Genomic DNA, 54898 nt, shown 5'->3' with positions numbered 1-54898 from the left:
GGCGTCGGTTGCGGCATCGCCTCCCTGCGCGTTGACGGCAACGACTTCTACGCGGTCTACGCCGCCTCCGCCTGGGCTGCCGAACGCGCCCGCCGCGGCCTCGGTCCGACCATGATCGAATGGGTCACCTACCGCGCCGGCCCACACTCGACCTCCGACGATCCGTCCAAATACCGTCCTGCCGATGACTGGAGCCACTTCCCGCTGGGCGACCCGATCGCCCGCTTGAAACAGCACCTGATCAAGGTCGGCCACTGGTCGGAAGAAGAGCACGCCGCCGTCAGCGCCGAGCTCGAAGCCGAAGTGATCGCCGCGCAGAAGCAGGCCGAACAGTACGGCACCCTTGCCGGCGGCCAGATTCCAAGCGCCGCGACCATGTTCGAAGACGTCTACAAAGAGATGCCGGAGCACTTGAAGCGCCAGCGTCAGCAGTTGGGGATCTGACATGAACGACCACAACAACAATATTCAGTTGGAAGCCGCCATGACCACGACCACCATGACCATGATCCAGGCCCTGCGCTCGGCCATGGATGTGATGCTTGAGCGTGACGACAATGTGGTGGTGTTCGGCCAGGACGTCGGCTATTTCGGCGGCGTGTTCCGTTGCACCGAAGGCCTGCAGGCCAAGTACGGCACCTCGCGGGTGTTCGACGCACCGATCTCCGAGAGCGGCATCGTCGGGACCGCCGTGGGCATGGGCGCCTACGGTCTGCGCCCGGTGGTGGAAATCCAGTTTGCCGACTACGTGTATCCGGCCTACGACCAGATCATTTCCGAAGCCGCCCGTCTGCGTTATCGCTCGGCCGGCGAGTTCACCGCCCCAATGACCCTGCGCATGCCTTGCGGTGGCGGCATCTACGGTGGCCAGACCCACAGCCAGAGTATCGAAGCCCTGTTCACCCAGGTCTGCGGCCTGCGCACCGTCATGCCGTCCAACCCTTATGACGCCAAGGGCCTGCTGATCGCCTCCATCGAAAACGATGACCCGGTGATCTTCCTGGAGCCGAAACGCCTGTACAACGGCCCGTTCGACGGCCACCACGAACGCCCGGTAACCCCGTGGTCGAAACACCCGGCTGCGCAAGTCCCGGACGGCTACTACACCGTGCCGCTGGACGTCGCCGCCATCGCCCGCCCGGGCAAGGACGTCACCGTGCTGACCTACGGCACCACCGTGTACGTGTCGCAAGTCGCCGCCGAAGAAAGCGGTGTGGACGCTGAAGTCATCGACCTGCGCAGCCTGTGGCCGCTGGACCTGGAAACCATCGTCAAATCCGTGAAGAAAACCGGCCGTTGCGTCGTGGTTCACGAAGCCACCCGCACCTGCGGTTTCGGCGCCGAACTGGTGTCGCTGGTGCAAGAGCATTGCTTCCACCACCTGGAAGCGCCGATCGAACGCGTCACCGGTTGGGACACCCCCTACCCGCACGCGCAGGAGTGGGCGTATTTCCCTGGGCCGTCCCGAGTGGGCGCGGCGCTGAAACGGGTCATGGAGGTCTGAATGGGCACGCACGTTATCAAGATGCCGGACATCGGCGAAGGCATCGCAGAAGTAGAACTGTCGCAGTGGCACGTCAAGGTCGGCGATCTGGTCGTTGAAGACCAGGTGCTGGCGGATGTGATGACCGACAAGGCGATGGTGGATATTCCGTCGCCGGTACACGGCAAGGTGATTGCGCTCGGCGGTCAGCCGGGCGAAGTGATGGCGGTCGGCAGTGTGCTGATCAGCATCGAGGTCGAAGGTGCGGGAAATCTGAAAGAGTCCGACAAACCGGCGCCTGTTGCAGCGAAGGAAGCACCTGTCGCACCCAAAGTTGAAGCGGTCGTTGAAAGCAAACCCGCCGCGCCACGTACGGCTCCGGTTTGCCAGGGCCCGATGGTTGCCCGTGAAGCCGATGAGCGTCCGCTGGCCTCGCCGGCCGTGCGCAAACATGCGCTGGACCTGGGCATTCAGTTGCGTCTGGTGCGCGGTTCCGGCCCGGCCGGTCGCGTATTGCACGAAGACCTCGAGGCCTACCTGGCGCAAGGTCAGTCGAACGCTTCGGCGCCAGTCGCCGCCGCGTACGCCCAGCGTAACGATGAAGAACAAATTCAGGTTATCGGCATGCGCCGCAAGATTGCCCAGCGCATGCAGGACGCCACTCAGCGTGCCGCGCACTTCAGTTATGTCGAGGAAATCGACGTCACCGCGATTGAAGAACTGCGCGCCCACCTGAACGAAAAACACGGCGCCAGCCGTGGCAAGCTGACCCTGTTGCCGTTCCTCGTGCGTGCACTGGTCGTCGCCCTGCGCGACTTCCCGCAGATGAACGCCCGTTACGACGACGAAGCCCAGGTCATCACCCGCCTCGGCGCGGTGCATGTCGGCGTCGCCACCCAAAGCGACGTCGGCCTGATGGTACCGGTGGTGCGTCACGCCGAAGCGCGCAGCCTGTGGGACAGCGCGGCGGAAATCTCCCGCCTGGCCACTGCCGCCCGCAATGGCAAGGCCAGCCGCGAAGAGCTGTCCGGTTCGACCATCACCCTGACCAGCCTTGGCGCCCTGGGCGGCATCGTCAGTACCCCGGTGCTGAACCTGCCGGAAGTGGCCATCGTCGGCGTGAACAAAATCGTCGAACGCCCGATGGTCGTCAAAGGCCAGGTGGTGATCCGCAAGATGATGAACCTCTCCAGTTCCTTCGATCACCGCGTGGTCGACGGCATGGACGCGGCGCTCTTCATCCAGGCCATTCGTGGTCTGCTCGAACAACCCGCGACCCTGTTTGTGGAGTGATGGCATGCAATCTCTGAACACCACGCTGCTGATCATCGGCGGCGGCCCCGGCGGTTATGTAACGGCCATTCGCGCCGGGCAACTGGGCATTTCGACCATTCTGGTCGAGGGCGAATCGCTGGGCGGCACCTGCCTGAACATCGGCTGCATTCCGTCGAAAGCGCTGATCCATGTGGCCGAGCAGTTTCACCAGACTCAACATCACAACCAGCATTCGGCCCTGGGCATCAGCGTTTCGGCGCCCACCCTCGACATCAGCAAAAGCGTCGAGTGGAAGGACGGCATCGTCGATCGCCTGACCACCGGCGTCGCCGCGCTGCTGAAGAAAAACAAGGTTCAGGTCATCAACGGCTGGGCCAAGGTCATCGACGGCAAGACCGTTGAAGTCGGCGACACCCGTATCCAGTGCGAACATCTGGTACTGGCCACCGGTTCGAAAAGCGTCAACCTGCCGATCCTGCCGATTGGCGGGCCGATCATCTCGTCCACCGAGGCGCTGGCGCCGAAATCCGTGCCGAAACGCCTGATCGTGGTCGGCGGTGGTTATATCGGTCTGGAGCTGGGCATTGCCTATCGCAAGCTCGGCGCCGAGGTCAGTGTGGTCGAGGCGCAGGATCGCATCCTGCCGGCCTACGACGCCGAACTGACCCAACCGGTGCACGAAGCGCTGAAGCAACTGGGCGTGAAACTGTACCTGAAGCACAGCGTGCTGGGTTTCGACGGCACGTTGCAGGTGCGTGATCCGAACGGCGACACCCTGAACCTGGAAACCGATCAGGTGCTGGTGGCCGTCGGTCGCAAGCCCAACACCCAGGGCTGGAACCTTGAAGCGCTGAACCTGGACATGAACGGCTCGGCGATCAAGATCGACAGCCGCTGCCAGACCAGCATGCGCAACGTCTACGCCATTGGCGACCTGAGCGGCGAGCCGATGCTGGCCCACCGCGCCATGGCCCAGGGCGAGATGGTCGCCGAGCTGATCAGCGGCAAGACCCGCGAATTCAACCCGACCGCCATCGCCGCCGTATGCTTCACCGAACCGGAACTGGTGGTTGTCGGCAAGACGCCGGACGAAGCCAAAGCGGCGGGACTGGACTGCATCGTGTCGAACTTCCCATTCGCGGCCAATGGCCGGGCGATGACCCTGGAATCGAAAACCGGCTTCGTGCGGGTGGTCGCCCGTCGGGACAATCATGTGATTGTCGGCTGGCAGGCGGTGGGTGTCGGGGTCTCGGAGCTGTCGACCGCGTTCGCGCAAAGCCTGGAAATGGGAGCACGTCTGGAGGACATCGGCGGCACCATCCATGCGCACCCGACCCTGGGTGAAGCGGTGCAGGAAGCGGCGTTGCGTGCCCTCGGGCATGCGTTGCACCTGTAAAAACCCGACGCGGGGGAGTTTTTTCATAAGCAGGCTAATAAATCTGCTGCTCCCCCCATCGCCCGGGCTGCGAAACCGCTCAAGAATGAAGTATTGTTGTGCCCATCCAAAAAAACGTCAGAAGCCTTGAACCGTTTCGACGGTTGTTAAGTGATAGAGGGTGTCATGGGTAACGAAAGCATCAATTGGGACAAGCTGGGTTTTGACTACATCAAGACCGATAAACGCTATCTGTCGTACTTTCGCAACGGCGAGTGGGACAAAGGCACCCTGACCGAAGACAACGTGCTGCACATCAGCGAAGGCTCCACTGCCCTTCACTATGGCCAGCAATGCTTCGAAGGCCTGAAGGCCTATCGTTGCAAGGACGGCTCGATCAACCTGTTCCGTCCGGACCAGAACGCCGCACGCATGCAGCGCAGCTGCGCCCGCCTGCTGATGCCGCATGTGTCCACCGAGCAATTCATCGAAGCGTGCAAGGAAGTGGTTCGCGCCAACGAGCGCTTCATCCCGCCTTACGGCACCGGCGGCGCGCTGTACCTGCGTCCGTTCGTGATCGGCGTGGGTGACAACATCGGCGTGCGTACCGCCCCTGAGTTCATCTTCTCGGTGTTCGCGATCCCGGTAGGCGCCTACTTCAAGGGCGGCCTGACCCCGCACAACTTCCAGATTTCCAGCTTCGACCGCGCCGCGCCACAAGGTACTGGTGCCGCCAAGGTCGGTGGCAACTACGCCGCCAGCCTGATGCCGGGCTCCCAGGCCAAGAAAGCGCACTTCGCTGACGCCATCTACCTGGATCCGCTGACCCACAAGAAGATCGAGGAAGTCGGTTCGGCCAACTTCTTCGGGATCACCCACGACAACAAGTTCGTGACCCCGAACTCGCCGTCGGTACTGCCGGGCATCACCCGTCTTTCGCTGATCGAACTGGCCAAGTCCCGTCTGGGCCTGGAAGTGGTCGAAGGCGACGTGTTCATCGACAAACTGTCGGACTTCAAGGAAGCCGGCGCCTGCGGTACCGCTGCGGTAATCACCCCGATCGGCGGCATCAGCTACAACGACCACCTGCACGTGTTCCACAGCGAAACAGAAGTCGGCCCTGTGACCCAGAAGCTCTACAAAGAGCTGACCGGCGTACAGACCGGCGACGTCGAAGCGCCAGCAGGCTGGATCGTCAAGGTTTGATCTGACGACCAGATGCACAAAAGCCCCCATCGAGTGATCGATGGGGGCTTTTTCATGGAGTCTGCTTTTGCAGCCACGCCAGAAACACTTGGGCCACTGGGGAGGCCTGCGGTGCAACGCCGTAATAATAACGGGGTAGCGGCATCCGTAAATCGGGCAACGGGCAGACCAGCCGACCGCTCGACAGGTGCGTGCCCAGCAACGTGGTCGGGCACAACGCAACGCCCTCGCCCGCCACGGCGGCCTCCATGACTCGATGCATGTAATCGAACTGACGAATCTCCTGGGTCGCACTCTGACTCTGACCAAAACGCAGCGCCCAGTGGTGCCAGTCTTCGCGTCGGGCTCTGACCGTCAATAAGGTGTGCCGGCGCAGATCCACAAGGTCCGCCAAGGGGATTCGCTCGATCAGCTCGGGCGCTGCCACCATCAACAACTCATCCTCGAACAGCGGGTGCGATTCGATGGTCGGCGCCCAGTCGTCGCGGCCACGGCGGATGACGATGTCGAAGCTGTCTCGCGCCGGATCCGGAGAGCGGGTCTGGGTGATCACCTGCAGTTCGATCTCCGGATGTTCTGCCGTGAAGTCATCCAGCCGGGGCATCAGCCACAACTGGGCAAAGGACGGTCGGGTGTTGATGGTCACTGTCGGCCGTGCGGCCTGCTGCCGCAACTCGGCAGCCGCATCGGCGATCTGCGCCAGACCGGCGCTGACCTGCTGATAAAAACGCTGGCCTGCAGGCGTCAGCAGCGATTGGCGGATACGCCGCTCGAACAGCAACACACCCAGGTGTTCTTCCAGCAATTTGATGTGCCGACTGACGGCACTGTGGCTCACGTGCAGCTCTTCGGCCGCCAACGTGAAACTCTGGTGACGGGCAGCTACTGCAAAAGCACGAACCGCATTAAGCGGCGGGAGTGATTTATTCATGGGTCTAATTTAGTCACGTATGCGATGCATTTAAAGCGTTTGTCACACGTTCGTCGCCACGCCAATCTGCCCGCATGCCCAACCCCGTGCCCCGATGGAGCCAGAAATGCACAGCTACGGACTCTTTGTACTCTTCGCCACCCTGACCATTTTGAGCCCCGGCCCGGGTGTGGTGTTGACCCTGTCCAACGCCGTGCGCCTGGGCTGGACCGGCGCGATGCCGGGGATTCTGGGGATTGCCTCGGGAGCTTTCGTGGTTGCCGCCGTCAGTGCAACCAGTGTCGGCCTGATCCTCAGCGCCTCGGCGACGGCCTTTACCGTGCTGAAATACGCCGGCGCCGCTTACCTGTTGTACCTGGGTTTCAAGAGCTGGCGTTCGGATCGTTTCCGTACGCTGCAAGACGTCCGACCTTCCCGCCCGAGTTACCGCTTTCTGGAGGCCGCGTCCCTGCAATTTCTCAACCCAAAAGCCATCTTCTTCTTTCTGGCGGTGTTCCCGCAGTTCATCGACACCACACAGGCTTTCCTTCCGCAGTTCTTCAAACTGGTGGCCTCTTATGCCGTACTGGTGATTCTGGTGCACGGCAGCTATGCGCTGCTCGCCAATGCCGCCAAAGGCTGGCTGTCGAGCCCGAAAGGTTCCTGGCTGACGGCGAAAGTCTCGGGGGTGACCTTTGCCGGGTTTGGTTTGTTAATGGCTTCGGCGACGCGTTGAACGGACGATTCACGCTCCACCTGTTTCAAGGCAATGCGCTTTCCGCCACGCCCGGCGATGCCGCCGGCCTGCCCGTTCTGCTGCTTGCCCGTTCGCGCCTGGGTAATCAACCCAGGGATCAATTCGCCCTCCGGCAGATTCTTCCAGAAACGCATGGGCAAATGCCCCTGCATGACCTTCTCGTTCAACCGCGCCGGGTTGAAGATATGGCTGTAGTACGCCAGCCATAGGTCACCGTGGGGATCGTCGACGTTCTGCGCCAGTTGCTGCCATTCCACCGGGCACACGCGTTGATGGATCAACTGCTCGCCATCGTAATAAACCCCGTCGCGGGGTGTGGCGATCAACCAGCGATGACGGCCCATGCGCCCGATGAAGTGTTCACTGGCGCTGTGCAGGATGTCGTGGGCCGGTTCGTGCCACGCGACGTATTGCGGGCCCGGCAGCTCTGGCGGACGCTCGATGAAGCGCACGAACGCATGCAGATGATGGGCTTCGCGCTGAACCTGTTTGATCCGCCGCTGCAATTCGCTGCCCAGTTTATCGCCGGCCATCATTGCCGTGCGGTCGCCGTGGCTGACTCGCCACAACACTTCATACAGCAGACTCCAGCGCTGATCGCCCCGGTAGCGCGATGCTTGTTCCAGGGTGTCGAGCAACGCACGCGGAATCCGCGCCTGAAACGGCCCCTGTCCTTCCGGCACCGACACGTCACTGGCAAACAGTTCACTCACGCCTTCCGACGCCCAGCTCACCAGACTCGGATCGATTTCATGACTGAGCAGCCAGCGCGCCTGTTGGCGCCAGGTGTCGAACAGATCGTCGCAATCGAGATTGATCATCCCCACAACCCCATCTGCTGCGGCATCGGCCGGTCGCGCAACTGCTGATAGAGCATCTGGCTGGTGACTTCCGCCTGCTGCGGGTGGTAGTCGCTGGTGATGATGAATGGTTTGGCTTTGGCCAGTACGCAGCGCATGCGGGCCACATCTTCGTAGCGGATGCGCCGCTGCCGACGCAGCTCCACCAGACGCTCGGTTGTGCGAAGGCCAATGCCGGGGATGCGAGAGATCAACGCTGGCTCGGCGCGGTTGAGGTCCAGCGGAAACACCTCGCGATTCTGCAGCGCCCAGGCCAGTTTCGGGTCGATGTCCAACGCCAGATTGCCCGGCCCCTTGAGCAATTCACCAGCGGTATAGCCATAGCCGCGCAAAAGGAAATCAGCCTGATACAAGCGGTGCTCACGCATCAGCGGCGGTGCGGCCAGCGGCACGCTTTTCGGGCTGTCGGGAATCGGGCTGAATGCCGAGTAATAGACCCGGCGCAAGCGAAAATTGCCGTACAAAGCCTGGGCGCTGTGGAAGATGGTGCTGTCGTCGGTGTCATCGGCACCGACGATCATCTGCGTGCTCTGCCCGGCCGGGGCGAACTTCGGGGCGCGGGGTTCGTTGAGCACGGTCTGCACGCCGCTGTAGATGGTGTTCATCGCCTGCTTGATCGAGCCGATCTGCTTCTCCGGCGCCAGCGTCTGCAGACTGGCGTCGGTGGGCAATTCGATGTTGACGCTCAAGCGGTCGGCATAACGCCCCGCTTCTTCGATCAACGCAGGATCCGCTTCGGGAATAGTCTTGAGATGGATGTAGCCACGGAACTCATGCTCCTCACGCAACAGCTTCGCAACTCGCACCAGTTGCTCCATGGTGTAGTCCGCCGAACGAATGATCCCGGAGCTGAGGAACAACCCGCTGACGCAATTGCGCCGGTAGAAATCCAGGGTCAGCGTCACCACCTCCTCGGGCGTGAATCGCGCACGCGGCACGTCGCTGGAGCGGCGGTTGACGCAGTACTGGCAGTCATAGAGGCAGAAATTGGTCAGCAGCACCTTGAGCAGCGACACACAACGCCCGTCCGGCGTGTAGCTGTGGCAGATGCCCATGCCATCGGTGGAACCCAACCCGCTCTTGCCCTCGGAGCTGCGCTTGGGCGCGCCACTGCTGGCGCAGGAGGCGTCGTACTTGGCGGCGTCGGCGAGGATGCTGAGCTTGTCGATGAGTTGCATGGCACGGACCCTATACTGTTCGCATATACAGTATAGGGTCCATCCACGGGCGACAAGCCGTATAACGACCCTTCGTCAGTCGGACTTATTACAGTCGGCTGTCAGCTGCGATGGTCGAGGATTTACGCACCGGGGCAGGCTGCATCGCATCGGGCCATTTCACCCCGAACCGCGCCGTCATCTCCTTGCGCCCCGCCGCCGTCAAAGTCAGCGCCCGGCTGTCCAGATCCTGCGTCACCCACTTGCGCTTCAACGCGGTCTGCAACAGCGCCGCTCCAAGCGATCCACCCAGATGCGGCCGGCGCATGCTCCAGTCCAGGCATGGGCAGGCAAAACGTCGGCGCAAGGTCGAAAGATCCCTGACCTCGACTCCCAACCCTTCGAACAGCGCCTCTCCGCTCTCGCTCAAGCGGTACGCCTGCTCATCGGTTTCCACCAGCCAGCCGCCTTCCAACAACCGGTCATGCAGCAGCACCGCCAGCGTGCCGGCCATGTGGTCGTAGCAGGTGCGGGCGAATTGCAGGCGATCGGGCGTGTGCGGTTTGAAGGTCGGCGCGGGGTTCTGGCCGATCACCATCAGCGCTTCCAGTGCCTGGGCCACGCGCTTGTCGGCGAGGCTGTAATAACGGTGGCGGCCCTGCACGTGCAGGCGCACCAGCGCCAGGTCCTTGAGTTTGGCCAGGTGTGCGCTGGCGGTGGAGGCGCTGACGTCGGCGAGGGTCGCCAGCTCTGTGGCGGTGCGGGCGTGGCCGTCCATCAGCGAGCACAGCATTTTGGTTCGCGCCGGTTCCGCGATGGCGGCGGCCACTTGCGAGACGCCGATGTCTTGATGTTCTGCGTGCATATTTCGCTCCCGGACGAATCATCGCACTCAAGGACTGGAGATAGTAGCAACACTTTCCCCACCGACAAGGTTGCGATCCATGGACCCGATCATCGCTGCGACTCACGCCGATCCCTACCCTTACTACGCCGAACTGCGCGCGGCGGGCGGGCTGACCTTTCATCACGGACTGAAACTGTGGGTGGCCAGCAGTGCCCGGGCGGTTTGCGCAGTGTTGGCGCATGCGGATTGCCGGGTGCGTCCGGTGCAGGAGCCGGTGCCTAAAGCGATCGCTGATGGAATGGCAGGAAAAGTCTTTGGCCAGTTGATGCGCATGAATGATGGCGAAGCTCAGCGCTGCCCGCGTTCCGCCATTGAGCCGCCGCTGGGGCTGATCAATGACGACGATGTCCGGGCGCTGGTTGCCGCTCGGCTGGTGACTAACGATGCCGACGGCTTATTTAAGGCAATGTTTCGCGGCCCGGTGTGCGTAGTTGCGGCGTTGCTCGGATTCTCCCCGGCGCAAGCGCGGACGATCAGTGAGCTGACCGCCGATTTTGCAGCGTGCCTGTCGCCACTGAGCAATGACCTGCAACTGGCGGCAGCCCATCGAGCGGCGGAGCAATTGCACGGTTACTTCATTGAATTACTGGCAGATCCGAACCCGTTTCTCGCCGACATTCAGCAGCGCTTTTCAGGCGAAGAGGACGTGCTGATCGCCAACCTGATGGGCCTCTGTTCGCAGACGTTCGAGGCTACCGCCGGCCTGATCGGCAATACGCTGGTGGCGCTGCAGCGTCACCCCGAATTACGCGACACCGCAGTCGATTCGCTGCTCGCCGAAGTGCAGCGGTTCGATCCTTCGGTGCAGAACACCCGACGTTTTGTCGCGAACATCTGCGAAATCGACGGCGTCCGACTTGAAGCAGGTGACGTGATTCTGATGTTGCTCGCCTCGGCCAACCGCGACCCGGCACTGAATGAAAACCCGGATCAGTTTCTGCCGGATCGCCCCAACCGCCGCAGCTTCACGTTCGGCAGCGGCCGGCATCAATGCCCGGGGCAAAGGTTGGCGATGACCATTGCCAGCGCCACCGTCGGTGAAATCCTCGCTCGTGACATCGACGTGAGCCGGTTCATCTGGCATTACCGCCCTTCCCTCAATGGGCGGATTCCATTGTTCTGCGAGGCAACGACTTAAGCGCTGCGCAATTCGATGGTCAGGTGCGACAACTCATGCACCGGCGCCAGTCGCTCGCGAATCGCCTCGGCAGTCACGCCCGCAGTCGCGACTACGCTGACAATCGCCGCCCGCGCCTGCGGGCCGACCTGCCAGACGTGCAAATCGCTGATGCGCACATCGTCGGAGGTTTCCAGCAGCTCGCGGATCTCCTCGGCCACCGGTTCATCGGTGGTGTCGAGCAGCACGGCGGCGCTGTCGCGCATCAGGTTCCAGGCCCATTTGGCGATGACGATGGAACCGACGATGCCCATCACCGGGTCCATCCACACCCAGCCCAGATAACGACCGGCCAGCAGCGCGGCAATCGCCAGCACCGACGTCAATGCATCGGCGAGTACGTGCACGTAGGCTGAGCGCAGGTTGTTGTCGTGATGGTGGTGATGACCGTGATCGTGGCTATGGCCGTGGTCATGATGACTGTGATGACCAGCCAGCAAAAAAGCGCTGAGCAAGTTGACGCCCAGGCCGACCACGGCAATCAAGGTTGCTTCGCCGAACGCCACACTGGTGGGCTCGAACAGACGGAAAACCGATTCCCCGGCAATGCCCAGCGATACCAGCCCCAGCACCATGGCCGAGGCAAAACCCGCCAGATCGCCGACCTTGCCGGTGCCGAAACTGTAACGGCGATTGTTGGCGTTGCGCCGGGCAAAACCATAGGCCGCCGCCGCGATGCCGAGGGCGCCGGCGTGGGTCGCCATGTGGAAACCGTCGGCCAGCAGCGCCATGGAACCCGTGAGGTAACCGGCGGCAATCTCGCCGATCATCATCACGAACGTCAGCGCCACCACCCACAAGGTACGACGGGCGTTGTCGTCATGGGATGCACCGAGGAACTGGTGGTCGTGGGAAAAGTCGTCAGAGCGCGTCGTCAGATTCATGGTGTCGGTGCTCACTTGGAATAACGGCGAATGGCTTGCAGCAACTCTTCCACGCCCTGGGCACGGGCTTCGTCGCTGAGGTCGGGATGGGCGACATGCTCGCGGGCGTGGGCCTCGATGAACTGCTCCATCAAACCGTTGACCGCGCCGCGAATCGCCGCCATCAGGTGCAACGTCTTGGCACAATCGGCCTCGGACTCCAGCGCCCGTTCAACCGCCTGAACCTGCCCGGCAATGCGCCGGACCCGATTGAGCAACTCGCCTTTGTGTTCGTGCGTGTGCGACATACCTATACCCCCTACCCCTATATGGCGAGCATGGTCGCTGTTCCGATCGGAAGGGGCAAGGCCTGCTTGCGACCGTCCGTCGCGGCTTGAAATTTTGATGTGGAAGAATGAGGCGGCGCGTCAGACGGCGCCGCCTCTGGAAGGCATTTCAGAGGCAGGATCGTTGGGAATCCTCGCCTGTCAGGCCCATTGCAGTGGCGGGGACGACGAGAAGCAGAGGTCTACGTCCAGTTGCGCGGCGGCCGACAGGTTGACCAGTGCATCCAGAGAGAACTTGTCGATTTTGCCGTTGAGTACGTCGTTGAGGCGTGGCTGGGTGATGCCGAGACGCTTGGCCGCCTCCTTCTGCGGAAGCTCCCAGGCACGAATCGTGTCGCAAAGCGTGCGCATCAGCTTGGCCCGCAGGCGCATGTTGGCCGCTTCCTGCGGCGTGTCTTCCAGTGCATCCCAGACGCTTGCGAAGCGCTGGGGTGGGTTTTGATGATCCTTCATGGTTTAGCCTGATTCCTTGTGCTGGATGTGCCATGCAGGCTATATCGAAACCGATATAAATCAAGCTGGAAGTGGCTTATTAAATATTCGGTATCACAAAGCAGAAATGCGCGAGTCGGCACACTTGATAAGCCCACACAGAACCCCTGTGGGAGCGAGCTTGCTCGCGATGGCGGACTGAAAAATGACGCATCATTTTGCCCCCATCCGGGAGGCTACATTGCCTTGCGCCTTTGCCTACAACTACGCCAGAATCCGCCGGCTTGTGCGGCTTGGGGCCTGCCAGTAACTTGATTCGCATCACTGAATGGTCAGTGAACGGGTTTAGTCGCTCGGCGTTTTATCCAAGCTCGCAAGCTGTTTTTCAGTCAGGCATTCCCACGCCTGTACTCAATGGCGGCTGTGCGTAGGGCGCTCTAGGGCGCGCCAGTAGTGCTTGGATACTGGTCGACTAACCTGCGTACAGCTGCCACCTATTGTTTAGTCGCAAGAACGTGTCAGCCTCTATTGGAGGTTTCCAAGCAAATGATCAAGCCAACGCCTAATCCTCCGGAAACAGACGTATCGTCCGAATCCGACCCAACCTCTCCCTACTCCACAACCGACTCAAAAAAACTCCACGAAGCCGCCGAGCGCGCCCTCGACCATTACCTGAAACCCACCGCCCAGAAACAGCACTGCCCCGGCCGCATGTTCCTCATCGCCCCCCACATCGATCAACATGCCTTGCTGGCCCACGCCTGCGAATCGATGGCCTCGGCCAGCGTGATGCTCAGCGACTTCGCCGCGCTGCTGGACCCGCCCTACCGCAGCACCGTCCTGGGCATCGCCCAAGTGGTGATGTGTGGCGAACTCGCCGTGAACCGGGCGCTGGACACCCTCGATGCCACGACCTGAGGAACACCCCATGGAAAGCAAATCCGATGCACACGTCGTCGCCGCCCTGATCTCCATCGGCCTCAACGAGAAAGACAGCCAATGGGCCGAAAAGGCCTGTCTGCTCCTGCTCGAAAGCGAAAGAAAATCCATCGTCACCGCCGCCCTCGAGGCCCTCGTCCAGCTCGCCCGCGATCACGGCAAACTGGACCGGGAACGCGTAATGCCGGCACTTAACAGCGTCAAACGCAGATTTCCGAGCCTGACCAGCACGGTTGCCGCAACGCTGGATGAAATGGCAATGGCTGCGTAACGTTTCAGGTAAAAGGGCAAGAAAAAACCCGCTGCTCCGTGATCGGAGGCAGCGGGTTTTATGGTGTCAGCTGTAACGCGGGAGCAATCAATCCTCCCGCGTCAAAACCTCCAGCAACTCAATCTCGAACACCAGATTCGAATTCGGCGGAATTTTGCCCATCGTCCGTTCGCCATACCCCAGATGCGCCGGCACCAGCAGTTTGCGTTTGCCGCCGACCTGCATGCCCATGATCCCTTGATCCCAACCCTTGATCACCCGGCCCGTGCCAATCACGCACTGGAACGGTTTGCCCCGGCTCCAGGAGGAATCGAACTCGGTGCCGTCTTCCAGCCAACCGGTGTATTGGGTGGTGATCAATGCGCCTTTGACGGCGGCTTTTCCGTCGCCGGGCTGAAGATCGATTATCTGCAGTTCATCATTCATAACATTCACTCTATTGTTCCGCTGGCCGCCGTTTTCCCAGAAATGCCGGACATTGGCAACCGTTTGACCCAGCGTTGGCCGTGATGAATGATAGCCACCCGCCACCAACCCCGAATCGATACGCCATGTCAGCGATGCTTGAATGACTCAACTCTGGATCGGCTTTGCCCTTGTCGTTGTGCTGATGGTCGTGATCGCCGTGTTGATTCGTCGCGAGCGTGCCCTGCATCGGCAACTCGCCGAATACCGTGAACTGCTCACTCGCGCCGCCGAAGGCCAGAACATCCACCAGGATGGCGATGCCGAGCGCTTCAAGCGCAGCCAGTATTTTGCGCGGATCGGCACCTGGGATTGGGAAGTCGACACGGATCGACTGTATTGGTCCGACGCGATTTTCGGCATGTTCGGGTTCAAGATCGGCGAAGTGACGCCCTCCTACGCCTTGTTCTGCTCCTGCGTCCACCCGGACGACCGCGCCAAGGTGCGCGCCGGGGAATTGCGTTGCCTGGAAACCGGTGAAAACCACGACGAGGAATACCGCGTGGTCTGGCCCGACGGTACGATTCGCTGGCTGCGGGAAACCGGCAACGTGGTAAAGAACGATCATGACGCGATGATCAAGATGATGGGCGTGGTGCGCGATATCACCGAAGAGAAGGCCTCGGCCAGCTACCTTCAGCACCTGGCCCACTTCGATCCGCTGACCGGTTTGCCCAATCGACTGGTGCTGGAAGAACGCCTGTCAGAAGCACTGGAACATGCCCGCGCTACCGAGACCCGGGTGGCGCTGGTGTTCATCGATCTCAACGGTTTCAAAAGCATCAACGACCGCTACGGCCACGCCGCCGGCGACCGCGTCCTGATCACCACCGCCACACGGCTGAAACGCATCCTGCGAGTCAGCGACACCGTCGCCCGCATTGGTGGTGACGAATTCGTGGTCATCCTGCAAGGCCTCGCCCCCGGTCTGAACCTTCAGGACGAAGCGCGGAGCATCTGCCAGAAAATCTTCATCGAACTGTCCCCGCCCATCACCATCGGCAACGAACAACGCCACATCGGCACCAGCCTCGGCGTCGCCGTATTCCCCGACCATGCACCGACCATGGACCGCCTGCTGCATATTGCGGATCTGGCGATGTATGAGGCCAAGCGCAGCGGGAATAATCAGTATCGACTGGGTGGCGGACAGGCGTTGAGCCATAGTCGGGCTGACTGAATCTCAGCGCCCGGCAGTACCAAATACAACGCCATTGAAGGTATGAGTGCAGCACTGGCAGTTGGGCGTCATATCCTCTGCCTTGAGGTTGGGATTGACGATTTGCAGGCGCTTCTGTTCATCGACATACAGACCATTGAAGAAACTCGACTCACCGAGTCGCACTATTTCTTCCCGGTCACTTTCAAGCACAGCGACCATCCAGAACACCGGTTCCTGCCGATCCAGCCGCGACACCGCCTCACTGAAAATCTCGTCCCAATCACCGCCGACACGCGACAGCAAAAAGCGAAACAACGGCGTGTAATCGTAGCCATGGTGCTTGATGCCATGCATCGAGCCGCGCGTGGCCTCGCTGTGAATTTCAGCCTTGGTGTTTCGCTGATGCCGATAATGCCCGCCCGGGTTGTTGCGCCAGACGTTATGGGCCGTGGTGTTTACTTTGCGGTAGAGGGGTTTCTTGTCCAACGAACTGCTCCTGACATCCAGTCACTCGAAACGCCCCTCGCGTTTTACCCGAACGGCGCTCGAATGCAATCAACCGTCCATGGCCAATTGTTGCTGGCGGCCTAACGCTCCACCGGCTTGATATCCACAATCGTCCCGTTGGTAATCATCACCATCACGTACTTGTCATTCATCTGAACCCACTGCGCCTGCGGATCAGGTTGCTTGAGGCCTTTCTGTTTCCAGTTCTTGATGGCTTTTTCGCTGCGCTGATAGACGTCCGGGGCGCGGTCGTTGACCTTCAGTTCGCGGCCATCGGTGGGCGAGCGTTCGACGGTGTCGGTCGAGGGTTGCGCCGCTTGAACGAGTGGGGTGAACCCGGCGATGCCGGCAACGAGGGCCAGGCTGGCGATCAGGGTCTTGTTGTTCATCGGTGAACCTCCTTCAGATGTGTGATACCTGAACTCCGACTGCGGGGTTCGGGAATCATTCCTTGTTTTTTGATGATGCGGGACTTGAGATTGTAGTCGCGCCCCGGAGCACCATCCGGGGTTCCCCCGCTGCATGGCAATTACAGCCAATGGCCACCATTTACGATAAGATCCCGCGCGCCCCCGCCGAGTGAACAAGGACATCACCGTGAAAATCTACCTCATCGTCAATCTGGTGCTGCTTGCGGTTCTGGGCCTCTACGCTGTCAGTCTTTTCAACAGGCTTGTGGCACGGCGCAACGAGATCAAGAACGCGTTTGCCCAGGTCGAAGTGCAACTCAAGCGCCGCTATGACCTGATCCCCAATCTGGTCAGCATCGCCAAGGGTTATCTGGCCCATGAGCGCGAAACCCTGGAAGCGGTGATCGCTGCGCGCAATGAAGCCGTGGCGGGACTTGAAGCTGCACAGGCCAAACCGGGCAATGCCCAGCACATCGCGCAACTGGGGCTGGCGGACAGCGCACTCAGCAGCGCCGTGGGTCGATTGAACCTGACCCTGGAAGCCTACCCGGAACTCAGGGCCTCGCAGAACATGCAACAACTGAGCGAAGAGCTGAGCAGCACCGAAAACAAGGTGAGTTTCGCGCGCCAGGCGTTCAACGACGCGGTCATGAGCTACAACAACCTCAAACAGAGTTTTCCCGCGGTGCTGCTGGCAGCCAGTTTTGGCCATCGCGACGACGCCGTACCGTTGAAGTTTGCGGATACGCTGGCGATCAAGACCGCGCCCAAGGTTACTTTCTGATTTCTGCTTTCCATGGATGGCCCGATGAATTTCTTTGAACGACAAACCCAGGCTCGCAACCAGACCCGACGGCTGGTTTACTTGATGACTCTGTCGATTGTCTCGCTGGTTATCCTGACCGCCCTGCCTTTCGTTTTCAGCGGTTTCGAAGATTATTTGAGCGGCACTGGCACGCTGGCAGATGCCTTTCTGGCAATGGCCGTCATCGCGTCGTTCATCAGCAGCATCGTGGTGATTGGCGGCCTGCTGAAATACCGGCAACTGCGGGCGGGCGGCAAAGTCGTTGCGGAGAAACTGGGTGGCCGCCTGCTCAACGGCAATGCGCGCACGCTGGACGAGCAGCGCTTGATGAATGTGGTCGAAGAAATGGCGATTGCCTCCGGCACCCGCGTGCCGGCGGTGTACCTGTTGCCGGACGAGAGCATCAACGCCTTCGCGGCCGGACTTACACCGGAGGATGCAGCAATCGGTGTGACCCGTGGCGCGGTGAAGCTGCTGACCCGGGAAGAACTGCAAGGGGTGATTGCCCACGAATTCAGCCACATCTTAAACGGTGACATGCGCCTCAATACGCAACTGGTGGCGGTGGTGCACGGCCTGTTGGTGCTGGGGCTGGCGGGCACTTACATAATGGTCAGTCTGCTCAAGCGCGACAAACGAGACGTGCGGCTGATGTTGGTGGTTTTTGCGCTCGGTTTCGCACTGTGTGTAGCCGGATTTCTCGGGAATCTCTATGGCAATTTGATCAAGGCGGCTGTCAGTCGCCAGCGTGAGTTCCTCGCCGATGCAAGCGCGGTGCAATACACGCGCAATCCGCAAAGCATTGTCGGCGCCCTTAAAAAAATCGGCGCCCATAAACAAGGTTCCGTCATCAACTCCCCCCGTGCCGCCGAGTTCAGTCATTTGTTTTTCAGCACGGGAGGATCAGGCTTGCTGAGTCGGATGTTTGCGTCACACCCTGATCTGAGCGTGCGCATTCGTCGGATCGATCCGCAGTGGGATGGCAGTTTTACAACCGCCACTGCACCGGGTGTGCCAGCGAAGAAACAGGAAACGGCTACATCGCTTCAATAAGGAGGCTGCCGTTCGGTCTGGATTGATCCGCCCCACGCATCAATCCATGCCAACTATGCAATTAACAGATCGATCCCCCTGCGCCACTATCCGCCCCAATAAAAACCGTGCGCCGCCTCCCCGTCGCGCACGTCATAAAAGCGGTGGAGTATTTTTCGATGACAGCCTCAATCCCACACGGCGGCTCGCGGGCCGGTGCCATTTTCCGGGTGACCTCGGGTAACTTCCTCGAACAGTTCGACTTCTTTCTGTTCGGCTTCTACGCCACGCAGATCGCGGCGGTGTTCTTTCCGGCGAGCAGTGAGTTCGCTTCCCTGATGATGACGTTCGCGGTGTTCGGCGCAGGCTTTTTGATGCGTCCGCTGGGGGCCATTGTGCTCGGCGCTTACATCGATGACGTCGGTCGTCGCAAGGGCCTGATCGTCACCCTGTCGATCATGGCCAGCGGCACGATATTGATTGTGCTAGTGCCCGGATACGAAACCATTGGCCTGTTCGCACCGGCGCTGGTGCTGGTCGGGCGCTTGCTGCAGGGCTTCTCGGCCGGCGCGGAACTGGGTGGTGTGTCGGTGTATCTGTCGGAGATCGCCACACCGGGTCGCAAGGGTTTCTTCACGGCCTGGCAGTCGGCCAGCCAACAGGTTGCGATCATCGTTGCCGCGGCGTTGGGCTTTGCGCTGAACCAGTGGATGGCGCCGGACGTGATTGCCGATTGGGGCTGGCGCATTCCGTTTTTCGTTGGCTGCATGATCGTGCCATTCATCTTCCTGCTGCGTCGCAACCTGGCGGAAACCGAAGAGTTCGCCACCCGCAAACATCGCCCGAGCATGAAAGAAGTGTTCCGCACCCTTGGCCAGAACTGGGTCGTGGTCATCGGCGGGATGCTGATGGTTGCCCTGACCACTACCGCGTTCTACCTGATCACCGTGTACGCGCCGACCTTCGGCAAAACCGTGCTGCACCTGAGCACCTCGGATGCGTTGCTGGTGACTCTGCTGGTGGGCGTTTCGAACTTCTTCTGGCTGCCGATCGGCGGTGCGTTGTCGGACCGTTTCGGCCGTCGCCCGCTGTTGATCACCATGTCGTTGCTGGCCCTGGCGACCACCTATCCGGCGCTGTCGTATCTGGTGCAGGCGCCGAGTTTCAGCCATATGTTGCTGTCGCTGCTGTGGCTGTCGTTCATCTACGGCATGTACAACGGCGCGATGATTCCGGCGCTGACCGAGATCATGCCGGTTGAGGTTCGTGTGGCCGGTTTCTCGCTGGCCTACAGCCTTGCTACCGCGATCTTCGGCGGGTTCACGCCGGCGATGTCGACTTTCCTGATCCAGTACACCGGTGACAAGGCCGCACCAGGTTACTGGATGAGTGTCGGCGCGCTGTGTGCGTTGTGCGCGACGCTGTATCTGTATCGCCGTGCGGGCGGTCGTCTGCACCCTGCGGTCGCTTGAGGAGCCAGCCAAAATGAAAAAGCTCTTTAATCTGACCGCCCTCGCCCTCCTAGCCTTCAGCGCATTCGCTCAGGCCGAGGAACTGCGCGTAATGACCTCCGGCGGCTTCACCGCCGCCTACAAAGTCCTCGGCCCGAAGTTCGCCGCGAACACCGGCAACACCCTCGACACCATCCTCGGCCCGTCGATGGGCAAAGCCCCGGAGGCGATCCCCAATCGCCTGGCCCGGGGTGAACAGGCCGACGTGGTGATCATGGTCGGCTACGCCCTCGACGACTTGATCAAGCAAGGCAAGGTCGACCCGGCTTCACGGGTGGAGCTGGCGGATTCGCGGATAGGCCTGGTGGTGCGCGAAGGCGCGCCGAAACCGGACATCAGCAACGTCGATGCCCTGAAGAAAACCCTGCTCGATGCGCAATCGGTGGCCTACTCGGACAGCGCCAGCGGCGTGTACATCGAGCAGCAGTTGTTCAAGAAACTCGGCGTCGAAGATCAGCTGAAACCAAAGGCGAAGATGATCCCGAAAATCCCGGTGGGTTCGGTGGTTGCTACCGGCGACTATCAACTGGGTTTCCAGCAGGTCAGCGAATTGCTGCCGGTGCCGGGTGTGACGTATGTCGGGAAAATCCCGGAGTCGGTGCAATCGGTAACGCGCTTCGCCGCGGGGATTCCGGTGGGTGCGCAGCATCCGCAGGAAGCCAAGGCGTTGCTCGCCTATCTGGCCGCGCCAGCCGCTCAGGGCGACGTGCAGGCCACCGGGCTGGATTCAGTCAAGCACTGACCTTCGGCGGCTGGACTTTCATTTCCACCACCAGCCGCTCCAGTTCCAGTGCCGCCGGGGTCAGGGTACGACCCCGGCGCTTGATGATGCCCACGCTGCGCATCACTTGCGGATCGGTCAGCGGCACCCGCGTCAGGATCGGATGATCCGCCGCCGGCATCGCCATCAACGGCACCGCCGCCACACCCAGTCCCGCTTCCACCAGACCAATCATCGTCGTCACGTGCAGGGTTTCGCAGATGCTCGGCCGCTGCGGCACCACTTTCGCCAGTGCCTGATCGAGCAAAAAGCGATTGCCCGAAGTCTTGTCCAGCGAGATGTAATCCTGCCGGTAAAACTCGTCCCAACTGACGCTGCTGCGCCCGGCCAAGGGGTGATCGCGACGGCAGGCCACCACGTAGCTCTCCTGCACCAGCGGCTCGAAATCCACGCCTGCCTCCTGGGTGCCCATGAAGCTCAAGCCGAAATCCGCCTCGCCATTGACCACCGCCGTGAGCACGTCGTGGGCGCTGGAATCGAGGACTTTAACTTTGATGCGCGGGAACTGCTGGTGATAGCGGGCGACCACCCGTGGCATGAAGTAATACGCCGCCGACGGCACGCAGGCGACGGTGACATGGCCCTGGCGGTTCGACGCCACTTCGCTGATGCCGAGCAACGCCACGTCCAGGTCATCCAGCAAACGCTCGACACTCGGCATGAAGCCGCGCCCGGCCTGAGTCAGGCTGACCTTGCGCGTGGTGCGCTCGAACAGCTTCACGCCGAGGGCGTCTTCAAGCTTTTCGATGCGTCGGCTCAGGGCCGGTTGCGAAATGCGCACGGTGTCCGCGGCCTTGCGGAAACTGCCCTGCTCGACCACCGCGCGAAAAGCTTGCAGGTCGTTGAGGTCGAAGTTGATGGCCATGGGAGACTCGGGAGGAATTGATTCGCAGAGGCTATAAATGTAACCAATTGATGCAAATTATTACAGAACCTCGACTCTCTCCTTAGGGTGGCCCTCCCCGGCCTATGGGATGGGTGCCGGAAATTGCCGCTGGATCGATGCCAGGGTTCGACGCCGGATCCAGCCGCTGGCCAGGCGGATCGCCAGCCAATACGGTGTGAACAACCATCGGGTTCGAGTGTTGGGGCAAAACACGAACGTTTCGGTGCGTAACGCAAGTACGCCTTCTGCCTGCTCGACGACTTGAAAACGCAACACCAGCCTGGCGATACGGGGATCGTCCAGCGCCATGAACGCCGCAGCATCGGCCACAAGGCAAGCATCCAGATCCGGGCGCCAGAAACGCCCCGCCAGCCCCAGGGACACTTCGTGGTCAGTGCGCCGCAGCAAGGTGAAGGTGTCAAAACCGAACGGCGCGGGTGCGGGTTGCGGTCGGTTGCCGATGATTCTGATCAGCTTTGCCGGCAGCTCGCGCAGGGTCAGCAAGGCATCGGCCACCCGGTCCGCGCGCATGTCCAGGGCACACACGGCGGCGATGATGGCGGCGGGCTGAGCATCAATCGCGCCCGATTGGTGGACTTCGTAAAAGTTGAATCGCGGAAGAAACGGCGAAGGTGAAATCCCGTGGGCATCGGTTCCGTCGCCAAAGATCCCTAGCGCTCTCCAGAATGTTCCGAACATGCAGTGGCTTCCCTTTTCATTCGGTGGAGAGTTCCGGAGTCCTTTCGGGAATGCCCGCAGACATCCCCGAAAGCTCCGATAGCATTGGCCCGTCAGGCTTCCAGACGTTCGCCGGGGGCGGCGGCCTGCGTGGCTTTTTCAGGCACGTAGCACGGCGGCACGGCGAGCGTGCGCCGAAGGTCGAGTTTCAATGCGCCCCAGGACAGACCGGCACCGAATCCGCACAACACGACGTTCTGCGCCTGCGCTGTGCCAACCGCACCGTGGCGAGACAGGACAATCGGAATCGATGTGGAGCTGGTGTTGCCGATATCGTCGATGTCGATCGGCATTTTCTCCGGCGCGACGCCGATCATCCGCCGCAGGTAGTTGAGCATGAACCCGTTTGCCTGGTGCAGCACCAGCAAGTCGAGCGACGCCGGCGTCAACCCCGTCGCTTCAAGCAGCGACTTGACGGTCTGCGGTACCCGGTTCAGTGCAAAGTTCATCACCGCCGTACCGTCCATCTGCAGACGCTGGATCGAGGCGCGAGTCTGGCTGTCACCCTCAGGCGTGTAGGCGATGTCGGACTCCAGAGCCTCACGACCACTGCCATCGGCTCCGCACAGGAACTCGAACGTCCCCTCGCCCGCCTCCAGCAGAGTGGCTGACGCCGCATCGCCGAACAGCATCTTCACATGCCGGTCGCGACCGTCCAGCAGCTTGGTGGTCACATCCCCGGTGCACAGCAATACTTTTTTGCAGGCACCGGCGGCGATCAGCGCGCCGGCCTGAACCAGCGCAGTGATGTACCCAGAACAACCGGCGGACACGTTCAGCACCAGACAGTGCTGAGGCAGTCCGAGCGCCTGCTGAACCAGGAAACCGACGCCCGGCACCCACGAGTCCGGGGTCTGGGTCACGACGATCAGTCCGTCGATCTCCTGCGCTGCGCACACCCCCTGATCCAGCAGGTGACGGCACGCGGCGATCACCAGGTCGGACGTGTCCAGCGATCCGGCTTCCCTGATCGATTCGATGCCGGTGCTTTTGGCGATGCGGGCCACTTCCTTGGCGCCGAACAGTTCGGCGAAGTCGTCCAGCCCCACACGCCGCTCGGGCAACGCGGACGTGACCGCACGCACGGTCACTCCGCAAAGGGTGCGCAGGGTCATGCGGTTTCCTTCATTTTCAGGGTTACCAGATCGAAGATGTCCTGCACCGTCACGATACGGTCCATCTCTTCGCCAGACACCGTCACGCCGGTCGATTCGAACACCAGGGCGACAATGCCGATCCTGGCCATCGAGTCCCAGTTGTCGCTGTTCTCCAAACGGACATCGCCCTTCAGTTCATCCAGCGGCAGGGTCAGGATTTCCGCGATGCTTGCGCGCATTGCTTCGAGTACGGCCATGTTGTCATTTCCTTATAACGTGGTAATCAGGTCTTACGACCCGCTGAGGACGCCAGGGTGGCGCATTTTCTTGAAGCGGCTGGTAAACAGTGGCGTGTCGCTGACGGAGATCAGCCGGGGCAACTGCTCCGGTGCCAGCACGTCGCGGATCGCTGCATACAGCCGGGGCTTGAACGCTTCCAGCGTTTCCGGTTCCAGCAAGGTGAACCGCGCGGCCACGATCTGACCGAGCAACGGGTTGGGCTGACCGTAGACCACGACGTCAGAAACGTTGTCGATGCCCATCAAAACGCTCTCCACGTGAGACGGGAACACCTTCTTGCCGCCGACGTTGATCACATCGACGGCCCGCCCGCTGACCCTGAAGTAGCCGTCGCGCTCTTCCGCCAGGTCCTGGGTAATCAGGTAACCATCATCGGACAGCTCACCCGGGCCGCTCAGGTAACCGAGCATATTGGTCGCTCCGCGCACCTGCAGAATGCCGTCGACCACCCGCAGGCTGTAGGCCGGATCCTCGACGGTCATCCAGGCGCTGTCGCCGTCCAGACCCCGACAGGGCAACACACCGATTTCCGACATGCCGTACAACTGGTTCAGCCGCACCTGCGGCAATGTGCGGGCGATGCGTTGAATGGCTTCGGGCGAACTCGGCTCGGAACCGAAATAGATACGTTGCAGGCTGCCGGTGTCCCAGGTCTGGAACACGCCGGTGATCGTCGCCAGATTCAAAAGCGTCGGCGACACATGCAGCGTTTGCACCTTGAACGTTTCGATACAGCGGCCGACTTCCTGAGGCGAACGTTCGTTGGGCAGGACCAGCGTCCCGTGGGTGGCCAGCGCCTGCAGGACGGTGACCAGCCCGCCGATGTGGTCGAACAGCAGGAACGCCAGAATCGCGCCACACTGCTCGGCCTTCAGATAACACTCGAAGAACGGTGCGACGTCGTGCACGACGCCCTTGGCCGGCCCGGTCGAGCCGGACGAGAACACAATGAAACCGGCCTGCCGGCGCGACACGAGGCCGTCGACAGTCGACGGCACCGCAGCGCCATCATTTGCCAGCACCGAGTAACCCTGCGGCCCGTTCCCCGTCACGGTAAACCGTGCGCCGGCAGCGTGCGCCAGATTCACCAGCTGCTCGTCGTTTTTGGGCACCGACAATGCCACGACATTGTTGCGCCGCCACAGAGCGAACAACAGGCAGACGCTGTTGAAGCTGTAGTTGTCGACCAGCAGCACACAGCAATCGCTGACCGATTGCGCCGCCAGCGACTCGGCATAGGCGTCGATCTGTCGGCACAGTTCGGCGTAAGTGAAGCGACCTTCGTCGCTGATGATCGCCGGCCTGTCCGCGCCGGCCTTCAGATGTTCCAGAAACGTTTCGACTTGCATGTCCACCTCTCGATAAAGGCGCCGCCCTGCGACGGCGACCGTTGAGTCAATTGGCCAGAGCCTCTGCACCGGTCGCCGTCAGGGCTGACTCCAACCGGTTCATCACGTACGCGCACAGCGTGCCGAGTGTCGCGAACGGTGTGGCGGTCGGAGGCAGGTGGGAGGTATCGGCCAGGTGCACTTCGGCACCGAATCGGTGGCGGATCTTTTCCTCGGTGTCGACGATGATCGAGACCAGGGTCATGGAGTCGATGGTGCCTTCGACGCCGTACAAGGGGCTGTCTTCACCACGGGACAGGTCGATGGGTTCGCTCAGTAACAGATCCTGTTGCCGCACAGCGGTTTCGACCAGGGTTTTCACTTCGTTCAGCATTCCAACATTCCTTTATTGGGGGTGCGTCCACGGGTTCGCTAGGTTAGGGGTAGCGGCTCGCTCGCCTTCGGTTGACGGGTCAGCACGGTCCTCATGTCGACGAACACGCCGCTTTTCAAGCCATAGTCGGCGGGTGCGCCGATCACCTCGCGGATGTCCTCGGCACGCTGGGCGGCGGAAATCATGTAACCGGGAGCAAGTGCCCGCTGTTGCAGGGAACGCAAATCAGGGAAATCGGCGGTCCTCTGGCTGAAGCTCACTTGTCGCGACAGCCCGGTGTCGACGTTGCACAGGCCCAGCACGGCAAAGAAGATGTCCGGGTTTTCTTCGGCGTAGACACCGCCCAGTGCCGCCAGCGCCGCTTTCGACAGGCTGTAGGTCAGCGTGCCCGCGCGAAAGCGCACACCGGCCATCGAAGCCGACAGCACGCAGGTGGCCGGGTGATAAGCCGAGGCCAGGATCAGATCCAGAATGGCTTTGTTCGCCAGCACATTGACGTTGAGCACATGCTGTACCTCCGCCACCGAAAACTCCTCGCCCCGGGCCGGTACGTTGCCGCTGATGCCTGCGTTGAGAAAGAGCACATCGACACCCCGGCTCAGGATCTCGGCGAACGACCCTTTGAACAACTCACTCATGTCGCCGGTTTTCGAAAGATCGAATGACCGGAACCGGAAGTTCGGGTGCGACATGAAGCGGTAGGGTTCGCGCCTGGAAGTGCCGAACACGGTATAGCCGTGTTTCAGATGCAACTCGGTCAGCGCCTCGCCGATGCCGCTGCTCACACCGGTGATGAACACCCGTTTGCCAGTGGGATGTGACAGGTCGCGCTCTGTGGTGCCCATCAGAATTTACCGGCCGAAAAGCCGCCGTCCACTGGCATCACGGTGCCGGTGACGAACGACGACGCGTCGCTGAGCAGCCACAGGATCGCCGCAGAGATTTCACTCGGATCGGCGAAACGTTTCATTACCGTGACCTGAAGTTTGTGTTTCGTGGACTCCGGGTTGGCCTTCAAGCGTTCTTCCGAGTTCATGCCGCCCATCGTCGGGCCGGGGCACACCGCGTTGACGCGAACCGGATGGCGCTCCGGCAATGCCGCTTCCGCAGACTCGATGGCGCAGACCTGGGTGAGCATGTTCAGGGCGGCCTTGCTGGTGGAATAGGCACTCTGTCTGGCGACGCCCAGCAGGCCGGCACAGGACGACACGTTGACGATCGAGCCGCCCGGATGCTTCGAGATCAGGTTCGTCTGGTGCTTGAGCAGCAACAGCGGGCCCAGCAGGTTGATCTCCAGCACGCGTTTCCAGTCGGCGAAATCCATGTCACGGATCGGTGCGTGTTTCGAGGTGACGCCGGCGTTGTTCACCGCCAGGTCGAGTCGCCCGTGGCGGTCGTTGATGATCCTGAACAGCTCGGCCACCGACGCTTCGTCCGTGACATCGCTCTTGATGAACGTGCAGCGTTCACCGAGCCGGCTTTGCGCGGTCAGGCCGTCATCCTCGTTGCGACCGGTGATGTAGCAGATGCAACCGGCTTCGACGAGCTTCTGGCTGACGTTGAAACCGATGCCACGCGTACCCCCGACAACCAGGGCGATTTTTCCGGTGAAATTCATTTCAGACTTTCCTCATAGTGCAATTGCAGTTTTTCCGGCCGGCGGTAGTCAGGATTGACGCAGCAGTAAACCCGCTCGGCCATGGGATCCTTCTTGTCACGGAAACAGAACGCATCGCCCCGGCAACGGTTGACCCGTGCGGCCTGACCGGTGAGTTCCTTGGCGATGAAATGGTTGTCGGCCAGCATGGCGCGGCCGAATCCGACGAAATCGGCATCGCCGCTCTCGATGATTTCGTTGGCTTGAGACACATCGCTGACCGAACCGGTGAAACCCACCGGAATCCGCACGAAACCTTTGAGGTAGCGGCAGCCCGCACGCGACAGGGCCAGCGCCTGCGCCTTGTTCCTGAAAAAGAACGGAAAGGTTTCGCTGACCCCTGTGGAACAGGTGATGGCCGCCACACCGGCGGCCTCGAGCGCGACCATCACATCGCCCAGCAGACTCGCGCGCTGGCCTTCCTCACCCAGCCCGTCGTCGATGCCCAGACGCACGGTGACCGGCACCTGATCGCCGGTGGCCGCACGGATACCTTCGACGATGGCCAGCAGCAACCGGGCCCGTTTGAGCGGGCTGCCACCCCATTCATCCTCGCGATGGTTGGTTCGTGGCGACAGGAAACTGCTGACCAGATAGCCGTTCGATGCCTGGACCTGGATCAGGGCGGCACCGGCCGCTTGTGCAAGCCGGGCGGCAGCCGAGAATTGATCGACGCAGCGCAGAATCTGTGTGTGCGACATCGCCACGGCCCGCGCCTGGGGATAGGCCTTGAGGATCGCAGCGGATGCGATACCGCTCGGGCTGAGGATGATGCCCTGCTCCGACGGCATCGATTGCGGGCCGTAGTGCTGCAGCTGCACGCCCAGCGGAAAGTTTCTCTCTCGAGCAGCCTCGAACAACGGGCGCAAGGCGTCGGCGTGCGCCGGCGACGTCAGCTTCAGGCCACGACTGTTGTAGCGTGCGTCGGCGTCCACGCTGGCGTTGCCGAGAAAGCCGAAACCGGCCCCGCCCTCCATCAGCGATCGGTAGACCGCAAAGAACGCCGGCCGGGGAAAACCGTGTTCGTCACACAGATCCATGCCCAGGGACGAAAAGTACATCCGGTTTTTCGCGACAACTCCCGCGCCCAGATGCAGCGCGCCGGTGGCCTGCATCGGCTCGTCGAGGTCATTGCTCATGCGCGCAACGCCCCGAGGGCCGCCTCGTCCAGATGAACGAAGCCACGCTTGATCATGTCGCTCAGGGTCTGCAGGTCGTCGAACCCCAGTGCCGGGAATTCCCACGACGCGTGCCGGCCGTGCCCGACACTGAGGATGGCGGAGGAAAATTCCAGCTTGCCTTCATAACGGATGTGCAGCCTGGCCGAGTCGATGAAGTCGATCTCCGGCATCGTCGTCACGCAGCCGCTCTTGCCCAGACCCAGCAACTCCACATCGGCCTCGCGGCCCTGGCCATCGCTGACGCTGCACACCAGTTTCGCGGGGTCGATGGGCGCGAACCAGTCGCTGGACTGAATGAAGATGTTCCGCGTTTTCTCGAACAGGCGGATGTCGATCACCGTCGCCTTGGTGTCGATGGTGGCGAACAGGGTCTGCCGCTGATAGAACGCCACCCGGAAGAAGATTTTCTTCGGCAATGAGCTGTCGGTCGGGGTCATGTTGTCGACCACCAGTTCGATGGGGTACATCAACTCCGCATAGGCGAAGAAGCTCGCGTTCAGTTCATTGACGCTGACGGTCACGTCGCCCCGCGCATAACCGGTGTGGTGATACAGATGGTGATACACCGCCTGGCGCGCCGCTTCGATGAACATGGTGCCGGGCACATGCTCGTGGGATTTTCTGTAGAAAAAGTAGTTGTCGGCGTTGTTGATGAAGCGGAACGAACTGGCACGGCGGATGGCCGGAACCGACTCGCACAGAAGCGCCACCGCCTGCTCCGGGCTGACGTTGGCAGCCGTGTTCTCCAGCAGTGCCGGAGTGACGATCTGGTACGGCAGCGCCCTCACCCGGCCCCATTCGTCGTCCGCCTCCGTGCCGCCCACGCGGCTCCTTTTCTGTACATCGGGTGTCAGCTCAAAGGTTCGCTGCGAGCCGCTGCCGGCCGAAAACCGGCGCGCCAGCAGGTCATTGTCGCCAACCTGCAGCAGCGCTTCGTCGATGTGTAGCGGCAGCGCGACTCTCGGGGCGCAGATCAGTACGTCATCGGCCGAGCCTTTGTGCAAAAGCTCAGGTGAAATGCATTCGTTGTTCATGTCGGGTCCACTCATTCTGGTCGTTGTTGTCTTGAAGGCAGGTGAAACCCCGCCGGCTACGAGGCCTGCTTGACGTCCCGCGCTTCGCCTTTGCGGGCCTGCGGGGCGAGGGTCGATTGCGGCAGCCAGGTCTCGACGACCGGGGCCGCCGACAGGCTGTGGGTGCCCGCGACGATTTGCACGATCAGCTCTTTTTCCCGTTGCCGTGCGGCAGCAATCGACCGCTCCTTGACGTGGCCATAGCCACGAATCGAGTCCGGAAGATTCGCCCACTCCACAAACAACGGCAGGTTCTCCGCGCTCAGGTTTGGCAGCAGGCGTTGCAGTGTCTGCTCGTAGTCGAGCAACAGGCGCCGCTCCTCGCGGCGCTCGGCGGACCATCCCAGCGGATCGAAGCGGGTGTGACGCAACACGCGGCCCTTGGCCAACACTTTCAGCAGCGGCAACACCCAACCGGAGACGGCGATCTTCTTCGGCTCGCCGTTGCCGTCCTTGCGGTTGCGCATCAGGGGCAATGCAAAGTGGAACTTGAGCCTGGCACCACTCTCGAAGCGGGTTTTGAGTGGTGCGATGAAGCGACTGTCGGTGAGCAGCCGTGCGACTTCGTACTCGTCCTTGTAGGCCATCAACTTGAACAGGTTGCGTGCCACGGCCTCGGTGAGCGGACTGTCGTCGCCGATCGCAGGCATCGACCGAAGCCGGTCGATCACCTGAAGGTAGCGTGCTGCATAGGCCGCGTCCTGATAGTGGGTCAGGAACACACTGCGGGTCTCGACCAGTCGTTCGATGCCTTCGCGCCGAGCTGCGAGGTCGATGATCGACACCGGCGACACGTCGTTACTGGCCGGGTCGAGATATGGCATGACGAACGCCGGCTCCTGAGCCCACAGCCGTCCCCAGGCAAACGCCAGGTGGTTGGCGGCGGCGCTGCCGGCCTGATCGATGGCGTCCTTAAGCGCTAGCAGCGACACCGGCACCGTCCCCCGCTGCCAGGCATAACCCAGCAACAGCATGTTGGCCTGCATCGGATCAACGAGACTGTTGGCCAGCTGTGCCGCATCCAGCGCGTGGTAGTGCTCGGCACCCACCCGTTGCTTGAGGAAGGCTTGAATCGCGGCGGTTTCGATGCGCAATTCGGTATTGCGCAGCATCGCTCCCGTCTGGGTCTGGGCGGTGTTGGCGATGACCACCGTTTTACCTGCCCGCAGTGTCGTCAATGCATCGTCTTCGCTGGCGACCACCAGATCGGCCGCAAGCAACAGGTCGGCTCCCCCCAGGTCGATGCGGTGCTGGTGCAGCACCTCGGCCGCGTTGGCCAGTCGCACATGGCTGAGCACCGACCCGCCCTTCTGGGCGAACCCGGTGAAATCGAGCACGCTGACCGCCCGGCCGTCCAGATGGGCAGCCAGGGCAACCGTGCGTGCCACCGTCACGATTCCGGTGCCGCCGATGCCTGCCAGCAGCATTTCGTACGGGGTTTCGAGTGAGCACGAAGACGGCAGCGCCAGTGCCTCGGCGCGGGCCAGAACCTGGCGGCTGTCGGCTTGCCGACGGTATTGCGCGCGTGGTTTGCCGGTCACCGTGACGAAGCTCGGGCAGAAGCCCTTGATGCAGGTCAGATCGGTGTTGCATCCGTGGGGATCAATCCGGCGCTTGGTGCCGAACGGGGTCGCGACCGGTGTCACGGACAGGCAATTGGACTTGACCTGACAGTCGCCGCAGCCTTCGCACACCGCTTCGTTGATCACTACTTCGGTTTTCATGACAGGCGTCGGCAACTGTTTCTTGCGCCGACGCCCCTCGATGGCGCAGACCTGATCGAACACCAGCACACTGACACCCCGTGTCTCGCGCAACTGTCGCTGAACCTCTTCCAGCCGCTCACGGTGGAACAGCTCGACACCCTGCGGAAGGCTGCCGGGGGCTTCGAAACGTTGCGGATCGTCCGCCACCACCACGACCCGGTGGGCGCCTTCGGCCTGCATCAGCTCGACGGCTTTCTTGACCGTCAGCTTGCCGTCGATCGGCTGGCCGCCGGTCATGGCTACCGCATCGTTGTGCAGCAGCTTGTAGGTGATGGTCGCGCCGGCCGCGATGGCCTGACGGATTGCCAGATAGCCAGAATGGAAAAACGTACCGTCGCCGATGTTCTGGAATATGTGAGGGGTTTCGACAAAAGGCGCCTGCCCCAGCCAGTCGACCCCTTCGCCCCCCATCTGCACGCTGCCGCTGGTTGCACGTTCAGGCATGCGCGCCGCCATCGCGTGGCAGCCGATGCCGAGCCGTGCCTCGCTGCCTTCCGGCACACGGGTGGAGCTGTTGTGCGGGCAACCCGAACACAGATACGGCGTACGGCGGATCCAGTCATGAGTCCGGCTAACCGCAGGCAGATACCAGTAATCGGGCACTCTCAGCGTGATGCCCAGACCTTGCAGTCGTTGTTGAAGCATCGTCGCAAGGCGCGACGGCCTCAGTTCTTCGTGATCCGAAATCAACGGTGCACCGCTTTCGTCACGCTTGCCCAGGATGACAGCACGCTGCCCGGACTCCGCGTTGTAGAGCGCTTGCTTGAGCTGCTCTTCGACGATGGCCTGCTTCTCTTCGACGATCAGCACCTGATCGGCCCGCTTCGCCCAAGCCTCCAGCACCGGTGACAGCGGGTAGACCAGATTGATCTTCAACAGGGCCACACCGGCGCTTTCCAACTGCTCCAGCGAAACCCCGCCCTGCTGCAAGGCCTGGCGTACATCGCCATAGGCCTTGCCGACTGCGCCGATTACCAGCCTCGGCTGCTGCGGTGCCGTCACGGCGACGTCGATCGGGTTGGCCAGCGCAAATGCACGGGCGGCGTCGAATTTGTAGGGAAGCCGACGCTCGATCTGCATGCCCGGCAGGTCGGGCCAGCGCCAGTGCAGGCCGTCCGGCCCCGGGTCGATATCGGGCGTGACGAACCTGGGCAACGGGGAGGACGCGACGGAGGTGGTGGCCTCAACCGTCTCGGTGATGGCCTTGAAGCCGACCCATAGCCCGGACACCCGCGACAACGCCCAGCCCCACAGGCCGCAGCGTTCGTAGTCGGCCAGCCCGGCCGGATGAATCACCGGCAGCCCCCAGGCCATCAGGGTGCGGTCGGACTGATGGGACATCGACGACGATACGCAGCCATGGTCATCGCCGGTGACCACCAGGACGCCCCCGTTGGGCGATGATCCGTAGAAGTTGCCGTGCTTGATCGCGTCCCCGGAGCGGTCGACGCCAGGACCCTTGCCGTACCAAAGCCCGAAGACACCGTCGTAACGCTTCTTCGGATCGGTCTCGACGCGTTGAGTGCCGATCAGTGCCGTAGCCGCCAGATCTTCGTTGATGGCAGGCAGGAAGCGGATATCGGCGCTTTCCAGCACGTCTTTGCTTTTCATCAATTCCCGATCCACGCCACCCAGAGGCGAACCGCGGTAGCCGCTGACGAACCCGGCGGTTCGCAGGCCGTTGGCCCGATCCAGCGCCGACTGGGACAGAAGCAACCTCACGAGCGCCTGCTGGCCACTCAGGAAAATGCGCCCGTTCGGCGTCGCTGATTCACGGGAATAGATGGAGTGAGCCTCTGGCTGGCGGCCAGAAGGCGATGCTGAATCGGCCCCTTTCCCGGCGGCTGCCGTGGGCGTCCCCTGTGCGTGTTTGTCGGACTGAAGCCGCAGGTGTTCCGGATCAATGGCGTCTGAGTACACAGTTTCAAATCCTTATGAAAACTTCACGTTAAATGTGCTTGCTTACCCATTACAGCGAATGCGAATTCAGTACTTACAGCGATCTTCCTTCAGATCCCGAGAGTTACACCTTCGCCAACAGCCCCTCTTGCAAGGCCTGAAACAAGCGGCTTGCAACCGCTGGAATACTCATTCATCGCAAAATCATTGACGCCACTATTCCGTCAAACCAACAACCCCATGGCATAACTTTTCCTGGTGCGCTCGCGCAAACCATCGGCAAACTTTAAGAAAAATAATTCCCGACCAACGCCGTAGGTTTAAATAAATAAAAAAGCCCGGGCGCAAGTCGAAAGTTCGCGCGTGCACTTCAAATCAAGTACGGCATCCGGCCGCCACGAAGAGTGTGATTTAGAGACGCTTGACTGAAATTCTGGAAATCAGAAGTGCCCGGCCCGCAGCCTGAAACGCGAGCTGAAAGTGAACGGATGCTCGGTAGCCCGCCGGACAAAGGGCAAAGTGCGCACGTTCGACGTCGGGAGATGCCGAGTGCACATTACGTTGCTGGATGTTTTGAAGATGGGCGCCGCGTCAGCGGGCGAACGCTTGCCAGCCGCCACGCGGAGCGTGTTGCAAGCGAGCCGGACAGGCATAGATAACGGGCGTGCCGCCCCCTGGGAATTCGAGTACAAGGTTTCAAATCCTTATGAAAACTTAACTTCAAGCGGGCTTTCCTGCCCACCCTGTCGAATGAGACCTGATACTTGCAGCGGCGCCTTGCCAGGCGGCCAGCACAACACAGGTGTGTGGTCGCAACCGCCTCGCCGCAGACTTCTTGTTTGCGGTGAAACGGGATAAACAATCGTTATTTGCAAATTCCCTGCAACGATCATTTAACGACCAGCTTTTGCGGGGAAAATAGTAAGTTCGGAGGAATTGCATTGTCAATCATTGTTACGAAAGTTTCACAAACAAAATAAATTCATGAACTACCTAGTCCACACAACCACCCTGCACTGCTTCTAAGAACCATAAAGAAGACTTTGATTTATCGAATCAGCCGCTGCTTTTATTGAGTAATATCGGCGAGTCAAGCCCCTCTCTTCTCGACATTACACCCGTCATACAAGTTGCATGACCGGATAAAACTCTCCCCACAAACCCGAACTTCTGAGTCGTTGTTCCAGAGAAATACTCTCCAACTCTCTAAGACCAAAGTAGAACTTTACATGACCGGATATCGCCTGACGGTTCAAAGATGAACAGCCTCATCAGAAATCGCCACCCACCACATCAGCTTCCCCCGCAGGTGGTGCGGCATGGGGCGAGCCTTTATCCTTGCCCTCCCGTCGTACCGTGTTATGGAGTTGTGTCATGCCCCATGAAGGCAACCTGTTGCAAGCCGCTGTCGTGTTTCTGTTCGCGGCAGTGCTCACCGTTCCCCTGGCCAAGCGCCTGCAACTGGGCGCGGTGCTCGGTTATCTGTTTGCCGGGGTGATCATCGGCCCGTCGGTGCTGGGACTGATCGGCAATCCGCAGAGCGTCAGCCATATCTCGGAACTGGGCGTGGTGTTGCTGCTGTTCATCATCGGTCTTGAGCTGTCGCCGCGACGCTTGTGGGTGATGCGCAAATCGGTGTTCGGCGTGGGTCTGGCGCAGGTGCTTTTGACCGGCTCGGTGATCGGCGTGCTGGCGTTGTCGGTGTTCGGCCAGCCGTTGAACAGCGCGATTGTTCTGGGCCTCGGTCTGGCCCTGTCGTCCACTGCGTTCGGTCTGCAAAGCCTCGCCGAGCGCAAGGAACTGACCAGCCCCCACGGTCGTCTGGCGTTTGCGATTCTGCTGTTCCAGGACATTGCCGCAATCCCGTTGATCGCTCTGGTACCGATGCTCGCGGGCGTCGATCACCACACCAGCACCGCCGACGACGTGCGCCACAGTTTGCAGGTATTGGGCAGTATCGCCGTGGTCGTGATCGGCGGGCGTTATCTGTTGCGCCCGGTGTTCCGCATCGTGGCGAAAACCGGTCTGCCGGAAGTCTCCACCGCCACCGCATTGCTGGTGGTGATCGGCACGGCGTGGATGATGGACATGGTCGGTGTGTCGATGGCGCTGGGCGCCTTCCTCGCCGGGTTGCTGCTGGCGGACTCGGAATATCGCCATGAACTGGAAGCGCAGATCGAACCGTTCAAAGGCCTGCTGCTGGGACTGTTCTTCATCAGCGTCGGCATGGGCGCCAACCTCAGCCTGTTGCTCAGCGCGCCGATTACCGTGCTGGGGCTGACGCTGCTGCTGATCGCGCTGAAGTTGCCATTGCTGTTTGTGGTCGGGCGTCTGGCCGGCGGCTTGAGCAAAGTCAGTGCGATTCGCCTCGGTATCGTGCTGGCGGCGGGCGGTGAATTTGCCTTTGTGGTGTTCAAGATCGGTCGCGATCAGGGTCTGTTCGAACCGCGTCTGTACGACCTGCTGGTGCTGACCATCACCCTGTCGATGGCGGTGACGCCGTTGTTGCTGTTGATCTGCGCACGGCTGGTCAGCCCGAAGGTGCAGCCGGTGGAAGTGCCGGAGAAATTCCGCCAGATCGACACCGAAACCCCACGGGTGGTGATTGCCGGCATGGGCCGGATGGGCCAGATCGTGGCGCGGATCCTGCGGGCGCAGAACATCAAGTTCGTGGCGCTGGATACCTCGGTGGAAACCATCGAACTGTCGCGCAGCTTCGGCGGCGTGCCGGTGTTCTACGGTGACCCGATGCGCCCGGAAATCCTCAGCGCGGCCAAGGTTGGCGAAGCGGAGTATTTCGTGATTGCCACGGACGATCCGGAGACCAACATCAAGACTGCCGAGATCGTGCGCAAGCTTTACCCGCACATGAAAATCATCGCCCGGGCGCGTAACCGGCAGCATGTGCATCGCTTGGTGGACGTGGGCGCCGATCCGATCCGGGAGACCTATTACTCCAGTCTGGAAATGAGCCGTCGCACACTGGTCGGCCTCGGTTTGACCCAGGCCCAGGCCGATGCGCGGATCAAGCGCTTCAAGCACCACGACGAACAGGTGCTGGAGGCCCAGCACGCGGTGTATGACGACGCGGCCAAAGTCCTGCAGACCGCTCAGGAAGCGCGGGCGGAACTGGCCAGACTGTTCGAGTCAGATCAACTGGAAGAACAATCCGGCAAGTCCTGAGCCCCGCCATCAAGCCTTCCCGCGCAATGCGCGGGAAGGTTCAGGCCATCTCCAGCGCCCGCTCCTCCTTCACGGGCGCCACTGCAAACCGGTCCGCCAGAAACGGTGTGATGTCCAGCGGCAGCGGTTCATCGTTGACCAGTTTGTCCAGCAACACCCCGGTGATCGCCGACGTCAGCACCCCGGTGCGGAAGTGCCCGCAGGCGTTGAGATAACCGTCCACCCCGGCCATCGGCCCGAGAATCGGCAACTCATCCGGCGAGCCCGGCCGCAACCCGGCCCAGGTGCGCTTGAGGTTGATGTCCGCCAGTTCCGGCAGGCAACGCACCGCGCCCTGCACCAGCCCGGCGATTTCTGGCCAGGTGGTGGTGACATCGAAGCCTTTGTCCTCGGTGGTGCTGCCGATCAGGATTTCGCCGTTGTCCTTCTGCGCCATGTAGCAATCGCTGGTGGTCAGGCAACCGTTGAGGATTTTCGGCAGGCGCTCGGTCAGCAGGATCTGGCCTTTCACCGGTTTCACCGGAATGCGGATGCCGGTCGCCCATTCGCTCAAGTCCGCTGCCCAGGCGCCAGCGGCGTTGATCAGGGTCTTGCAGTGGAACACCCCGGCTTCGGCCGTTTGTACGCCAGTCACCCGCGTGCCGTGATGCAGAACGCCGGTGATGTTGGTGTTGACGTACATGTCCACGCCATTTTGCCGGGCGCCTTCGGCGTAGGCGTCGGCGAGGCGGAACGGACTGACCTGGTGATCACAGAGAAACTCCAGCGCGCCGCGCGCTTCATGGCTGACGCTCGGCTCGGACTCGCGCAACGCCGCCTGATCCAGCCAGCGCACCTGATCTGCCAGATGCGGAATACAGCCGACGATGTGCTCGGCGTACAACCGGTCCTCATCGTCATAGATGACGAACTTGAGCCCGGTCTTTTCGAACTTGAAATCCATCCCGTGGTTGTCCTTCAGCTCACGGTGCAGCGCCGGGTACAGCGCGTTGGACTGCAAGGCGAAGTCGAAGAACGACGGCGGCAGGATGTGCGGTGTGCTGGAATCCACCGCTACCGCCGCACCCTGGGTTTCGCGCTTGCGGTTGGCCGACATCATGCGGAAGAAAATCACCCCGCAGCCCAGCCCCACCGACTCGCCAATCGCCCACAAGCCGCCGGCCGAGGCACGGGTCGCATTGCCCGGCCGCTTGGCGTCGATCATCGCGACCTTGAGGTTTTTGCGCTTGGACAACTGATAGGCGATGGACGCGCCGATCACACCGCCGCCGGCGATGACCACGTCATAGAACTTACTCATGGGAAACGGCCTCCTTGCCGAGGGACTGGAACGCGGAAAAAGGAATCGGATCGACCGGGAAACGCGGCCGCAGCCAGCCGACATCCTTGCGCCCGGTGGCCTGACGCAGGCGGTCGCTGCAATAGCCGACGCACATCCGCCCCTGACAGTCGCCCATGCTCACGCGGGTGCGCATTTTCAGGCTGGCGATGTCTTGCACGCCCTGCTCCAGCGCGCGGTCGATGTCGGCGCGGGTGGCGTGTTCGCAACGGCAGATCACCGTGTCGGCGGCCGGCAATGCTATTTGCCCGACGCCGCGTTCGGTGTAGCGATCCACCGCCGCACGGAAACGCACGATGGCTTTGAGTTTGCCCAGGTAACGGTCGCGACGGACTCGCGCCAGTTCTTCTTCCAGCACACCGCGTTGCAGCAGGATCGAAGTGGCGGCGATCTTGCCGGCCAGCATCGCCGCTTCACCGCCGCGAATCCCGCCCATGTCGCCGGCCAGATGCACGTGGGGTTCGCTGCTCTGCTGCCAGATGTTGGAATTGGCGCGCAGGTAGCCGTCGTCGCTGAAGCCGTGATCCAGGCCCATTTGTTGACTCAGTTGAGTGCGCGGAATGAAGCCGTAACCGACGGCCAACGTCTTCGCTTCGAAGCGCTCGACGCGGCTCATGTCCGGCTCCCACGTCGCCGAGTACGGCGCCACGCTGACGCTTTTCAGTTCGCCATCGCCGTGCGCCTCGACCACGCCCCAGCCGTAGTTCATCGGGATGCCGTGCAGTTTCAGGTAGGCCAGCATGCTCAAGCCGTCGAGGAACAGTTGCGGCTTGTTCAGCAGCGCCAGGCTTTCCTTGGCAATCTTGCCGAACGCGCAGGCCTCGTAGACGCCGACAACGCTCACGCCGGACGCGTGCAACTGGGTCGCCACCAGCGGCAACAGCGGCCCGGTGCCGGCGATGACCACCGGCCCCTGCGGCTTGACCACGCCACTTTTGATCTGCAATTGCAGACCGCCGAGCATGATCACGCCCGGCAGCGTCCAGCCAGGAAACGGCACGCTGCGTTCGTGACAACCGGCGGCCATCACCAGTTGCGGATAGCTGATTTCATGCAGTCGCTCATCGCCATCGAGCACCACCAGCGAACGCGTGCCTTCGGCGCCGACCACCCGATGATGCAGACGCACGTCGATCAGCCCGGCCTGCTCCTGAAAGTCGCCATGCAGTTTGCTCAGCGCTTCGGAGTAACGCGGCCCCAGATAATCCAGCTGCACGCCGTCACGCAGCGGCCCGCGATAAACCACGCCGCCAAGGCGCGACGCCTCTTCAAGCAATGTGCTGCGCACACCATGGCGCGCCAGTTCGATGGCCGTCGCCATGCCCGCCGGCCCACCGCCGACAATGACCGGATGCTGGCTCATGGCGCCTCCTGCCCGTGAATGCGGTTGACCTGGGTTTCGACCTGCATGCCGTCACGTACCACGGTCTGGCAGGCGCGGCGTTTGTGCCGGCCGTTGATTTTCACCAGGCAGCACTGGCACACGCCCATGCCGCAATAGGCACCGCTGACCTGGTTGTGATCGTTGCGCGCGACCTGGCGCACGCCGAGGGACTGAATGACGCTGAGCACGGTTTCGCCGATGGCGGCGGTGACCGGCTGGCCGTTGATGTGGACAGTCATATCCGCCTGCGTCAAAGGCTGGATATCGAAGGTTCTTTCTAGGCAGTGCATTGCGATGATCATCCGTGAAAAGGTTCAGGTGAGGTTGAAACAGCTCCTTGCTGCACTACACCTCGCCGGCTCGTGGAAGTTATCTCTCTATCGGGCCGGCAGGTTTACCCCGCTCGCACAGCAAAGTGCGCGCAAGCAATGTAGTCGATCCAGCGGCAAGGGCCGGGAAATTTCACGGTAGGGGATATTGCGCCGACGAATATTGATCCAGGCCATGGAAATGACTGTACGGTTCTGTACCGCTCCATCGACCGGACAGCAAAAAGCCGCTTCCACCCGAAGGTGGAAGCGGCCGAGGCATAAGCCCCAGAGGGATCAGTGCACGAACAGGGCGATCAGGATGATGATCGGGATTGGCACGCCGAGGAAAAACAGCAGTAATGAGCGCATGGTGATGCTCCTTGATTAACGGACTGGGGGCACAGTGGTCGTGGTGTAGGTGTCGACTTCGACGTACTCGACAGCATCCCGGCGGCGACCGCCGAAGGTGGCCGACAGGCTGGCGAAGAACGCGCCGGCCAGTAGCGCGATGAACATCCACAGCGAGGTCCAGGCAGCGACTTTGGCGGCGGTGTCAGCGGCTTGCTGGGCTTTGACCTTGGCGTCGGCTATGGCTTTTTGCGTACGGGCGTAGATTTCATCGACACGACGCTCCGCATCGGCCTGGCTCAGGTTGGTACGTTGCGCCACGAGTTGCGCAAGGTAGGTACGATCCTCGGGGCTGAGCTGACCGTTGGCCAGGCTCTGGGCGAAGATCCGGGTTACGGTGCCGCGAGCGGCGTCATCACTGACGGCGGCGGGACGGTCATCGCGGAACAGGCTGTCGACGAAGTAGCCGTACTGGTCGCTGCTGGTGTTGGCCGCAGCTGTTCCGGCTGCCTGAGTCATGGCACTGGCGGCGCCACCGGCAACACTCGCACCGGCCTGCACGCCACCGCTGACGATGCTGCTGACCGAGCCGACCACCAGGGTTGCGGTGACCAGCGTGGCCACGCACCAGGCGAGGAAGCCGTGGGCGGTGTCGCGGAAATACACCTCGTCACCGTGCATGTTCGCCCACTTCACCCGCAGGCGACCGGCAATGTAGCCACCCAGGCCGGAAGCGATGATTTGCGTCGCCGCCAGCCACACGATTGTCGAAATGCCCAGGCCCTTGGCGCTGACACCCTCCCCGGCCCACGGTGAAACTGCAGAGAAGCCCAGACCGAAGCCGAGCAGCACCAGAATCATCGACAGCGCCGCAGCGGCTGCGGCCCCGGCGAAAATCGCGCCCCAGGAGACTCCCGAGACGTTGCTCGACTCGCCATCAAAGGCAGGATAAAACCCATCAGAGGATCTATTCATTGTTGTTCTGCTCCCGGCATGAAAAATGGTGTTACAACTCGTCAGCAGATGAATTGCAGTGACTGTGCCAGTCGACAACATTAAATAAATCGTTGTAATTCAATGAGTTAAAAAGAATGAACTTCCCAGGACCATGCAATTTGCAACAACAGTGCAATCGCAGCGGGTTTTATGCATTGGCACAAAATTCCGGCCCGGGCCGTTTGTATCAACTACAACATGAAAGTTAATTTAAAGCGTTATTGCAAAATCTTGGCAAAATGCTGCCATTCCGTTTGAACCGATCAGCAGGCCCACCATGACTCGCATCCTGACCATCGAAGACGACGCCGTGACCGCCCGGGAAATCGTCGCCGAACTGAGCAGCCACGGCCTCGACGTGGATTGGGTCGACAACGGCCGCGAAGGCCTCGACCGCGCCGTCAGCGGCAATTACGACCTGATTACCCTCGACCGCATGCTGCCCGAGCTCGATGGCCTGGCCATCGTCACTACTTTGCGCACCATGGGTGTGTCCACGCCGATCCTGATGATCAGTGCCCTGTCCGATGTCGACGAACGCGTACGCGGTCTGCGCGCCGGCGGTGACGATTACCTGACCAAACCCTTCGCCACCGACGAGATGGCCGCCCGGGTCGAAGTGTTGCTGCGCCGCCAGAACAACGGCGGCACCCAGCCCACCACCCTGCGTGTGGCGGACCTGGAACTGGACCTGATCAGCCACGAAGCCAGCCGCGCCGAGCAGGTGCTGACGCTGCTGCCGACCGAGTACAAACTGCTGGAATTCCTGATGCGCAACAGCGGCCAGATCCTGTCGCGGATGATGATTTTCGAGGAAGTCTGGGGCTATCACTTCGACCCGGGCACCAACCTGATCGACGTGCACATCGGCCGTCTGCGCAAGAAGATCGACCCGCCGGGCAACGTCCCGCTGATCCGCACGGTGCGAGGCTCGGGTTATGTCATTGCCGAACCCGTCTGACGGTTGGCGTTCCTCCAGCAGCCGGCTGCTGGCGCTTTACAGTTCGTTGTTTGTGGCCTGGAGCGGGATCCTCATGGGGGTCATGTATTTCGAGGTGTCCGGTTACCTCGACAACCTGGCCAAGCATTCGCTGATGCAGCGTCAGCATCTGTTCTCGCACTTTCGCGGTGAGCAACTGGAAGACGCGCTCGCCGCCAGCATGACCTTCGACATTCGCGGCATCGATGCCTACGGCCTGTTCGCCGCCGACCACACCTACCTTGGCGGGGCCTTGCAGCAGATGCCCGCCGGCCTGCCGCTGGACGGCAAGATCCACGAACTGCGCGACTGCTCCGAATCCGACGACCCGACCCTGCCCGCCGACAGCTGCGATGCCGTCGCCACGCCGACCCGCGACGGTCGCTGGCTGGTGCTGGTGCGCGACAACGGTTCGCTGTTCGCCGTGACCCGGATCATTCTGCGCGCCCTGCTCTGGGGTGTTTCGCTGACAATCGTGCCGGGTGTCATCGGCTGGCATTTGCTGCGGCGTCGGCCGTTGCGACGCATCCGCGCAATTCAGGCCAGTGCCCAGTCGATCGTTGCCGGTGACCTGACTCACCGTTTGCCCGTGTCCAATCGCCGCGACGAACTGGACATGCTCGCCGCCATCGTCAACGCCATGCTCGATCGCATCGAGCGCCTGATGAACGAAGTCAAAGGCGTGTGCGACAACATCGCCCACGACCTGCGCACTCCGCTGACTCGTTTGCGGGCGCAGTTGTATCGCATGCAGCAGCAGGCCGGCGAAGGCTCGCCGGAGGCCGCGCAACTGGATCTGGTGCTGGCCGAGGCGGATACGCTGATGGCGCGTTTTCGGGGTTTGCTGAGAATTTCCGAACTGGAAGATCGGCAGCGCCGTTCGGGATTCGTCGAGCTTGATCCAGTGCGGTTGCTGCAGGAACTGCACGAGTTCTACCTGCCGCTGGCCGAAGAGGACGAACTGCGTTTCGAGCTGAACATGCCGGAAACCCTGCCGATGCTCAATGGTGACCGGGCGCTGTTGTTCGAGGCGCTGGCCAACCTGTTGAGCAACTCGATCAAGTTCACTCCGCCGGGCGGCACGGTGATTCTGCGTGGGGTGAATGATGCGGGGCATACGCGGATCGAAGTGCACGATTCCGGCCCCGGCATTCCCGAGTCGGAACGCGAAGCAGTGTTCCAGCGTTTCTATCGTGCAGAGGGTGGACAACCGCAAAGCGGTTTCGGGCTGGGGCTGTCGATCGTTGCAGCGATTGTCAGCCTGCACGGGTTCAGTCTTGAGGTGGGTCGCAGCGATCTGGGCGGGGCGAAACTGGTGCTGGATTGTCGGCAGAGTCTGATTTCACAGTCCTGACTTTTGGGCAGTGATCGTTCCCACGTTGCGTGGGAACGATCATGAAACTCAGGCCGGGTAATTGGCGCGCAGCGCCTCCAGCCCACCCTGATAGATGCCGCTGAACAGCGCCACCACTTCCTCATCGCTCACGCCCTTGGCCGTAAAGCGCCCCGACCACGTCACCTTCGCGCCCTGACCCTGGGCTTCGACGCGAATCGTCGCCAGATAGTCGGTGGCCGGAAACGGTGCCTGCAGGATCGAATAGCTGTAGGTCTTGCCGGCGTTATCGAAGCTTTCCAGGCGCTCGACCACCACCCCGCCGTCGGCGGTTTGCAGGCTGCGCACGCGCCCGCCTTCGCTCAGTTCACTCTTGGGAATGAACGGCAACCAGTCCGGCAGCGTGTTGAAGCCGCCGATCAATTGCCAGACCTGATCGGCCGAAGCCGGGATGTCGATGGATGCTGATGCTGTTGCCATAAATAAATGTCTCTCTCAAAAAATTCAGATTGCCAGGCTGTCGACCACGCCGCCGTCGACGCGCAGTGCCGCGCCGGTGGTGGCCGAGGACAGCGGTGAAGCGATGTAGGTCACCAGGTGCGCGACTTCTTCGACATTGGCCACACGCTGGATGATCGAGGTCGGGCGAGCCCGGCGCACAAACGCGTCGGCTTCGTCCCGCAGGCTGCGGCCGGATTCGGCAGCGGCATCCTTGAGCATCTCTTCGACGCCGTCGGTGAAGGTCGGACCCGGCAGGATCGCATTGACCGTGACACCAGTGCCGGCCAGCCGTTTGGCCAGGCCATGGGACACCGCGAGGTTGGCGCTTTTGGTCACGCCGTAGTTGATCATGTCGGCCGGGGTCGCCACGCCGGATTCCGAAGACAGGAAAATCACCCGACCCCAGCCCTGCTCGACCATCGCCGGCACGTAATGCCGCGACAGGCGCACGCCGGAGATCACGTTGATCTCATAGAAGCGCGTCCACTCATCGTCGGGCGCATCAAAGAAGTCCACGGCGTTGTAGATCCCGAGGTTGTTCACCAGGATGTCGGCTTTCGGTTCCGCGGCGAACAGTTTCTGCGCGCCTTCGGCCGTGCCCAGATCCGCCGTCAGACCGCGCAGTTTCGCGCCCGGCACTTTGTCGCGGATGCTCGCCAGTGCCTGCTCGACCTTGGCCGAGTCGCGACCGATCACTACCACCGTGGCGCCCGCCTCGGCCAGTGACTGGCTGATGCCCAAACCGATACCCGCCGTGCTGCCGCTGACAATCGCCAGTTTTCCGCTCAGATCGATCTTCATGCTTTCACCTCATCGATAGGTAATGGTGCACGTTCGGACACCAGTTTCGCTTCACGCATGGCCTGCCAGAAACCGGCAGGAATCACCGCTGACAGCGCCGCCACGTCTTCGGCGATCCGCCCCGGTTTACTCGCGCCGGGAATCACCGCCGCCACGGCCGGATTGGCCAGGGAGAATTGCAGCGCCGCTGCTTTTACATCCACACCATGGACCGCCGCGATACGTTTGATCTGCTCGACCTTGGCAACGATCTCGGGGCTGGCCTTCTGGTATTCGAAGTGCGCGCCACCGGCCAGGATCCCCGAGCTATAAGGGCCGCCGACGACGATTTCAACGTTCTGCGCCCGCGCCGAATCCATCAGGCGCTGCAGGGCACGTTCGTGGTCGAGAAGAGTGTAGCGGCCGGCCAGCAGAAAACCGTCGGGCTGCGCTTCGGTCAGATCAAGGGTCAACTCGCAGGGTTCGACCTTGTTCACGCCCAGGCCCCAGCCCTTGATCACGCCTTCTTCACGCAGGCGGGTCAGGACTTTAAAGGCGCCGGTGCGGGCCTGGTTGAAATACTCCAGCCATTGGTCGCCATAGAAATCCTGAGCGATGTCGTGGACCCAGACGATGTCGAGGCGATCGGTTTTCAGGCGTTCGAGGCTGTCTTCGATCGAGCGCAAGGTGGCGTCGGCGCTGTAATCGTTGACGATTTTGTTCGGGCGGCCGTGTTCGAACACCCCGCTCTTCTCGCCCAGATCCCGGGCGGCGGCGTCTTCGACTTCGTCGAGAATCACCCGGCCGACCTTGGTGCTGAGCACATAGTCGTCGCGCTTGTAGCGGGACAGTGCTTCGCCGAGGCGGATTTCCGACAGGCCCGAGCCGTAGAACGGCGCGGTGTCGAAATAACGCACGCCGGCATCCCACGCCGCATGCACGGTGGCTTGCGCTTCCTCCTCAGGAATGGCGCGGAACATGTTGCCCAGTGGCGCGGTGCCGAAGCCCAGCTGACCGGGCAGTTTGTCTTTCAAACTCATGGGGGTTTCCTCGTAGTGTCTGGGTCGTGGTTGACCGTTGAGCAGATCCTAGATTGCGACGCCCAGACCGTCCAAGACATAATGCGCAGCACTTGAGTCCCTAAAGGTCTGACATGATCGATTTCCGCCAATTGCGCTACTTCGTGGTCGTCGCCGAGGAAGAGCACGTCGGCCGCGCCGCCGAGCGCCTGCATATTTCCCAGTCGCCCCTGAGCCGGCAGATCGCCCAGCTCGAAGAGCGTCTGGGCCTGACCCTGTTCGAACGCAGCCAGCAGCGCATCCGCCTGACCCGCGACGGTCAGACGTTCCTCGCCGAAACCCGTGCCTTGCTGACCCACGCCAATCGCCTCGAATCCCTCGGCAAACGCCTGGGCCGTGGCGAGGAAGGTGGCTTGTGCATCGGCTATATCGAGAACGCCATGCACGCGGGCGTCCTGCCCAACGCCTTGCGCGTGCTGCGGGGGGATCGGCCGAACGTGCATGTCGCGCTGTACAACCTCAACTCCGCCGAACAGCTTGAAGGCCTGCGTCAGCGCAGCCTCGATATTGCACTGGTCAGTGAACCGCCGGCGGCGGACGATCCGGATCTGCTGGGTTTTCAGGTACTGGACGACCCGATGCTGCTGGCGCTGCCTGAGCAGCATCCGCTGGCTGGACAGGCTTCGCTGACCCCGGAGGATCTGGCCACTCAGGAATGGATCGGCGTGCAACCGCGCCAGGATGCCTGCGACGACTTCCTCAGCGCCTGCCTGCGTGCCGGCTTCACCCCGGATGTGCGCATGCAGGCGACCGAGCCGTTCACCGCGCTCGGATTGGTCGCTTCGGGGCTGGGGATTGCAATGATCCAGAAAGGCCTGAGCCACAACGCCCCGCCGGGTGTGGTGTTGCGGGAGGTGCCGTGGCTGGCGTTTACCACGCCGCTGTGGGCGGCTTGGCACCGGATTAATTTGCGGCCGTTGGTGGAGACGTTTCGGGAGGTTTTGACTGGGTCTGATATCTCCGGCGCCAAGTAATCCGCGGCCCCTCATCGGAACGCCGCCCGCCTAGCCCTCTCCCCGAGGGAGAGGGAACTGATCGGGGGATATTGACGTGATACAGCAACCTGAAAAACCTAGTGTGAATCCATAATCAGGTTGATCCGACACTGCCGGTTGGTCTGGTCTACAGTGATTTTTCCATCCCACTTCACAAGGACGTGAAGCATGCAAAATCGCCCTACCCTCGACCAACGCCGATTCGCCCGCCGCTTGCGCGCCAGCCAGACCGATTGCGAGCAGATGCTCTGGCAAAGGCTGCGTGCGCGGCAGGTGGCGGGACTGAAGTTTCGGCGGCAGGTGCCGATCCCGCCGTTTGTGCTGGATTTTTATTGTGTGGAGTTGAGGTTCGCGGTGGAGCTGGATGGCGGGCAGCATTATGAGGAGGCGGGAGAGATTCATGATCGGCGGCGGACGCTCTATCTTCAGCGGCTTGGGATTGAGGTGGTTCGGTTCAGTAATCTTGAGGTGATTCAGCAGATGGGGGATGTGTTGGAGCAGATTGTCAGGATCGCGGAGGATCTGAGATCGCGGTCCTGATCCAGAAAGCGCCCTCACCCTAGCCCTCTCCCAGAGGGAGAGGGAACTGATTGGGGGATATTGCCGTAATACATCGACCTGAAAGCTTTGCAGTGAATCCATAATCGACTCTGTATTTCCGGCCAATGCTTTGAATCCATAATCGACTCGGTGTCGCATGCTTGGAATCCATAATCGACTCGGTTTTTCAGGTCGATGTATCCCTCAAGACACCTCGGTCGGCTCCCTCTCCCTCCGGGAGAGGGCTGGGGTGAGGGAAAGCGGTCGACACAGAAATCCGGGCATTCAAATCCCGAAACGCCCCCACCCCGCCACCAACTGCGCACTGATACTCACCCCGCCACACACCACAATCACCACATCCCGAGCCTCCGCCAGCGCCGGATGATCGAGATAAGCCACCGCCAGCGACACCCCGCACGCCGGCTCTACCAGTTGCCGCAAATCACTGGCATAGCGCACCACGCCCATGATCGCGTCGTCATCGGACAGCACCAGGCATTCATGATCGAACTCGCCGATGTACTGCACCGGCCACTTCGCCACCTGCGCGGCGCCCAGGGAGGTGGCGACGGTGTCGATCTTGCTCAGGCGCACCGGGTGGCCGGCCTGAACGGCGGCGGCAAACGAGGCGGCGCCCCGGGTTTCGCAGGCGATGATCCGGCAGTCACGCCGGTCATGGCGCAGCAGTCCGGTGAGGATTCCTGCGAGCAATCCCCCGCCGCCGACCGAGGTGACCACGGTGTCGACCTGCGGGCAGTCTTCGAGGATTTCATCGATCATGGTGCTGTGCCCCTCCCACAACACCGGGTGGTCGAAGGCCGGGACGTATTCGGTGTCTGCCGCGCTGGCCAGTTCCCGTGCTCGCTGGTTGGCTTCGTCCCAGACTTTGCCGTGGACAATGACTTCGGCGCCGGTGCGGCGAATCCGCGCGCGGGTCGCTTCGGGGGTGGTGTGCGGCACCACGATGCAGGCTTGCAAACCCAGACTGGCGGCCGCCACCGCCGTAGCCAGGCCGGCGTTGCCACCGGACGGGCAGACGACTTTGCGTTTGCCCTGCGCCGCCGCCAGACTGCACAACAATCCCATGCCCCGCAGCTTGAAAGAGCCGCTGGGTTGCAGGTTTTCCAGTTTCAGCCAGATACGCCGGGAGGTGGTCGACAGAGTCGGATGGAGGATCAACGGCGTGCGGATGTGCAGCATGGCGGGCTCCTGATGACGCCACGTCCGGGCGACCGCTGCGTCGGAGCGTGGACGGATGAAAGTGAAACGTCCCTGTCTGAAGCTTAGTTCACCCCGCCCACCCAACGCTGAACGCCGGGGATCGTGCCCGGATCTACACTGAACGGAACAGCCGTGAGGTGCCTATGAAAATGTCAGCGCAAATGACCGTCGTCGCGGTCCTCGCCACCCTCGCCTATCTGGGCCTGGCGATGTGGGGCATCGGTGGCGTGGCGGTGTTCTTCTCCCACGGATCACTGGTGGTCGTGGCCCTGGCGACGCTGGTGATGGTGGTGGTGTCGTTGTTCAGCGAAGTGAACCTCAGCTCCGGCGAGCGCGAAGACCGGGCCAATCGCTGGGTGCTTCCGGCGTTCGGCGTGATCGGACTGGTCAGTGGTTTTCTGCCGGCGTATTGCGACCGAATCGGTTTCTGGACCGTGGGCAGCGAAGGCACCCGCTGGCTGGGGGCGTTGCTGTTCATTGTCGGTGGGGCGTTGCGGCTGTGGCCGGTGTTTGTGCTGGGGCATCGGTTCAGCGGCCTGGTGGCGATTCAGCCGGGGCACCGTCTGGTAACCGATGGCATTTACACACGCTTGCGCAATCCCAGCTATCTGGGGCTGGTCGTCAACGCACTGGGCTGGGCCCTGGCATTTCGTTCGGTGGTCGGGATCCTGCTGGCGGCGCTGACGCTGATCCCGCTGATTGCCCGTATCCACTCGGAAGAAGCGCTGCTGCGCACCCAGTTCGGCGCCGAATACGACGCCTATTGCGCGCGCAGCTGGCGGTTGTTGCCGGGAGTTTACTGAGGTTGCAAACGCAACTGGCCTTCGCTGTCGATACTCAGCGCAACCTCGCGGTAGCTGGCGATGGTCGCGTGCGGAGTTTCGATCGGATGCTGGTGAGTCGCCGTGATGATCATCAACGGCGCACCCGCCGCTTCAGCCGCCTGGATGCCGACCGTCGCGTCTTCGAAAATCAGGCAATCGGCCGGTTTCAGGCCCAGACGTTCGGCGGCCAGTCGGTAGCCGGCCGGATCAGGTTTGCCGGCGCTCACGTCTTCGGCAGTGATCATCACCGCCGGCTCGGGAATCCCCGCCGCCGCCATCCGCCGCAACGCCAGATCCCGTGGCGCCGAGGTCACCATGGCCCACTGATTTGCCGGCAACGACTTGAGAAACGCCGCCGCACCCGGAATCTCGACAATGCCTTCAACGTCTTCGATTTCCGCCTCGGTGATGAACGCGGCTTGCGCCTCGGCGTCCACCCCCGGCAGGTTCAGACGCGTGATGGTGTCGACGGCGCGCACGCCGTGGATGGTCGGCAGGAACGACTCGACATCCACGCCATGACGCTCGGCCCAGGCCGCCCAGATCCGCTCGGCGGCGGCGATGGAGTTGAGGACGGTACCGTCCATGTCGAACAGGAACGCGCCGAACGCGCGATTGAAAACAGCATCGTGAGCAGACAAGGGATCGCATCCTTAGGCAGAGCCGGGCAAATGTGCCCGGCAATGTAGCATCTGCCGCAGGCTTCAGTGCAGACGCGGCGCCTTGGATTTGAACGCGCCGTCCACACAATCGAGCAACTGGCCGATGGCCCAGGGCTTCTTGATGAACGCCACCGGATGGCGGACGCCGGAGGTTTCCGGCGTTTCATAGCCGGACATGACCATCACCGGTTTTTCCGGCCAGCGCTCGCCGACCAGATTGGCCAGGTCCGCGCCATTGAGGGTGCCGGGCATGGTGATGTCGGTGAGCAGCAGCGCGACTTCCGGCGCGTGCTCTTCCAGGTACTGCGACGCCGCATCGGCACTGGTCTGCGGCTCGACCTTGAAACCTTCCTCCTGAAGAATTTCGCACAGAAACTCCAGAATCAACGGATCGTCTTCCACTACCAGAATCAACCCGCCAGGAAGGTGCGCGCTCGACGTCGGAATTGGACACATGAACTGGCACTCCCTGAATTGCATGAACGATTTAGCGGCATGATCCCGCTGCTTATCTGGTATGAGCAGCGCCTTGTACATAAATTCATTTTTGATACAGGTCTTTTCGATAACGTCGCTCGGCGGGCCATCGCCACGGCGTTTTTGTGGTTAAAATGCCCGCCCTTTTGCTGGCCGATCCCGATTGATGAACCCTCAAGCTCTCGCCGTTCTCCACGCCCACCTGCTCACTGCGCTGACCTCGGCTCCGGCCGAAACCCGGCGCCTGTTCCATGGTCGTGGACGCTGCTGGCCGGGGTTGGAGCAAGTCACCGTGGACTGGCTGCAAGGCGTGGTGCTGGTGTCGCTGTTCAAGGAACCCGAGGCTTCGCAACTGGAAGAACTCAAGCGTCTGTTACTGGAAATCACCGGTTCGGCGCCATGGCAACAGTCCGGCGCCCACACCCTGCTGATCCAGCACCGTTACCTGCCGCAGAGCACCGCCGAATGGCTGCTGGGGGAAGAAATCGACGAGATGACCATCGTCGAGGGCGGGCTGAAATACCGGGTGGATATGGGCCGCAAGCAGAACGCCGGGCTGTTCCTCGACATGCGCTACGGGCGCAACTGGGTGCGCGAGCAGGCAGCCGGCAATCGGGTGCTGAACCTGTTCGCCTACACCTGCGGTTTTTCGGTGGCGGCCATCGAGGGTGGCGCCAGCCATGTGGTCAACCTCGACATGTCCCGCGCCGCGCTGAGCCGGGGCCGAGACAATCACCGGTTGAACGGGCATGACCTGAGCAAGGTGAGTTTCCTCGGCCACGACCTGTTCAAGTCCTGGGGCAAGGTGATCAACAGCGGCCCCTATGATCTGGTGATCATCGACCCGCCGTCGTTCCAGAAAGGCAGCTTCCTGCTGACCAAGGATTACCAGCGCGTGCTGCGCCGCCTGCCGGAACTGCTGACGGCGCACGGCACGGTGCTGGCGTGCATGAACGATCCTTCGTTTGGTCCGGACTTCCTGATCGACGGCGTGACCCAGGAGGCGCCGAGCCTGCGTTTCGAGCAGCGGCTGGAGAACCCGCCGGAGTTTCCGGATATCGATCCGCAAAGCGGTCTGAAGGCGCTGGTCTTCAAACGCATCGACTAGCGAAAGAGCCCTTGTCCGAGTTCGCGCGCTGCCTGCAACTGCACCGCAGGATCGCTCGACTCGGACTCCAGCAACAACGCCGAGCCCGCCACCGTCGCCCCGCAGTAATCGAAAATCCCGTGATCGATCTGCGTCTTCAGCGCTGCGCCGTAGCCATGGCGTTCGTAGGTGCGTGCATCAGCCCCGCCGAGTGCAACCAGTTGCACACGCAGGCGTCCGAGCTTCTTGCGCGTCGAATCGCCGTCGAAATCAAACGCCCAGCCATTGCTGAACACCCGGTCGATCCAGCCCTTGAGCAGCGCCGGCATCGACCACCAGAACACCGGATAGACCAGCACCAGCGCATCGGCGCGGTCGATCCGAGCCTGCTCGGCCAGAACATCCGCTGGAGGCGCGGATTCGCGGTGATGCACGGCCCAGTCGGCCACGCCGAAACGCGGGTCGAATTCCTCGGCGTGCAGGTCAGCGATTTCGAAGGTGTTGGAAGGATCGTTCTCCGACAGGCCTTTGGCGATTTTCTGCGCCAGCGCATGAGTCAGCGAACGGGGATCGTCATGAGCCACAACAATCAAAGCGTGCATGGGGAAATCTCCGGTTGGTGATTGCTGACCAAGGGCTTATCCTTTCGATAAGCTACACTTAGTAAGTTACCTTCAGTAAGTTACGTTTGGTATATAAACAATGTCAATCACTGAAATCCCCGAATCCGTTCAACCCCGCCGACGCCTGTCCCGGGAAGACCGCCAGCGCCAGTTGCTCGACATGGCCTGGCAATTGATTCGCGAAGAAGGCACCGATGCCCTGACCCTGGGTTATCTGGCGGAAAAGGCCGGCGTGACCAAACCGGTGGTGTATGACCACTTCACCACCCGCGCCGGTTTGCTGGCGGCGCTGTATCAGGATTTCGACAGGCGCCAGACCGCATTGATGGATGCCGCGCTGGACAATTGCGAGGCGACGCTGAGCGGCACTGCCTCGGTGATTGCCACGTCGTATGTCGACTGTGTGCTGACTCAGGGTAACGAGATTCCCGGGGTGATTGCCGCCCTGGACAGCACGCCGGAACTGGAGAAGATCAAGCGCGAATACGAGGCGATTTTCCTGGAGAAATGCCGCCGCGTGCTGTCGCCGTTCGCTGACGGTGGCGACATTACCCAGGCGGGACTGCGCGCCATGCTCGGTGCCGCCGAGGCGTTGTCTCAAGCTGCGGCCACCGATGAAATCAGCGCGGCGCAGGCCCGCGACGAGTTGTTTGCAACCATCACCGCGATGGTCGAAAGGGCCGCCGCCAGCGCCGCAAAAGCAAGTGACTGACGGTACTTGAGACCGTCCGGGCACCTTCCTAGGATGGAGATACGCAGCCGCTTGGTTCGCCAAACCGCTGCGTAGGTGCGGGTGCCCTGAACCCCAATCAAGCCCGCACCTTGTTTCACGCGCATCTTGAGCCTCACGGGCTCTACTTCCTCCCCATCAAAGAGTCTTGAGGCTCTTTTTTTGTCTCTGAAAATCAGCGTTCCGGTTCGCGGCGGATCGAGCGCCACGTGGCCTGCGCCAGCAACTCGCGATAAGCCTTCGGACTGCCCTGCACTCTTCCCGACAACCATGCGCGGCAATAGCTGTCGGCCTGGCCGACGATCAGCGACGGCAGCAATTCAGCCGGACATTCATTGAGTTCGGCAGCGCGTCCGGATTCGCTCAGCCAGGTGCGCAGACCCTGGTTGCGCGTCCTGTTACGGTCGGCGAGTTCGTCCTTGTGCGGCCCCCGGGTCACGGCATAACGCGCGTGATACTGGAACCGCGCCCATTCCGGCTGATTTTCCACCCAGTCCACATAGCTGTAGACCAGCGCCTGCACGCCCTCCTCGGTCGTTGTTGCCTCGGCCAGATAGGCGTCGCGCAAGCGCGCCTGATCTTCCAGCGCAGTGAAAAACAACGCGGCCACCAGCCCTTCCTTGTTGCCGAAGTGGTGGTAGATCGCGCCGACGCTGGTGTCGCACTCGGCGCGGATCATTTCGATGGTGGTGGCCTCGATTCCCTGCTCGTTGAACAGGCGCAGGGCCTGACGAAAGATGTCGCGCTTGAGTTCGGCCCGGCGTCCGGGGTAGCTGCGCTCGAGTAGATCTGCGGTGTCCATGGGGTTGAAAGCCTTGTAAATCCGGTTGAAAGGCACGCCCGTGCCGGTGATCGAAACGCGCCTAGGTTGACAGATTTCCCACGGACAGAATACCGTTCCGTTACAGAATAATATTCTGTAACGGAACATAATTCTGTAAATTCATCCAATCGCGAGGTTTCCCCATGAGTCAGTTTCTCAGCATGTTCACCAGCGCCGGCCCCGAAGCGTTCAGCCAGATGGCCTGTCAGGTCGCACCGTATTTCAGCAGCATCAATCCGTTGGTCAGCGAGTTGCGCGCAGGCTCGGCGACGGTGCAGGTGCCGTTTCGCCGCGAGATCACCAACCATCTCGGCACCGTACACGCCATTGCCATGTGCAACGCCGCCGAACTGGCAGCCGGGATGATGACCGACGTGTCGATTCCCACCGGCGCACGCTGGATTCCCAAAGGCATGACCGTCGAGTACCTGGCCAAGGCCAAATCCGATGTGACCGCCGTGGCCAATGGCGAAGGGCTGGACTGGCAGACCGAAGGCGACAAGATCGTGCCGGTGGACATCCACGACGCCGAGGGCAAGAAGGTGTTCACGGCACGGATCACCATGAACGTGAAGCTGTCCTGAAATCACGGGCACAAAAAAAGCCCTCGTTGCGGTCATCGCAACAAGGGCTTTTTGCCGTTGGCCGGATCAGTGCACGGTCAGGCGCTGGCGGACAAACTCTTCGGTGTGACGGGTGACTTGATCCAGGTGCCGGTCACGCTGCTTCTCGGCATCGACCATCGCCCGTTTGCCATGTTTTTGCAGCAAGTAGGTGTGGATCTGCTGCACTTCCAGCGAGCGGTAGATCGGCGTGGTGTCGATAAAACCGCGCAAACCGTTGCTGCGGTAATGCCGGGTGCTCATCAGCACCTGAGTCTCCAGCTGGCCCAGCACTTCAAAGCCCAGCGCTTCGAAATACGGGACTTTACCCACGCTGCACGTCAGTTCGGCATGGGGGTAACGCGCAACCATGTCAGCAATCAGCGCACGGGCCACACCCTGGCGGCGATGCTGCTGATCGACCGCCAGGTACGCCACATTGCACGCTTCCCAATCGCCCTGGACCGGCAGATACAACAGAAAGCCGATCACCTGTTCCGGATCATCGTCGTCGGTGGCCACCAGCAATTCCACTTCGGTGCCCTTCTCGCCGTTCAGCGCCTCCAGATACAAATGCACCTCGTAGCCGACCGCGTACTGATAGACGTTGTACAGCAGGTTGCTCGGGCCAAGACCGATCGCGCTGATGTCGGTCAGGTAGTCGACCACCATTTGCAAAATCTGGCTGTTGACGCCTTCGGGGCACGGGGATTTGTAGTGGGTGATGCGGGGCATGGCGGGTGAACTCCGGCGGTAAAACACAGGTTGCCACCGGGCTGACCGTGGCAAACGCCGACATCATACCGCGCCCGGGCGCGGACACCGGCTAAAGTTGCCCGCCCTGCCGCCGATGCAGCTTTTCTCTATTCCGAAATCACGAAGGATCGTCCGATGTACTACCCGCGCGAAGCCCAAAGGGATCATCTCTACAACCGTATCGTGATGTTGACTGTCGCATGCTGTGTAGTGTTGCTGCTGGCCGGCATGGCCCGCCAACAGGGCATTCGCTATGGTCTGTTGCAGTTCAACGCCATGGAAGTCAGCGGCACCGTCACGCAACTGGAAGAGATCCGGATGAACCGGAACGGCAAGATCCTTCACTACCGCTACACCGACGATCAGGGGCA

At 61.6% G+C, this 54898-nt stretch carries 57 protein-coding genes and 1 pseudogene (2 of these 58 cut by a window edge); 24 read left to right on the top strand and 34 right to left on the bottom strand.

What is annotated here, in order from left to right; translation table 11 throughout:
* The 5 genes from ACKLNA_RS02385 to ACKLNA_RS02365 all read left to right on the top strand — a co-directional run.
* Window positions 1-444: the final stretch of a 3-methyl-2-oxobutanoate dehydrogenase (2-methylpropanoyl-transferring) subunit alpha gene (locus tag ACKLNA_RS02385; RefSeq protein ID WP_114883893.1), read on the top strand. 792 nt of this gene lie to the left of the window's left edge; only the last 444 of its 1236 coding nucleotides appear in the window; the start codon falls outside the window, past its left edge; the stop codon is at window positions 442-444.
* Window position 445: 1 nt separating this feature from the next.
* A complete protein-coding gene (locus tag ACKLNA_RS02380) occupies window positions 446-1504 on the top strand; it encodes an alpha-ketoacid dehydrogenase subunit beta (RefSeq protein WP_408984739.1) in 1059 nt (352 codons plus the stop codon).
* On the top strand, window positions 1505-2776 hold the full coding sequence (locus ACKLNA_RS02375) for a dihydrolipoamide acetyltransferase family protein (RefSeq protein ID WP_408984738.1): 1272 nt from the start codon (window positions 1505-1507) through the stop codon (window positions 2774-2776).
* A 4-nt stretch (window positions 2777-2780) separates the two neighbouring features.
* Window positions 2781-4154 carry a dihydrolipoyl dehydrogenase gene (gene lpdA, locus ACKLNA_RS02370; protein ID WP_408984737.1) on the top strand — a complete coding sequence of 458 codons (1374 nt, stop codon included), beginning with the start codon at window positions 2781-2783 and terminating at the stop codon, window positions 4152-4154.
* A gap of 165 nt (window positions 4155-4319) precedes the next feature.
* Entirely contained in the window at window positions 4320-5339 is a 1020-nt protein-coding gene (locus ACKLNA_RS02365) for a branched-chain amino acid aminotransferase (protein WP_085711531.1), read from the top strand.
* A 52-nt stretch (window positions 5340-5391) separates the two neighbouring features.
* Here the strand turns inward: ACKLNA_RS02365 and ACKLNA_RS02360 are convergent, their stop codons facing one another.
* Complete coding sequence (locus tag ACKLNA_RS02360) at window positions 5392-6270, bottom strand: LysR substrate-binding domain-containing protein (RefSeq protein WP_408984736.1); 879 nt, start codon at window positions 6268-6270, stop codon at window positions 5392-5394.
* A gap of 106 nt (window positions 6271-6376) precedes the next feature.
* On the opposite strand from ACKLNA_RS02360, the gene ACKLNA_RS02355 reads away from it, so the two are divergent.
* On the top strand, window positions 6377-6985 hold the full coding sequence (locus ACKLNA_RS02355; RefSeq protein WP_408984735.1) for a LysE family translocator: 609 nt from the start codon (window positions 6377-6379) through the stop codon (window positions 6983-6985).
* Window positions 6986-7008: 23 nt separating this feature from the next.
* Here the strand turns inward: ACKLNA_RS02355 and ACKLNA_RS02350 are convergent.
* The 3 genes and pseudogenes from ACKLNA_RS02350 to ACKLNA_RS02340 form a co-directional block, all read right to left on the bottom strand.
* Window positions 7009-7827 (bottom strand): annotated as a pseudogene (locus tag ACKLNA_RS02350) (TIGR03915 family putative DNA repair protein); the annotation flags it as partial.
* Entirely contained in the window at window positions 7824-9044 is a 1221-nt protein-coding gene (locus tag ACKLNA_RS02345) for a putative DNA modification/repair radical SAM protein (RefSeq protein WP_408984734.1), read from the bottom strand. The gene ACKLNA_RS02345 and the pseudogene ACKLNA_RS02350, both read right to left, overlap by 4 nt.
* Window positions 9045-9132: 88 nt before the next feature.
* Window positions 9133-9888, bottom strand: a complete 756-nt coding sequence (locus ACKLNA_RS02340; protein ID WP_408984733.1) for an ArsR/SmtB family transcription factor — start codon at window positions 9886-9888, stop codon at window positions 9133-9135.
* Between the two features lie 79 nt (window positions 9889-9967).
* On the opposite strand from ACKLNA_RS02340, the gene ACKLNA_RS02335 reads away from it, so the two are divergent.
* Window positions 9968-11068 (top strand): cytochrome P450, encoded by a 1101-nt coding sequence (locus ACKLNA_RS02335; RefSeq protein WP_408984732.1) that lies wholly within the window; start codon window positions 9968-9970, stop codon window positions 11066-11068.
* Here ACKLNA_RS02335 and dmeF read toward each other — a convergent pair.
* The 3 genes from dmeF to ACKLNA_RS02320 all read right to left on the bottom strand — a co-directional run bounded on the left by dmeF (window position 11065) and on the right by ACKLNA_RS02320 (window position 12770).
* The gene (gene dmeF / locus ACKLNA_RS02330; RefSeq protein ID WP_408984731.1) at window positions 11065-11991 is read right to left on the bottom strand and encodes a CDF family Co(II)/Ni(II) efflux transporter DmeF; all 927 of its coding nucleotides are present in this window, start codon (window positions 11989-11991) and stop codon (window positions 11065-11067) included. The two genes, ACKLNA_RS02335 and dmeF, sit on opposite strands and share 4 nt — an antisense overlap.
* A gap of 11 nt (window positions 11992-12002) precedes the next feature.
* On the bottom strand, window positions 12003-12278 hold the full coding sequence (locus ACKLNA_RS02325; protein WP_065258432.1) for a metal/formaldehyde-sensitive transcriptional repressor: 276 nt from the start codon (window positions 12276-12278) through the stop codon (window positions 12003-12005).
* 180 nt (window positions 12279-12458) lie between these two features.
* Window positions 12459-12770: a helix-turn-helix domain-containing protein gene (locus tag ACKLNA_RS02320; protein ID WP_408984730.1), complete on the bottom strand. Its 312-nt coding sequence runs from the start codon at window positions 12768-12770 to the stop codon at window positions 12459-12461.
* 525 nt (window positions 12771-13295) lie between these two features.
* On the opposite strand from ACKLNA_RS02320, the gene ACKLNA_RS02315 reads away from it, so the two are divergent.
* On the top strand, window positions 13296-13667 hold the full coding sequence (locus ACKLNA_RS02315; RefSeq protein WP_408984729.1) for a DUF6124 family protein: 372 nt from the start codon (window positions 13296-13298) through the stop codon (window positions 13665-13667).
* Window positions 13668-13677: 10 nt separating this feature from the next.
* Window positions 13678-13959, top strand: a complete 282-nt coding sequence (locus ACKLNA_RS02310) for a hypothetical protein (RefSeq protein ID WP_408984728.1) — start codon at window positions 13678-13680, stop codon at window positions 13957-13959.
* Between the two features lie 87 nt (window positions 13960-14046).
* Here the strand turns inward: ACKLNA_RS02310 and ACKLNA_RS02305 are convergent, their stop codons facing one another.
* Window positions 14047-14385 carry an FKBP-type peptidyl-prolyl cis-trans isomerase gene (locus ACKLNA_RS02305; RefSeq protein WP_007952931.1) on the bottom strand — a complete coding sequence of 113 codons (339 nt, stop codon included), beginning with the start codon at window positions 14383-14385 and terminating at the stop codon, window positions 14047-14049.
* 142 nt (window positions 14386-14527) lie between these two features.
* Between ACKLNA_RS02305 and ACKLNA_RS02300 the strand changes: the two genes are divergently transcribed.
* Window positions 14528-15604, top strand: a complete 1077-nt coding sequence (locus tag ACKLNA_RS02300) for a diguanylate cyclase domain-containing protein (protein ID WP_408984727.1) — start codon at window positions 14528-14530, stop codon at window positions 15602-15604.
* 3 nt (window positions 15605-15607) lie between these two features.
* On the opposite strand, the gene ACKLNA_RS02295 is transcribed toward ACKLNA_RS02300, so the two are convergent.
* The gene (locus ACKLNA_RS02295; protein ID WP_408984726.1) at window positions 15608-16072 is read right to left on the bottom strand and encodes a hypothetical protein; all 465 of its coding nucleotides are present in this window, start codon (window positions 16070-16072) and stop codon (window positions 15608-15610) included.
* A gap of 101 nt (window positions 16073-16173) precedes the next feature.
* Window positions 16174-16482 (bottom strand): RcnB family protein, encoded by a 309-nt coding sequence (locus tag ACKLNA_RS02290; protein WP_408984725.1) that lies wholly within the window; start codon window positions 16480-16482, stop codon window positions 16174-16176.
* Window positions 16483-16690: 208 nt separating this feature from the next.
* Here ACKLNA_RS02290 and ACKLNA_RS02285 point away from each other — a divergent pair, with 208 nt between their 5' ends.
* The 4 genes from ACKLNA_RS02285 to ACKLNA_RS02270 all read left to right on the top strand — a co-directional run bounded on the left by ACKLNA_RS02285 (window position 16691) and on the right by ACKLNA_RS02270 (window position 20593).
* Window positions 16691-17287 (top strand): LemA family protein, encoded by a 597-nt coding sequence (locus ACKLNA_RS02285; RefSeq protein ID WP_408984724.1) that lies wholly within the window; start codon window positions 16691-16693, stop codon window positions 17285-17287.
* Between the two features lie 24 nt (window positions 17288-17311).
* Window positions 17312-18361 (top strand): M48 family metallopeptidase, encoded by a 1050-nt coding sequence (locus ACKLNA_RS02280; protein WP_408984723.1) that lies wholly within the window; start codon window positions 17312-17314, stop codon window positions 18359-18361.
* A gap of 158 nt (window positions 18362-18519) precedes the next feature.
* Window positions 18520-19812 carry an MFS transporter gene (locus ACKLNA_RS02275; protein ID WP_408984722.1) on the top strand — a complete coding sequence of 431 codons (1293 nt, stop codon included), beginning with the start codon at window positions 18520-18522 and terminating at the stop codon, window positions 19810-19812.
* A 13-nt stretch (window positions 19813-19825) separates the two neighbouring features.
* The gene (locus ACKLNA_RS02270) at window positions 19826-20593 is read left to right on the top strand and encodes a substrate-binding domain-containing protein (RefSeq protein ID WP_408984721.1); all 768 of its coding nucleotides are present in this window, start codon (window positions 19826-19828) and stop codon (window positions 20591-20593) included.
* On the opposite strand, the gene ACKLNA_RS02265 is transcribed toward ACKLNA_RS02270, so the two are convergent.
* The 11 genes from ACKLNA_RS02265 to ACKLNA_RS02215 all read right to left on the bottom strand — a co-directional run bounded on the left by ACKLNA_RS02265 (window position 20583) and on the right by ACKLNA_RS02215 (window position 32972).
* Entirely contained in the window at window positions 20583-21497 is a 915-nt protein-coding gene (locus ACKLNA_RS02265; protein ID WP_408984720.1) for a LysR family transcriptional regulator, read from the bottom strand. The genes ACKLNA_RS02270 and ACKLNA_RS02265 overlap by 11 nt on opposite strands.
* 102 nt (window positions 21498-21599) lie before the next feature.
* Window positions 21600-22217 (bottom strand): hypothetical protein, encoded by a 618-nt coding sequence (locus ACKLNA_RS02260; protein WP_408984719.1) that lies wholly within the window; start codon window positions 22215-22217, stop codon window positions 21600-21602.
* Between the two features lie 92 nt (window positions 22218-22309).
* Window positions 22310-23371, bottom strand: a complete 1062-nt coding sequence (locus ACKLNA_RS02255) for a 3-oxoacyl-ACP synthase III family protein (protein ID WP_408984718.1) — start codon at window positions 23369-23371, stop codon at window positions 22310-22312.
* The gene (locus tag ACKLNA_RS02250) at window positions 23368-23610 is read right to left on the bottom strand and encodes an acyl carrier protein (RefSeq protein WP_096822577.1); all 243 of its coding nucleotides are present in this window, start codon (window positions 23608-23610) and stop codon (window positions 23368-23370) included. Before ACKLNA_RS02250 ends, ACKLNA_RS02255 begins: the two co-directional genes overlap by 4 nt.
* A gap of 33 nt (window positions 23611-23643) precedes the next feature.
* Window positions 23644-25002 (bottom strand): class I adenylate-forming enzyme family protein, encoded by a 1359-nt coding sequence (locus ACKLNA_RS02245; protein ID WP_408984717.1) that lies wholly within the window; start codon window positions 25000-25002, stop codon window positions 23644-23646.
* 46 nt (window positions 25003-25048) lie between these two features.
* Window positions 25049-25375: a hypothetical protein gene (locus tag ACKLNA_RS02240; protein WP_408984716.1), complete on the bottom strand. Its 327-nt coding sequence runs from the start codon at window positions 25373-25375 to the stop codon at window positions 25049-25051.
* A gap of 38 nt (window positions 25376-25413) precedes the next feature.
* Entirely contained in the window at window positions 25414-26220 is an 807-nt protein-coding gene (locus tag ACKLNA_RS02235; protein WP_408984715.1) for an SDR family oxidoreductase, read from the bottom strand.
* Window positions 26220-26993: an SDR family NAD(P)-dependent oxidoreductase gene (locus tag ACKLNA_RS02230; RefSeq protein ID WP_408984714.1), complete on the bottom strand. Its 774-nt coding sequence runs from the start codon at window positions 26991-26993 to the stop codon at window positions 26220-26222. Before ACKLNA_RS02230 ends, ACKLNA_RS02235 begins: the two co-directional genes overlap by 1 nt.
* Window positions 26990-28171, bottom strand: a complete 1182-nt coding sequence (locus ACKLNA_RS02225; RefSeq protein WP_408984713.1) for an NADH:flavin oxidoreductase — start codon at window positions 28169-28171, stop codon at window positions 26990-26992. Before ACKLNA_RS02225 ends, ACKLNA_RS02230 begins: the two co-directional genes overlap by 4 nt.
* Complete coding sequence (locus ACKLNA_RS02220) at window positions 28168-29247, bottom strand: AfsA-related hotdog domain-containing protein (RefSeq protein ID WP_408984712.1); 1080 nt, start codon at window positions 29245-29247, stop codon at window positions 28168-28170. The genes ACKLNA_RS02225 and ACKLNA_RS02220 overlap by 4 nt, the downstream gene beginning before the upstream one ends.
* A 56-nt stretch (window positions 29248-29303) precedes the next feature.
* The gene (locus ACKLNA_RS02215) at window positions 29304-32972 is read right to left on the bottom strand and encodes an indolepyruvate ferredoxin oxidoreductase family protein (RefSeq protein WP_408984711.1); all 3669 of its coding nucleotides are present in this window, start codon (window positions 32970-32972) and stop codon (window positions 29304-29306) included.
* 1353 nt (window positions 32973-34325) lie between these two features.
* On the opposite strand from ACKLNA_RS02215, the gene ACKLNA_RS02210 reads away from it, so the two are divergent.
* Window positions 34326-36134 (top strand): monovalent cation:proton antiporter-2 (CPA2) family protein, encoded by a 1809-nt coding sequence (locus ACKLNA_RS02210; protein WP_085732085.1) that lies wholly within the window; start codon window positions 34326-34328, stop codon window positions 36132-36134.
* A 40-nt stretch (window positions 36135-36174) separates the two neighbouring features.
* On the opposite strand, the gene hcnC is transcribed toward ACKLNA_RS02210, so the two are convergent.
* From hcnC to ACKLNA_RS02190, 4 genes are all read right to left on the bottom strand, one after another.
* A complete protein-coding gene (gene hcnC, locus ACKLNA_RS02205) occupies window positions 36175-37434 on the bottom strand; it encodes a cyanide-forming glycine dehydrogenase subunit HcnC (RefSeq protein ID WP_408984710.1) in 1260 nt (419 codons plus the stop codon).
* The gene (gene hcnB, locus ACKLNA_RS02200) at window positions 37427-38836 is read right to left on the bottom strand and encodes a cyanide-forming glycine dehydrogenase subunit HcnB (protein WP_408984709.1); all 1410 of its coding nucleotides are present in this window, start codon (window positions 38834-38836) and stop codon (window positions 37427-37429) included. The genes hcnC and hcnB overlap by 8 nt, the downstream gene beginning before the upstream one ends.
* Window positions 38833-39147 (bottom strand): cyanide-forming glycine dehydrogenase subunit HcnA, encoded by a 315-nt coding sequence (gene hcnA, locus ACKLNA_RS02195; protein WP_114886732.1) that lies wholly within the window; start codon window positions 39145-39147, stop codon window positions 38833-38835. The genes hcnB and hcnA overlap by 4 nt, the downstream gene beginning before the upstream one ends.
* Window positions 39148-39552: 405 nt before the next feature.
* Window positions 39553-40491 (bottom strand): hypothetical protein, encoded by a 939-nt coding sequence (locus tag ACKLNA_RS02190; protein ID WP_085711555.1) that lies wholly within the window; start codon window positions 40489-40491, stop codon window positions 39553-39555.
* 298 nt (window positions 40492-40789) lie between these two features.
* On the opposite strand from ACKLNA_RS02190, the gene ACKLNA_RS02185 reads away from it, so the two are divergent.
* A complete protein-coding gene (locus tag ACKLNA_RS02185) occupies window positions 40790-41473 on the top strand; it encodes a response regulator transcription factor (RefSeq protein ID WP_085711556.1) in 684 nt (227 codons plus the stop codon).
* Window positions 41451-42845 (top strand): HAMP domain-containing sensor histidine kinase, encoded by a 1395-nt coding sequence (locus ACKLNA_RS02180; RefSeq protein WP_085711557.1) that lies wholly within the window; start codon window positions 41451-41453, stop codon window positions 42843-42845. The genes ACKLNA_RS02185 and ACKLNA_RS02180 overlap by 23 nt, the downstream gene beginning before the upstream one ends.
* Before the next feature lie 48 nt (window positions 42846-42893).
* Here the strand turns inward: ACKLNA_RS02180 and ACKLNA_RS02175 are convergent, their stop codons facing one another.
* Genes ACKLNA_RS02175 through ACKLNA_RS02165 form a run of 3 tightly spaced genes read right to left on the bottom strand, consistent with a single transcriptional unit; the run spans window position 42894 to window position 45145 of the window.
* On the bottom strand, window positions 42894-43304 hold the full coding sequence (locus ACKLNA_RS02175; protein ID WP_248740775.1) for an SRPBCC family protein: 411 nt from the start codon (window positions 43302-43304) through the stop codon (window positions 42894-42896).
* Window positions 43305-43328: 24 nt separating this feature from the next.
* Entirely contained in the window at window positions 43329-44126 is a 798-nt protein-coding gene (locus ACKLNA_RS02170; RefSeq protein ID WP_248740774.1) for an SDR family NAD(P)-dependent oxidoreductase, read from the bottom strand.
* The gene (locus ACKLNA_RS02165; RefSeq protein ID WP_408984708.1) at window positions 44123-45145 is read right to left on the bottom strand and encodes an aldo/keto reductase; all 1023 of its coding nucleotides are present in this window, start codon (window positions 45143-45145) and stop codon (window positions 44123-44125) included. Before ACKLNA_RS02165 ends, ACKLNA_RS02170 begins: the two co-directional genes overlap by 4 nt.
* Before the next feature lie 113 nt (window positions 45146-45258).
* On the opposite strand from ACKLNA_RS02165, the gene ACKLNA_RS02160 reads away from it, so the two are divergent.
* On the top strand, window positions 45259-46158 hold the full coding sequence (locus ACKLNA_RS02160) for a LysR substrate-binding domain-containing protein (protein WP_408984707.1): 900 nt from the start codon (window positions 45259-45261) through the stop codon (window positions 46156-46158).
* 189 nt (window positions 46159-46347) lie between these two features.
* Window positions 46348-46719 carry an endonuclease domain-containing protein gene (locus ACKLNA_RS02155; protein ID WP_408984706.1) on the top strand — a complete coding sequence of 124 codons (372 nt, stop codon included), beginning with the start codon at window positions 46348-46350 and terminating at the stop codon, window positions 46717-46719.
* A gap of 285 nt (window positions 46720-47004) precedes the next feature.
* On the opposite strand, the gene ACKLNA_RS02150 is transcribed toward ACKLNA_RS02155, so the two are convergent.
* The gene (locus ACKLNA_RS02150) at window positions 47005-47922 is read right to left on the bottom strand and encodes a pyridoxal-phosphate dependent enzyme (RefSeq protein ID WP_408984705.1); all 918 of its coding nucleotides are present in this window, start codon (window positions 47920-47922) and stop codon (window positions 47005-47007) included.
* Window positions 47923-48086: 164 nt separating this feature from the next.
* Here ACKLNA_RS02150 and ACKLNA_RS02145 point away from each other — a divergent pair, with 164 nt between their 5' ends.
* Entirely contained in the window at window positions 48087-48746 is a 660-nt protein-coding gene (locus tag ACKLNA_RS02145) for an isoprenylcysteine carboxylmethyltransferase family protein (RefSeq protein WP_085711563.1), read from the top strand.
* Here the strand turns inward: ACKLNA_RS02145 and ACKLNA_RS02140 are convergent.
* Both ACKLNA_RS02140 and ACKLNA_RS02135 read right to left on the bottom strand, forming a co-directional pair.
* Window positions 48740-49408, bottom strand: coding sequence for an HAD-IA family hydrolase (locus ACKLNA_RS02140; protein WP_408984704.1), 669 nt, complete (start codon window positions 49406-49408; stop codon window positions 48740-48742). The genes ACKLNA_RS02145 and ACKLNA_RS02140 overlap by 7 nt on opposite strands.
* A gap of 63 nt (window positions 49409-49471) precedes the next feature.
* Window positions 49472-49885 carry a response regulator gene (locus ACKLNA_RS02135; RefSeq protein WP_085711565.1) on the bottom strand — a complete coding sequence of 138 codons (414 nt, stop codon included), beginning with the start codon at window positions 49883-49885 and terminating at the stop codon, window positions 49472-49474.
* A gap of 187 nt (window positions 49886-50072) precedes the next feature.
* Between ACKLNA_RS02135 and ACKLNA_RS02130 the strand changes: the two genes are divergently transcribed.
* Window positions 50073-51014 (top strand): class I SAM-dependent methyltransferase, encoded by a 942-nt coding sequence (locus ACKLNA_RS02130; protein WP_408984703.1) that lies wholly within the window; start codon window positions 50073-50075, stop codon window positions 51012-51014.
* Here the strand turns inward: ACKLNA_RS02130 and ACKLNA_RS02125 are convergent.
* Entirely contained in the window at window positions 51011-51595 is a 585-nt protein-coding gene (locus tag ACKLNA_RS02125; protein WP_408984702.1) for an NAD(P)H-dependent oxidoreductase, read from the bottom strand. The two genes, ACKLNA_RS02130 and ACKLNA_RS02125, sit on opposite strands and share 4 nt — an antisense overlap.
* Window positions 51596-51695: 100 nt before the next feature.
* On the opposite strand from ACKLNA_RS02125, the gene ACKLNA_RS02120 reads away from it, so the two are divergent.
* A complete protein-coding gene (locus ACKLNA_RS02120; RefSeq protein ID WP_408984701.1) occupies window positions 51696-52328 on the top strand; it encodes a TetR/AcrR family transcriptional regulator in 633 nt (210 codons plus the stop codon).
* Between the two features lie 193 nt (window positions 52329-52521).
* Here ACKLNA_RS02120 and ACKLNA_RS02115 read toward each other — a convergent pair whose 3' ends face one another.
* The gene (locus ACKLNA_RS02115) at window positions 52522-53148 is read right to left on the bottom strand and encodes a TetR/AcrR family transcriptional regulator (RefSeq protein WP_248740765.1); all 627 of its coding nucleotides are present in this window, start codon (window positions 53146-53148) and stop codon (window positions 52522-52524) included.
* Between the two features lie 164 nt (window positions 53149-53312).
* Between ACKLNA_RS02115 and ACKLNA_RS02110 the strand changes: the two genes are divergently transcribed.
* A complete protein-coding gene (locus ACKLNA_RS02110) occupies window positions 53313-53753 on the top strand; it encodes a hotdog fold domain-containing protein (protein WP_408984700.1) in 441 nt (146 codons plus the stop codon).
* 66 nt (window positions 53754-53819) lie between these two features.
* Here the strand turns inward: ACKLNA_RS02110 and ACKLNA_RS02105 are convergent, their stop codons facing one another.
* On the bottom strand, window positions 53820-54506 hold the full coding sequence (locus tag ACKLNA_RS02105) for a GNAT family N-acetyltransferase (RefSeq protein WP_134826263.1): 687 nt from the start codon (window positions 54504-54506) through the stop codon (window positions 53820-53822).
* A 156-nt stretch (window positions 54507-54662) separates the two neighbouring features.
* Between ACKLNA_RS02105 and ACKLNA_RS02100 the strand changes: the two genes are divergently transcribed.
* A protein-coding gene (locus tag ACKLNA_RS02100; protein WP_408984699.1) for a DUF3592 domain-containing protein crosses the window boundary here: on the top strand, window positions 54663-54898 show its 5' portion. Its footprint extends 250 nt past the window's final position; the window shows 236 of its 486 coding nt (coding positions 1-236); the start codon lies at window positions 54663-54665; its stop codon lies beyond the right edge, outside the window.

Source organism: Pseudomonas sp. UV AK001 (assembly GCF_046097675.1).
Taxonomy (GTDB): domain Bacteria; phylum Pseudomonadota; class Gammaproteobacteria; order Pseudomonadales; family Pseudomonadaceae; genus Aquipseudomonas; species Aquipseudomonas kribbensis.
This window is presented reverse-complemented; position numbering and strand designations above follow the sequence as displayed.

Bases quoted from the DNA above. Each gene is read 5' to 3' on its own strand.
- ACKLNA_RS02300 (WP_408984727.1), top strand. From the start codon at position 14,528: ATGACTCAACTCTGGATCGGCTTTGCCCTTGTCGTTGTGCTGATGGTC.
- ACKLNA_RS02275 (WP_408984722.1), top strand. From the start codon at position 18,520: ATGACAGCCTCAATCCCACACGGCGGCTCGCGGGCCGGTGCCATTTTC.
- ACKLNA_RS02220 (WP_408984712.1), bottom strand. From the start codon at position 29,247: ATGAACAACGAATGCATTTCACCTGAGCTTTTGCACAAAGGCTCGGCC.
- ACKLNA_RS02375 (WP_408984738.1), top strand. From the start codon at position 1,505: ATGGGCACGCACGTTATCAAGATGCCGGACATCGGCGAAGGCATCGCA.
- ACKLNA_RS02345 (WP_408984734.1), bottom strand. From the start codon at position 9,044: ATGCAACTCATCGACAAGCTCAGCATCCTCGCCGACGCCGCCAAGTAC.
- hcnC (WP_408984710.1), bottom strand. From the start codon at position 37,434: ATGAGTAAGTTCTATGACGTGGTCATCGCCGGCGGCGGTGTGATCGGC.
- ACKLNA_RS02145 (WP_085711563.1), top strand. From the start codon at position 48,087: ATGAAAATGTCAGCGCAAATGACCGTCGTCGCGGTCCTCGCCACCCTC.
- ACKLNA_RS02320 (WP_408984730.1), bottom strand. From the start codon at position 12,770: ATGAAGGATCATCAAAACCCACCCCAGCGCTTCGCAAGCGTCTGGGAT.
- ACKLNA_RS02360 (WP_408984736.1), bottom strand. From the start codon at position 6,270: ATGAATAAATCACTCCCGCCGCTTAATGCGGTTCGTGCTTTTGCAGTA.
- ACKLNA_RS02105 (WP_134826263.1), bottom strand. From the start codon at position 54,506: ATGCCCCGCATCACCCACTACAAATCCCCGTGCCCCGAAGGCGTCAAC.
- ACKLNA_RS02280 (WP_408984723.1), top strand. From the start codon at position 17,312: ATGAATTTCTTTGAACGACAAACCCAGGCTCGCAACCAGACCCGACGG.
- ACKLNA_RS02210 (WP_085732085.1), top strand. From the start codon at position 34,326: ATGCCCCATGAAGGCAACCTGTTGCAAGCCGCTGTCGTGTTTCTGTTC.
- ACKLNA_RS02180 (WP_085711557.1), top strand. From the start codon at position 41,451: ATGTCATTGCCGAACCCGTCTGACGGTTGGCGTTCCTCCAGCAGCCGG.
- ACKLNA_RS02290 (WP_408984725.1), bottom strand. From the start codon at position 16,482: ATGAACAACAAGACCCTGATCGCCAGCCTGGCCCTCGTTGCCGGCATC.
- ACKLNA_RS02305 (WP_007952931.1), bottom strand. From the start codon at position 14,385: ATGAATGATGAACTGCAGATAATCGATCTTCAGCCCGGCGACGGAAAA.
- hcnB (WP_408984709.1), bottom strand. From the start codon at position 38,836: ATGAGCCAGCATCCGGTCATTGTCGGCGGTGGGCCGGCGGGCATGGCG.
- ACKLNA_RS02120 (WP_408984701.1), top strand. From the start codon at position 51,696: ATGTCAATCACTGAAATCCCCGAATCCGTTCAACCCCGCCGACGCCTG.
- ACKLNA_RS02155 (WP_408984706.1), top strand. From the start codon at position 46,348: ATGCAAAATCGCCCTACCCTCGACCAACGCCGATTCGCCCGCCGCTTG.
- ACKLNA_RS02235 (WP_408984715.1), bottom strand. From the start codon at position 26,220: ATGGGCACCACAGAGCGCGACCTGTCACATCCCACTGGCAAACGGGTG.
- ACKLNA_RS02165 (WP_408984708.1), bottom strand. From the start codon at position 45,145: ATGAGTTTGAAAGACAAACTGCCCGGTCAGCTGGGCTTCGGCACCGCG.
- ACKLNA_RS02130 (WP_408984703.1), top strand. From the start codon at position 50,073: ATGAACCCTCAAGCTCTCGCCGTTCTCCACGCCCACCTGCTCACTGCG.
- ACKLNA_RS02175 (WP_248740775.1), bottom strand. From the start codon at position 43,304: ATGGCAACAGCATCAGCATCCATCGACATCCCGGCTTCGGCCGATCAG.
- ACKLNA_RS02255 (WP_408984718.1), bottom strand. From the start codon at position 23,371: ATGACCCTGCGCACCCTTTGCGGAGTGACCGTGCGTGCGGTCACGTCC.
- hcnA (WP_114886732.1), bottom strand. From the start codon at position 39,147: ATGCACTGCCTAGAAAGAACCTTCGATATCCAGCCTTTGACGCAGGCG.
- ACKLNA_RS02325 (WP_065258432.1), bottom strand. From the start codon at position 12,278: ATGTCGCACACGCACGAACACAAAGGCGAGTTGCTCAATCGGGTCCGG.
- ACKLNA_RS02355 (WP_408984735.1), top strand. From the start codon at position 6,377: ATGCACAGCTACGGACTCTTTGTACTCTTCGCCACCCTGACCATTTTG.
- ACKLNA_RS02170 (WP_248740774.1), bottom strand. From the start codon at position 44,126: ATGAAGATCGATCTGAGCGGAAAACTGGCGATTGTCAGCGGCAGCACG.
- ACKLNA_RS02110 (WP_408984700.1), top strand. From the start codon at position 53,313: ATGAGTCAGTTTCTCAGCATGTTCACCAGCGCCGGCCCCGAAGCGTTC.
- ACKLNA_RS02250 (WP_096822577.1), bottom strand. From the start codon at position 23,610: ATGGCCGTACTCGAAGCAATGCGCGCAAGCATCGCGGAAATCCTGACC.
- ACKLNA_RS02125 (WP_408984702.1), bottom strand. From the start codon at position 51,595: ATGCACGCTTTGATTGTTGTGGCTCATGACGATCCCCGTTCGCTGACT.
- ACKLNA_RS02190 (WP_085711555.1), bottom strand. From the start codon at position 40,491: ATGAATAGATCCTCTGATGGGTTTTATCCTGCCTTTGATGGCGAGTCG.
- ACKLNA_RS02150 (WP_408984705.1), bottom strand. From the start codon at position 47,922: ATGCTGCACATCCGCACGCCGTTGATCCTCCATCCGACTCTGTCGACC.
- ACKLNA_RS02315 (WP_408984729.1), top strand. From the start codon at position 13,296: ATGATCAAGCCAACGCCTAATCCTCCGGAAACAGACGTATCGTCCGAA.
- ACKLNA_RS02225 (WP_408984713.1), bottom strand. From the start codon at position 28,171: ATGAGCAATGACCTCGACGAGCCGATGCAGGCCACCGGCGCGCTGCAT.
- ACKLNA_RS02335 (WP_408984732.1), top strand. From the start codon at position 9,968: ATGGACCCGATCATCGCTGCGACTCACGCCGATCCCTACCCTTACTAC.
- ACKLNA_RS02245 (WP_408984717.1), bottom strand. From the start codon at position 25,002: ATGCAAGTCGAAACGTTTCTGGAACATCTGAAGGCCGGCGCGGACAGG.
- ACKLNA_RS02135 (WP_085711565.1), bottom strand. From the start codon at position 49,885: ATGTGTCCAATTCCGACGTCGAGCGCGCACCTTCCTGGCGGGTTGATT.
- ACKLNA_RS02380 (WP_408984739.1), top strand. From the start codon at position 446: ATGAACGACCACAACAACAATATTCAGTTGGAAGCCGCCATGACCACG.
- ACKLNA_RS02265 (WP_408984720.1), bottom strand. From the start codon at position 21,497: ATGGCCATCAACTTCGACCTCAACGACCTGCAAGCTTTTCGCGCGGTG.
- dmeF (WP_408984731.1), bottom strand. From the start codon at position 11,991: ATGAATCTGACGACGCGCTCTGACGACTTTTCCCACGACCACCAGTTC.
- lpdA (WP_408984737.1), top strand. From the start codon at position 2,781: ATGCAATCTCTGAACACCACGCTGCTGATCATCGGCGGCGGCCCCGGC.
- ACKLNA_RS02365 (WP_085711531.1), top strand. From the start codon at position 4,320: ATGGGTAACGAAAGCATCAATTGGGACAAGCTGGGTTTTGACTACATC.
- ACKLNA_RS02185 (WP_085711556.1), top strand. From the start codon at position 40,790: ATGACTCGCATCCTGACCATCGAAGACGACGCCGTGACCGCCCGGGAA.
- ACKLNA_RS02115 (WP_248740765.1), bottom strand. From the start codon at position 53,148: ATGGACACCGCAGATCTACTCGAGCGCAGCTACCCCGGACGCCGGGCC.
- ACKLNA_RS02260 (WP_408984719.1), bottom strand. From the start codon at position 22,217: ATGTTCGGAACATTCTGGAGAGCGCTAGGGATCTTTGGCGACGGAACC.
- ACKLNA_RS02340 (WP_408984733.1), bottom strand. From the start codon at position 9,888: ATGCACGCAGAACATCAAGACATCGGCGTCTCGCAAGTGGCCGCCGCC.
- ACKLNA_RS02310 (WP_408984728.1), top strand. From the start codon at position 13,678: ATGGAAAGCAAATCCGATGCACACGTCGTCGCCGCCCTGATCTCCATC.
- ACKLNA_RS02270 (WP_408984721.1), top strand. From the start codon at position 19,826: ATGAAAAAGCTCTTTAATCTGACCGCCCTCGCCCTCCTAGCCTTCAGC.
- ACKLNA_RS02160 (WP_408984707.1), top strand. From the start codon at position 45,259: ATGATCGATTTCCGCCAATTGCGCTACTTCGTGGTCGTCGCCGAGGAA.
- ACKLNA_RS02240 (WP_408984716.1), bottom strand. From the start codon at position 25,375: ATGCTGAACGAAGTGAAAACCCTGGTCGAAACCGCTGTGCGGCAACAG.
- ACKLNA_RS02230 (WP_408984714.1), bottom strand. From the start codon at position 26,993: ATGAATTTCACCGGAAAAATCGCCCTGGTTGTCGGGGGTACGCGTGGC.